This is a genomic window from Streptomyces sp. NPDC005761, assembly GCF_040630635.1.
Lineage (GTDB): Bacteria > Actinomycetota > Actinomycetes > Streptomycetales > Streptomycetaceae > Streptomyces.
This window is the reverse complement of the sequence record NZ_JBEXXX010000007.1, coordinates 168,550-226,220: the sequence shown is the minus strand read 5'-3', so window position 1 is coordinate 226,220 and position 57,671 is coordinate 168,550. Positions and strand designations below refer to the sequence as shown.

At 70.4% G+C, this 57,671-nt stretch carries 44 protein-coding genes (2 of these 44 only partly in view); 22 read left to right on the top strand and 22 right to left on the bottom strand.

The window, feature by feature from the left end:
• The 4 genes from ABZ434_RS09985 to ABZ434_RS09970 all read left to right on the top strand — a co-directional run.
• Positions 1 to 2,520, top strand: partial view of an AAA family ATPase gene (locus ABZ434_RS09985; protein WP_359133654.1) — the 3' portion only. 204 nt of this gene lie to the left of the window's left edge; only the last 2,520 of its 2,724 coding nucleotides appear in the window; its start codon lies off the left edge, out of view; its stop codon occupies positions 2,518 to 2,520.
• Between the two features lie 124 nt (positions 2,521 to 2,644).
• A complete protein-coding gene (locus ABZ434_RS09980) occupies positions 2,645 to 3,493 on the top strand; it encodes a metallophosphoesterase (protein ID WP_359133651.1) in 849 nt (282 codons plus the stop codon).
• Positions 3,490 to 4,155 carry a 4'-phosphopantetheinyl transferase superfamily protein gene (locus ABZ434_RS09975; RefSeq protein ID WP_359133648.1) on the top strand — a complete coding sequence of 222 codons (666 nt, stop codon included), beginning with the start codon at positions 3,490 to 3,492 and terminating at the stop codon, positions 4,153 to 4,155. Before ABZ434_RS09980 ends, ABZ434_RS09975 begins: the two co-directional genes overlap by 4 nt.
• A gap of 420 nt (positions 4,156 to 4,575) precedes the next feature.
• Positions 4,576 to 5,490: a hypothetical protein gene (locus ABZ434_RS09970; protein WP_359133645.1), complete on the top strand. Its 915-nt coding sequence runs from the start codon at positions 4,576 to 4,578 to the stop codon at positions 5,488 to 5,490.
• A 143-nt stretch (positions 5,491 to 5,633) separates the two neighbouring features.
• Here the strand turns inward: ABZ434_RS09970 and ABZ434_RS09965 are convergent, their stop codons facing one another.
• A complete protein-coding gene (locus ABZ434_RS09965) occupies positions 5,634 to 6,887 on the bottom strand; it encodes an Ig-like domain-containing protein (protein ID WP_359133642.1) in 1,254 nt (417 codons plus the stop codon).
• Positions 6,888 to 7,145: 258 nt separating this feature from the next.
• On the bottom strand, positions 7,146 to 8,378 hold the full coding sequence (locus ABZ434_RS09960) for an Ig-like domain-containing protein (RefSeq protein WP_359133639.1): 1,233 nt from the start codon (positions 8,376 to 8,378) through the stop codon (positions 7,146 to 7,148).
• A 225-nt stretch (positions 8,379 to 8,603) separates the two neighbouring features.
• Here ABZ434_RS09960 and glgX point away from each other — a divergent pair, with 225 nt between their 5' ends.
• Positions 8,604 to 10,796: a glycogen debranching protein GlgX gene (gene glgX / locus ABZ434_RS09955; protein ID WP_359133725.1), complete on the top strand. Its 2,193-nt coding sequence runs from the start codon at positions 8,604 to 8,606 to the stop codon at positions 10,794 to 10,796.
• 10 nt (positions 10,797 to 10,806) lie between these two features.
• On the opposite strand, the gene ABZ434_RS09950 is transcribed toward glgX, so the two are convergent.
• The 4 genes from ABZ434_RS09950 to ABZ434_RS09935 are packed head-to-tail and all read right to left on the bottom strand — an operon-like array spanning position 10,807 to position 14,496.
• Positions 10,807 to 11,457, bottom strand: coding sequence for a response regulator transcription factor (locus ABZ434_RS09950; RefSeq protein WP_359133637.1), 651 nt, complete (start codon positions 11,455 to 11,457; stop codon positions 10,807 to 10,809).
• A 36-nt stretch (positions 11,458 to 11,493) separates the two neighbouring features.
• Positions 11,494 to 12,747: a histidine kinase gene (locus tag ABZ434_RS09945; protein ID WP_359133635.1), complete on the bottom strand. Its 1,254-nt coding sequence runs from the start codon at positions 12,745 to 12,747 to the stop codon at positions 11,494 to 11,496.
• Between the two features lie 26 nt (positions 12,748 to 12,773).
• A complete protein-coding gene (locus ABZ434_RS09940; RefSeq protein WP_359133633.1) occupies positions 12,774 to 13,556 on the bottom strand; it encodes an ABC transporter permease in 783 nt (260 codons plus the stop codon).
• Between the two features lies 1 nt (position 13,557).
• A complete protein-coding gene (locus ABZ434_RS09935; RefSeq protein WP_359133631.1) occupies positions 13,558 to 14,496 on the bottom strand; it encodes an ABC transporter ATP-binding protein in 939 nt (312 codons plus the stop codon).
• A gap of 187 nt (positions 14,497 to 14,683) precedes the next feature.
• On the opposite strand from ABZ434_RS09935, the gene ABZ434_RS09930 reads away from it, so the two are divergent.
• The 3 genes from ABZ434_RS09930 to ABZ434_RS09920 all read left to right on the top strand — a co-directional run bounded on the left by ABZ434_RS09930 (position 14,684) and on the right by ABZ434_RS09920 (position 20,833).
• Positions 14,684 to 16,555 (top strand): ABC transporter ATP-binding protein, encoded by a 1,872-nt coding sequence (locus ABZ434_RS09930; RefSeq protein WP_359133629.1) that lies wholly within the window; start codon positions 14,684 to 14,686, stop codon positions 16,553 to 16,555.
• Positions 16,552 to 18,453 carry an ABC transporter ATP-binding protein gene (locus tag ABZ434_RS09925; RefSeq protein WP_359133626.1) on the top strand — a complete coding sequence of 634 codons (1,902 nt, stop codon included), beginning with the start codon at positions 16,552 to 16,554 and terminating at the stop codon, positions 18,451 to 18,453. The genes ABZ434_RS09930 and ABZ434_RS09925 overlap by 4 nt, the downstream gene beginning before the upstream one ends.
• Before the next feature lie 346 nt (positions 18,454 to 18,799).
• Entirely contained in the window at positions 18,800 to 20,833 is a 2,034-nt protein-coding gene (locus ABZ434_RS09920) for a M4 family metallopeptidase (protein WP_359133624.1), read from the top strand.
• Between the two features lie 81 nt (positions 20,834 to 20,914).
• Here the strand turns inward: ABZ434_RS09920 and ABZ434_RS09915 are convergent, their stop codons facing one another.
• Together ABZ434_RS09915 and glgP are read right to left on the bottom strand one after the other, a co-directional pair.
• On the bottom strand, positions 20,915 to 22,132 hold the full coding sequence (locus ABZ434_RS09915) for an alginate lyase family protein (protein ID WP_359133622.1): 1,218 nt from the start codon (positions 22,130 to 22,132) through the stop codon (positions 20,915 to 20,917).
• 224 nt (positions 22,133 to 22,356) lie between these two features.
• A complete protein-coding gene (glgP, locus tag ABZ434_RS09910; RefSeq protein ID WP_359133619.1) occupies positions 22,357 to 24,960 on the bottom strand; it encodes an alpha-glucan family phosphorylase in 2,604 nt (867 codons plus the stop codon).
• 765 nt (positions 24,961 to 25,725) lie between these two features.
• Between glgP and ABZ434_RS09905 the strand changes: the two genes are divergently transcribed.
• From ABZ434_RS09905 to glgB, 4 genes are all read left to right on the top strand, one after another.
• Positions 25,726 to 27,765, top strand: a complete 2,040-nt coding sequence (locus tag ABZ434_RS09905) for an alpha-1,4-glucan--maltose-1-phosphate maltosyltransferase (RefSeq protein ID WP_359133616.1) — start codon at positions 25,726 to 25,728, stop codon at positions 27,763 to 27,765.
• Positions 27,762 to 29,468: a maltose alpha-D-glucosyltransferase gene (gene treS, locus ABZ434_RS09900; RefSeq protein ID WP_359133613.1), complete on the top strand. Its 1,707-nt coding sequence runs from the start codon at positions 27,762 to 27,764 to the stop codon at positions 29,466 to 29,468. The genes ABZ434_RS09905 and treS overlap by 4 nt, the downstream gene beginning before the upstream one ends.
• A 229-nt stretch (positions 29,469 to 29,697) precedes the next feature.
• The gene (locus tag ABZ434_RS09895) at positions 29,698 to 31,086 is read left to right on the top strand and encodes a maltokinase (RefSeq protein WP_359133610.1); all 1,389 of its coding nucleotides are present in this window, start codon (positions 29,698 to 29,700) and stop codon (positions 31,084 to 31,086) included.
• Between the two features lie 65 nt (positions 31,087 to 31,151).
• Entirely contained in the window at positions 31,152 to 33,572 is a 2,421-nt protein-coding gene (gene glgB / locus ABZ434_RS09890; RefSeq protein WP_359133608.1) for a 1,4-alpha-glucan branching enzyme, read from the top strand.
• Between the two features lie 69 nt (positions 33,573 to 33,641).
• On the opposite strand, the gene trxA is transcribed toward glgB, so the two are convergent.
• Both trxA and ABZ434_RS09880 read right to left on the bottom strand, forming a co-directional pair.
• Positions 33,642 to 33,986, bottom strand: coding sequence for a thioredoxin (gene trxA, locus ABZ434_RS09885; protein ID WP_359133605.1), 345 nt, complete (start codon positions 33,984 to 33,986; stop codon positions 33,642 to 33,644).
• The gene (locus ABZ434_RS09880; protein ID WP_359133602.1) at positions 33,983 to 34,414 is read right to left on the bottom strand and encodes a MerR family transcriptional regulator; all 432 of its coding nucleotides are present in this window, start codon (positions 34,412 to 34,414) and stop codon (positions 33,983 to 33,985) included. Before ABZ434_RS09880 ends, trxA begins: the two co-directional genes overlap by 4 nt.
• Before the next feature lie 164 nt (positions 34,415 to 34,578).
• Here ABZ434_RS09880 and ABZ434_RS09875 point away from each other — a divergent pair, with 164 nt between their 5' ends.
• On the top strand, positions 34,579 to 36,048 hold the full coding sequence (locus ABZ434_RS09875; protein ID WP_359133600.1) for a glycoside hydrolase family 16 protein: 1,470 nt from the start codon (positions 34,579 to 34,581) through the stop codon (positions 36,046 to 36,048).
• A 79-nt stretch (positions 36,049 to 36,127) separates the two neighbouring features.
• On the opposite strand, the gene ABZ434_RS09870 is transcribed toward ABZ434_RS09875, so the two are convergent.
• The gene (locus tag ABZ434_RS09870) at positions 36,128 to 37,492 is read right to left on the bottom strand and encodes a cation:dicarboxylase symporter family transporter (protein ID WP_359133597.1); all 1,365 of its coding nucleotides are present in this window, start codon (positions 37,490 to 37,492) and stop codon (positions 36,128 to 36,130) included.
• A gap of 300 nt (positions 37,493 to 37,792) precedes the next feature.
• Between ABZ434_RS09870 and ABZ434_RS09865 the strand changes: the two genes are divergently transcribed.
• The 3 genes from ABZ434_RS09865 (at position 37,793) to ABZ434_RS09855 (ending at position 40,935) form a co-directional block, all read left to right on the top strand.
• Positions 37,793 to 39,466 (top strand): ATP-binding protein, encoded by a 1,674-nt coding sequence (locus tag ABZ434_RS09865; RefSeq protein WP_359133722.1) that lies wholly within the window; start codon positions 37,793 to 37,795, stop codon positions 39,464 to 39,466.
• The gene (locus ABZ434_RS09860; protein WP_359133594.1) at positions 39,463 to 40,137 is read left to right on the top strand and encodes a response regulator; all 675 of its coding nucleotides are present in this window, start codon (positions 39,463 to 39,465) and stop codon (positions 40,135 to 40,137) included. The genes ABZ434_RS09865 and ABZ434_RS09860 overlap by 4 nt, the downstream gene beginning before the upstream one ends.
• Positions 40,138 to 40,311: 174 nt before the next feature.
• The gene (locus tag ABZ434_RS09855; RefSeq protein ID WP_359133719.1) at positions 40,312 to 40,935 is read left to right on the top strand and encodes a helix-turn-helix transcriptional regulator; all 624 of its coding nucleotides are present in this window, start codon (positions 40,312 to 40,314) and stop codon (positions 40,933 to 40,935) included.
• Positions 40,936 to 41,025: 90 nt separating this feature from the next.
• Here the strand turns inward: ABZ434_RS09855 and ABZ434_RS09850 are convergent, their stop codons facing one another.
• Together ABZ434_RS09850 and ABZ434_RS09845 are read right to left on the bottom strand one after the other, a co-directional pair.
• The gene (locus tag ABZ434_RS09850) at positions 41,026 to 41,634 is read right to left on the bottom strand and encodes an AAA family ATPase (protein ID WP_359133592.1); all 609 of its coding nucleotides are present in this window, start codon (positions 41,632 to 41,634) and stop codon (positions 41,026 to 41,028) included.
• A gap of 142 nt (positions 41,635 to 41,776) precedes the next feature.
• Positions 41,777 to 42,802, bottom strand: coding sequence for an ATP-dependent 6-phosphofructokinase (locus ABZ434_RS09845; protein WP_359133589.1), 1,026 nt, complete (start codon positions 42,800 to 42,802; stop codon positions 41,777 to 41,779).
• A 311-nt stretch (positions 42,803 to 43,113) separates the two neighbouring features.
• Here ABZ434_RS09845 and pta point away from each other — a divergent pair, with 311 nt between their 5' ends.
• The 3 genes from pta to pyk all read left to right on the top strand — a co-directional run bounded on the left by pta (position 43,114) and on the right by pyk (position 47,938).
• Positions 43,114 to 45,186 carry a phosphate acetyltransferase gene (pta, locus tag ABZ434_RS09840; RefSeq protein WP_359133586.1) on the top strand — a complete coding sequence of 691 codons (2,073 nt, stop codon included), beginning with the start codon at positions 43,114 to 43,116 and terminating at the stop codon, positions 45,184 to 45,186.
• Between the two features lie 8 nt (positions 45,187 to 45,194).
• The gene (locus ABZ434_RS09835; protein ID WP_359133583.1) at positions 45,195 to 46,433 is read left to right on the top strand and encodes an acetate kinase; all 1,239 of its coding nucleotides are present in this window, start codon (positions 45,195 to 45,197) and stop codon (positions 46,431 to 46,433) included.
• Between the two features lie 74 nt (positions 46,434 to 46,507).
• Positions 46,508 to 47,938 carry a pyruvate kinase gene (gene pyk / locus ABZ434_RS09830; protein ID WP_359133580.1) on the top strand — a complete coding sequence of 477 codons (1,431 nt, stop codon included), beginning with the start codon at positions 46,508 to 46,510 and terminating at the stop codon, positions 47,936 to 47,938.
• Positions 47,939 to 48,029: 91 nt separating this feature from the next.
• On the opposite strand, the gene ABZ434_RS09825 is transcribed toward pyk, so the two are convergent.
• The 4 genes from ABZ434_RS09825 to ABZ434_RS09810 form a co-directional block, all read right to left on the bottom strand.
• Positions 48,030 to 49,331, bottom strand: a complete 1,302-nt coding sequence (locus ABZ434_RS09825; protein ID WP_359133577.1) for a hypothetical protein — start codon at positions 49,329 to 49,331, stop codon at positions 48,030 to 48,032.
• Positions 49,321 to 49,935, bottom strand: coding sequence for a DUF6114 domain-containing protein (locus tag ABZ434_RS09820; RefSeq protein ID WP_359133574.1), 615 nt, complete (start codon positions 49,933 to 49,935; stop codon positions 49,321 to 49,323). The genes ABZ434_RS09825 and ABZ434_RS09820 overlap by 11 nt, the downstream gene beginning before the upstream one ends.
• Before the next feature lie 98 nt (positions 49,936 to 50,033).
• Positions 50,034 to 50,681 carry a DUF6230 family protein gene (locus tag ABZ434_RS09815; RefSeq protein WP_148020776.1) on the bottom strand — a complete coding sequence of 216 codons (648 nt, stop codon included), beginning with the start codon at positions 50,679 to 50,681 and terminating at the stop codon, positions 50,034 to 50,036.
• Positions 50,682 to 51,280: 599 nt separating this feature from the next.
• Positions 51,281 to 52,258 carry a tetratricopeptide repeat protein gene (locus ABZ434_RS09810; protein WP_359133570.1) on the bottom strand — a complete coding sequence of 326 codons (978 nt, stop codon included), beginning with the start codon at positions 52,256 to 52,258 and terminating at the stop codon, positions 51,281 to 51,283.
• 317 nt (positions 52,259 to 52,575) lie between these two features.
• Between ABZ434_RS09810 and ABZ434_RS09805 the strand changes: the two genes are divergently transcribed.
• Positions 52,576 to 53,205: a TetR/AcrR family transcriptional regulator gene (locus tag ABZ434_RS09805; protein WP_359133565.1), complete on the top strand. Its 630-nt coding sequence runs from the start codon at positions 52,576 to 52,578 to the stop codon at positions 53,203 to 53,205.
• A gap of 36 nt (positions 53,206 to 53,241) precedes the next feature.
• Here ABZ434_RS09805 and ABZ434_RS09800 read toward each other — a convergent pair whose 3' ends face one another.
• The 5 genes from ABZ434_RS09800 to ABZ434_RS09780 all read right to left on the bottom strand — a co-directional run bounded on the left by ABZ434_RS09800 (position 53,242) and on the right by ABZ434_RS09780 (position 56,702).
• Positions 53,242 to 54,942, bottom strand: coding sequence for a methylmalonyl-CoA mutase family protein (locus ABZ434_RS09800; protein ID WP_359133562.1), 1,701 nt, complete (start codon positions 54,940 to 54,942; stop codon positions 53,242 to 53,244).
• 74 nt (positions 54,943 to 55,016) lie between these two features.
• Entirely contained in the window at positions 55,017 to 55,349 is a 333-nt protein-coding gene (locus tag ABZ434_RS09795) for a DUF3817 domain-containing protein (RefSeq protein ID WP_359133559.1), read from the bottom strand.
• Between the two features lie 65 nt (positions 55,350 to 55,414).
• Positions 55,415 to 55,924 (bottom strand): MarR family transcriptional regulator, encoded by a 510-nt coding sequence (locus tag ABZ434_RS09790; protein ID WP_359133555.1) that lies wholly within the window; start codon positions 55,922 to 55,924, stop codon positions 55,415 to 55,417.
• 137 nt (positions 55,925 to 56,061) lie between these two features.
• Positions 56,062 to 56,355 carry an MTH1187 family thiamine-binding protein gene (locus tag ABZ434_RS09785; protein WP_014048385.1) on the bottom strand — a complete coding sequence of 98 codons (294 nt, stop codon included), beginning with the start codon at positions 56,353 to 56,355 and terminating at the stop codon, positions 56,062 to 56,064.
• Positions 56,352 to 56,702, bottom strand: coding sequence for a DUF3817 domain-containing protein (locus ABZ434_RS09780; RefSeq protein ID WP_359133552.1), 351 nt, complete (start codon positions 56,700 to 56,702; stop codon positions 56,352 to 56,354). The genes ABZ434_RS09785 and ABZ434_RS09780 overlap by 4 nt, the downstream gene beginning before the upstream one ends.
• A gap of 257 nt (positions 56,703 to 56,959) precedes the next feature.
• Between ABZ434_RS09780 and ABZ434_RS09775 the strand changes: the two genes are divergently transcribed.
• Together ABZ434_RS09775 and ABZ434_RS09770 are read left to right on the top strand one after the other, a co-directional pair.
• Entirely contained in the window at positions 56,960 to 57,592 is a 633-nt protein-coding gene (locus ABZ434_RS09775; protein WP_359133716.1) for an AIM24 family protein, read from the top strand.
• Positions 57,592 to 57,671: the 5' portion of an AIM24 family protein gene (locus ABZ434_RS09770; RefSeq protein WP_359133550.1), read on the top strand. 571 nt of this gene lie beyond the right edge of the window; only the first 80 of its 651 coding nucleotides appear in the window; it begins with the start codon at positions 57,592 to 57,594; the stop codon falls past the right edge of the window. Before ABZ434_RS09775 ends, ABZ434_RS09770 begins: the two co-directional genes overlap by 1 nt.

Sequence of the window (57,671 nt, the reverse complement as noted above, 5' to 3'; positions counted from 1 at the left end):
ACCGAACGGGAGCTGCCGCTCGGCCTCATGCGACAGCTGACCGGGGACGCCCCGGCCGGCGCGCTCCCCGAAGTTTCCGCCGCACCGGACGGCGAGCCGCAGGTCAGCGCGATGCGGGAGTTCCAGGCGGCGTTGGAGAGACTGAGCGCGACGACTCCGGTCATCATCTCCGTCGACGACGTGCACCACGCGGACAGCGCCTCCCTGCGCTACCTCCAGCACATCGTCCGGCACAGCCGCTCCACCCGGATGCTGCTGGTGCTCACGACGCCCCTGCACCAGGACAGCCAGGACGCCTCCTTCGGAACGGAGCTGCTGCGCAGCCGCAACGTGCGGCGCCTCCGGCTGCGGAGGCTCACACCCGAGGGGTGCCGGCGCGTCGCGGCCTCGTCCCCCGGCCCCACACCGCGCGAGGCGCTCTCGGGCGAGCTGCACGCGATCAGCGGGGGCAACCCCTTGCTGCTGCGCGCGCTCCTGGAGGAGTACCGTTCCGCTCCGGCCACCACGGACGCCTTCCGCCCCGAGCAGGGCGGGCTGTTCGGACAGGCGGTCCTGACCTGCCTGCGGCACAGCGGACCGCGGATGCTGGACCTCGGAGCGGCCCTGGCCGTACTGGGCGATGCCTACACACCGGAGCGGGCGGGCCGGCTTCTGTGCGTCCCCGCCTTCACCGCCGCGCAGTCGGTCGCCTCCCTGTCCGCGTCCGGCATCCTCAGCGGTCACCTCTTTCCGCACCCGCACACCAAGACGGCCATCCTCGATCAGGTCCCGGCCGACGTGCTGGCCGGTCTGCATCTGCGTACCGCCGAGCTCCTCCACACGGAGGGCGAATCCGTCACCCGGGTCTCCGGGCACCTGCTGAGCGCCGCCCAACTGGGCGGATCGCTCGACGGCCTGCCCTGGGCCGTGGACGTGCTGCGGGAGGCCACCGAGGACCTGCTGACGCACAGCGACCCCGCCAGGGCCACCCAGGCTCTCGAACTCGCCCATGAACTCAGCCGGGACGAGCAGCAGCGGGCCGACATCAAGACCCGGCTCGCGGCCGTCACCTGGAGGGTCAACCCGGGGCGGGCCGAGAAGCACCTGTCCGCCCCGCTCGCGGTGCTCCGCGCCGGCCGCCTGGCCGCGGAGCGCCTGGCCCCCCTGGCCGAACTCCTCACCTGCCAGGGCCGGGTCGCGGAGGCGGGAGAGGTGATGTCCCGGATTCTCCGGGAGACCGTGGCGAGCAGCACCGGGAGCCAGGACCGGACCGCATTCGGACCCCGCCCGGACGAGGCCGCGGAGGCGTCCGACGCCCGGTCCGAGAATCCGCGAGGGCCCGGCGAGGCGAGGCCTGGGCCCGGATCCGGCAGCAGCACGGAGTCCACGGCCGCCGAGCGCTTCCTGCGTACGACCGTCCTCACCGACGACACGCTGGAACCGGTCATGCGTGCCCTGCGGTCCCTGGCCTACTTCGGTCACCCCGAACGGGCCGCCGCCTGCTGCCGCGAGCTGATCGCCGAGGCCGAGCGCCAGAAGGCCCCGGCCTGGCAGGCCCTGTTCTCCTCGGCGCTCGCGGCGGTGCTCCTGCGCCTGAGCGATCTGCACGCCGCCGAGGAGTACGCGTGCAGGGCGCTCGACTGCCTGCCGGAACAGAGCAGCAGCGCGTTCGTCGGGAGCCCCACCGCCACCCTGATCCGCGCGCGCACCCTCATGGGAGACCATGCGGCGGTTGCCCGTCAGCTCCACCAGCCCGTCTCGGACACGCTGTTCAAGAGCACCCATGGTCTCGCCTACCTTCGCGCCCGCGGCCACTACCTGATGGCGACCCATCAGCTTCACGCCGCACTGGGCGACTTCCTGGAAGCGGGCCGGCTGGCCCGGAGCTGGGGCGTGGACCGGCCGGCGGTGCTGCCCTGGCGCACGGACGCGGCCGACGTACTGTTCCGGCTCGGTGAGACGCAACGGGCCAAGGCTCTGGTGGAGCAGCAGTTCGCCGACCCGGACGCGCGCCGGCCGTGGGTACGCGGAATCAGCCTGCGTCTACGCGCGGTGACCTCGGATCCGCGCCAGCGGCTCTCCCTGCTCAACCAGTCGGTCGACGAGCTCGGCCGGTCCGGTGACCGGGTGGAGCTGGCCCGTTCGCTCGCCGAGCTGGGCCGCGCCCTGCGGGCGGTCGCCGAGCCCGCCCGTGCGGACGCGGTGATCCGCAGTGCGTGGAACCTCGCCCGGGAGTGCGGTGCCGAGTCCCTGTGCGAGGAGTTCAGCCCGGAGCTCGGTCCCGAGGACCGGATGCGCCGGCGCGGCGCCCCGGAGGACTTCCGCTCCGATCCCGACACGAAACTGAGCGAATCCGAGCGCCGGGTGGCCACTCTCGCGGCCGGCGGGTACACCAACCGTGAGATCTCCCTGAAGCTGCACATCACCGTCAGCACCGTCGAGCAGCACCTGACGCGCGTCTACCGCAAGCTCAACATCACGCGTCGGCAGGATCTGCCGGTGGATCTGCACCTTGCGGTCTCCACGGCCGAAGCGGTCTGATGAACCGTAGCGGCCGGCCGGGCGAGAAGGTCCGGCCGGCCGCCACGGTCCGGCCCGACGAGCTGTCCGGTCGGCCGCGACGGTCCGATCAGCCAGGTTCCACCCGATGGAAGGACTGACCTCCGTGACCCACGGAAAGCTGTTCGCGCTCAGCGACCAGCACGTCGCCCATGCGGAGAACCGGCGCATCACCGAGTCGATCCGGCCGGAGTCCGACGGCGACTGGCTGCTCGTGGCCGGGGATGTCGGCGAGAAGTTCGAGGACATAGCCTGGGCGCTGAAGCTCCTCGCGGGGCGGTTCCGCAAGGTCGTCTGGGCTCCCGGCAACCACGAGCTGTGGACACATCCCGCCGACCCCGTCGACCTGCGCGGCACGGAGCGTTACGAGTCCCTGGTCGAACTGTGCCGGGAGCTCGGCGTGTTGACCCCGGAGGACCCGTACCCGGTCTGGCACGGCGGTGCGGAGCCCGTGACCGTCGCCCCGCTGTTCGTCCTCTACGACTACTCCTTCCGCGCTCCCGGGACCCTCACGAAGGAGGAGTCCCTGCGCGTGGCCCACGAGGCCGGGGTGGTGTGCACCGACGAGTACCTGCTCCACCCCGACCCTTACCCGTCGCGTGACGCCTGGTGCCGGGCCCGGGTCGCCCTCACCGAGGAACGGCTCGCGGCCGTCGACCCCCGGCACCGCACGGTCCTGGTCAACCACTATCCGCTGGTCCGGGACCCCACGCGGATCCTGACCCATCCCGAGTTCGCCCAGTGGTGCGGCACGGAGCTGACCGCGGACTGGCACCGGCGCTTCCGGGCGGCCGCCGTCGTCTACGGCCACCTCCACATCCCCCGGGTCACCTGGCACGACGGTGTCCGCTTCGAGGAGGTGTCGATCGGGTACCCGAGGGAGTGGCGTTCCCGGCCGCCCCGCTCGCCACTGCGTCAGATCCTGCCGAGCCCCGCACCGGAGCACACGGCATGATCAACGCCGTACTGCCCCCGGATGTGGCTGCCGTGAGCGCGTTCGGCGATCTGGCGCCCGCGGACGGCCAAGGGCTCTTTCCGGCGGAGACGGCTGTGATCGCCCGTTCGGTGCCGCACCGCCGCGCCGAGTTCACCACCGTCCGGCTGTGCGCGCGCCGCGCCATGGACCAGCTCGGAATGCCTCCGGTTCCCCTGGTGCCGGGGAAGCGGGGCGCGATCGACTGGCCGGCCGGCGTCACCGGCAGCATGACCCACTGCGCCGGCTTCCGCGCCGCGGCGGTCGCACGCACCGAGGTCACCGCCTCACTGGGCATCGACGCGGAGCCGAATCTGCCCCTGCCCGACGGCATCCTGGAGGTCGTCTCCCTGCCACGCGAGAGGGCCGCGCTCGCCGGACTCTCCCGGCGACGGCCGGACGTGTGCTGGGACCGGATGCTGTTCAGTGCCAAGGAGTCGGTGTTCAAGACCTGGTATCCGCTGACCGGGCGCGAGCTCGACTTCACGGAGGCGGAGCTCGACTTCGACCCCGGCGCGGGCACGTTCTCGGCGCGCCTCCTGGTGCCCGGCCCCGAAGTGGCCGGCCACCGTCACGGCACGTTCCCGGGACGCTGGACCGTGGGACACGGCTTCGTCCTGACCGCGATCACCCTGCCCTGCTGAAGCGTTCGCCCCGAAATCCGTCCGCCGCCCCTCCCCCTCGTGCGGCGTGCCCGAACGGTGTCACGATCTGAACACAAGTAAAGGGAAAGTAAATGAAACACCTTAATTGAGTAAATACTGTTCGGTAAACAACCCCCTCGGTTACGCTCATGACCGACCGAGCCCAATCGGAACGACTTGCCGGAAATTCTGGACGAGGGGGACCTTTTCCTGACGCAGCATCGCCGATACGTCGTTTTCCAAGGACCCCTGCGTTAATTTTCGCCATCCGTTCCGAAACCTTCCGTATTCCCTCTCTCCACTACTTGGCCGTACTCTCGGATCACTCGTGAGCGAATTAACGCTCCATTTCTCTTCACGAAATCCGGATACCGTAGAGTTGACGCCCGGACGACCTGCGGGCGTAAGGGGGAGCAGCGAATGCCGGCAGCCAGAGGGTCCCACTCGGTCGGGGAATGCACACCACTGGAACACGGCGCGCCGTCGCAACGGATCGGCGGGGACGAGACCCCGTTCGACCGCGAGCGCAACCGGCCCGGCGCGGTGGCCTCTTCCTCCCCGGCAGGCGGCCCCTCGGGCATCACGGCCTTCCACACGCTGATCAGCGAGATGAGCATCCGCTGCCGGCGGGAGCTGCTCCTGGTCCTGCCCAGTGGGGCCCGCCCCTGCCAGTCGTTCCCCGCCGCCCGGACCATCGCCCTGGACCTGCTCGGCCGCGGGGTGCGCGCTCGGCTGATCTACCAGCACGCCATACGCGGTGACCTGGTCACCCGGGCCCTGGTGCGGGAGCTGACCCAGCACGGGGCCGAGGTCAGGACCAGCGCCGAACTGATCGATCCGCTCGTCGCCTTCGACCGCGAGGCCCTCGTTCTGCCCCATTCCCCCGGCTCCTCCCGAGAAGGCGGCATGACGACGGCGGTCGCGGTGCGGGACCAGGCGATGGTGGCCTTCGCCTGTGCCGCTTTCGAGAACCTGTGGAACACCGCGAGCCCGCTCATTCCCGACGCCAAGGACACCCCGCGCGCAATAGATGCCCTGAAGAAGTCGATAGTGCGCCTCATGGCGATGGGCCACAAGGATGAAATGGTGGCCCGCCGGCTCGGTATATCGGTCCGTACCTGCCGACGGCATATCGCTGAAATCATGGATGAACAGGGCGCCATCAGCCGATTCCAGGCCGGCGTCGTCCTGACCCGTGCAGGCCTGGTCGACGATCCTTTTCCGGCGTCCCGGACGAACATGACGGAGAATGATTCCGACCCGTCGGCCAATCCCTGTGCCGAGGGTGGGCCGGCGCCGTCGCCCCAAGGGCTGTCCCGAACATCACCCGACTAACCGGACGGTTACGCACTCGTCGCGTACCGGCGCGAATACCGCATCCCACCGCCTTTCGGAGGCCGACCACGCAGAACGACGTCGGCTCCCAGGACCTCGGTGAGGTCCTGGGAGCCGACGTCGCGTCGCAGGTGACTACGGCCCTACTTGGTCCACTCCGACCAGCTCATGTTCCAGCCGTTGAGGCCGTTGTCCGGCTGGATCGTACTGTCGTGGGAGTTCTTGACGACCACGACGTCTCCGATGAGGGAGTGGTCGAAGAACCAGGCAGCCGGGGTGCCCGGGTCACCGGCGCCGCGCGCGTCCTGCAGACCGACACAGCCGTGGCTGGTGTTGGTCGTGCCGAAGATGCCCGACCCGCCCCAGTAGTTGCCGTGGATGAAGGTGCCCGACGTGGACAGGCGCATCGCGTGCGGCACGTCCTTGATGTCGTACTCGCCGCCGAAGCCCACGGTGTCACCGTTCATCCGGGTCACCCGGAGCTTCTCGCTGATGACCATCTGCCCGTTGTACGTGGTGGTGGCCGGAGCGCCCGCCGAGATCGGGATGTCCTTGACCTGCCGGCCGTCGCGGACGACCTTCATCCGGTGCGAACTCGCGTCCACGGTGCTGACCTGCCGGCGGCCGACGGTGAACGAGACCGTCTTGGCCTGCTTGCCGTAGACCCCCGGACGCCCCTCGACGCCGTCGAGGTCGAGCTTCACGGTCACCTTGGTCCCCGCGGCCCAGTAGTTCTCGGGACGGAAGTCCAGACGGTCGTTGCCGAACCAGTGGCCCTCGATCTCGACGGCGGGTTCGGCCGTCACCTCGATGGCCTTCTCGACCGACTCCGGGTCGGTGATGCCCCGGGTGAAGTGAATCGAGACCGGCATACCGACGCCGACCGTGGAACCGTCCTCCGGGGTGTACTGCCCGATGAAGGTGTTCTTCGGCACCAGCGTGGTGAAGGTGGTGTCCTTCGCCGACTCACGGCCCTTCGCGTCCTTGGCGACCGCGTGGACCTTGTACTTCGTCGCCGATGCCAGGTGCCGGTCCGGCTCCCAGGTCGAGCCGTCCGCCGCGATCTTCCCCGCGACCTCGGCACCCTTGGGGTCGGAGACCTTGACCGTGGCCAGCTTCCCCTGGTCGGCGGAGATCTTCAGTGCCCCGCTCGTGGCGACGGAATCGGCGCCGTCCTTGGGCACGATGTTCACGACCGCCTGCGACGCCGTGGTGTCCCCGGTGCCCGCCCCGGCCGCCTTACCGCCCTTGCCCCCGCTGTCGGTGTCTCCCCCGCCGCACGCCGTCACCAGCAACAGCAGCGCACCCAGTACCAGAGCCAGCAGACCGGTGCCCCCGCGCCCCCGCCGCCTGCTGTCCGCCCCGGCCGATGCCCCCGATATCGGCTGCCCGTTCAATTGTGGTCGTCTCCCCTCACACGGCCTGGTCCCGCCAAGGCCCCAGGGAGCCCGCAGGCTCCCACCCCCGCACGCTGCACACGCGCGCTCAGCGAAAGATAATCACACCGACGGCGGGCAGATCTTCCCCGGAATGTCACCGTTCCGTCCCAACTCGTTCCAGCAGTTCGCCTGGTCGCGTGTGGTGCCGCCGGGACGACGGACGGCGCGGCCGAAGCGGCCGCGCCGTCACTGGGGTCCGGGAATGGTCCAGGGGTGTCAGCGGAGTGCGGAACCCGCCTTCCACCGCTTCCAGTCCATGTTCCAGCCGCCCAGCCCGTTGTCCGGAGCGACCTTCTTGTCCTTGGAGTTGACGACCTCGACGACGTCTCCGATCAGCGTCCGGTCGAAGAACCAGCCGGCCGGGGTGGAACCGCTGCCGCCCTGCACGTCTCGCAGCCCGATGCAGCCGTGGCTGACGTTGGTCGAGCCGAAGATGTCCTCGTCCGACCAGTAGTTGCCGTGCAGGAAGGTGCCGGACTCGGTGAGCCGGATGGCGTGCGGGACGTCCTTGATGTCGTACTCGCCCCCGAAGCCGACGGTCCGCCCGTCCATCCGCGTCACCTCGTGCATCTCACTGACCACCATCCTGCCGTTGTACGTGGTCGTCGTCGGGGAGCCCGCGGTGATCGGGACGGTGGAGACGAGCTGCCCGTCCCGGCGCACCTCCATGGTGTGGGCGGCCGAGTCCACCCGGGACACCTGCTCACGGCCGATGGTGAACCTGACCGTCTTGCGCTGGCTCCCGTACACCCCCGGCGCCCCCTCCACATCGCGCAGCCCCACCTCGACAGTTACTTCGGTGCCCGGCTGCCAGTAGGCGGCGGGGCGGAAGTCCAGGCGCTTGTCGCCGAACCAGTGCCCCGCGATCCCGACCGCCGGATCGGCCGTCACGCGAATGGCCCGCTGCACGGCCGCGCGGCGGGTGACGGGACGGTTGAACTGGAAGGAGACGATCATGCCGGTGCCGACCGTCGACCGGTTCTCCGGCTTGAAGTACCCGATGAAGCGGTGCTCGGGAACCGCCGTGGTGAACGTGGTGTGGCGTGCCGAGCGGCGCCCCGCGCCGTCCACGGCCACCGCGTCGACGCTGTACTTGGCGGCGAGCCCGAGCCGGGCGGCCACCCCCTGCGGGGACCAGGAGAGCCCGTCCTCGGCGATCAGGCCCCGCACCTTCTGCTCCTGCGCGTCCTCGATCCGGGTCACCTCGACGCTCTCCAGGCGCCCGTCGGGGACCTTCACCTCGACCCGGGTGTCCGGCGCGACGTCATCGGCCCCGTCCCGCGGGGTGATCCGGATGGCTTCCTGCGGCGAGCGGGGTTTCCCGCCGATGATCGAATCCGTACCCGAGCAGCCCGTCAGGACAGCCAGTACGGCCAGTACGGCGATCAGTCCCGACCGGGCCGTCACGGTCGCCGGGCTCGCCCCTGCCTTCTTCGCTACGTGGTTCACGTTCCCCCAACGACGGGGGCGGGCCGGGGGAAACGTGAGTGCGGGCCCCGTCGTGGGCAGAACAGAGGGGACGACCACACTCGGGGAGCCGCGGCCGGGACGCCGCACGCCCCCTTTCCGGTGCCGGTCCCACGAGCCGCGGGAGGCGAGCAGGTGTCGAGCGCAGCCGAGCAGGAGGCAGTGCCGAGGGCGGACAAAGGGCCGTCCGGGGCGGCGGTGGAGCGGGTGGACGCCGCCGGATCCGGGCAGGTCACCGAGCCCGCGCAGCGCCCGCCCGCCGTGTGGCCGGGGGCTCCGACGCCCCTGGGCGCGCGCTTCAGAGTGGGCCCCGACGGGGTGGCGGGCACCAACTTCGCCCTGTGGGCCGGCGGGGCGGAGGCCGTCGAGCTCTGCCTCTTCGACGAGGACGGCGCCGAGACCCGTCTCGCGCTGACCGAGCTGACCCATGAGATCTGGCACGGCTTCGTGCCCGGTGTGCGGCCCGGCCGACGCTACGGCTACCGGGTGCACGGCCGCTGGGATCCGTGGACGGGTGCACGGTGGAACGCGGCGAAACTGCTGCTCGACCCCTACGCACGGGCCGTCGACGGGGATTTCACCCTTCCGGCCGAGGTGTACGGCCATGTGAGGGACTGGCCCCAGCAGCAGGTCGCCGACACCGTGCGCGACGAACGCGACTCCGCTCCGTACGTCCCCAAAGGGGTGGTCGTCCATGACGACGACGACTGGGCCGAGGACCGGCGGCCCAAGACCCCCTGGGCCGACTCCGTCATCTACGAACTGCACGTCCGCGGCTTCACCGCGCGCCACCCCGGCATCCCGGAGGAACTGCGGGGTACCTACGCCGGTCTCGCGCACCCCGCGGCCATCGGACACCTGCGGCGCCTGGGGGTGACGGCGGTGGAACTGCTGCCGGTGCACCAGTTCGCCCACGAGGACCATCTGCTGCGGCGCGGGATGCGCAACTACTGGGGCTACAACTCGATCGGCTACTTCGCTCCCCATGCCGGATACTCCGCGAGCGGCACGGCGGGAGAGCAGGTCGGCGAGTTCAAGCGGATGGTCCGCGCCCTGCACGACGCCGGGATCGAGGTGATCCTCGACGTCGTCTACAACCACACGGCCGAGGCGGGCGAACTGGGCCCGATGCTGTCCCTGCGCGGCATCGACAACCGCGGCTACTACCGGCTCCAGCCCGACGCCCGCCGGTACGCCGACTACACGGGCTGCGGCAACACCCTGCACGTGGTGCAGCCCAACGTTCTGCGGCTGATCACCGACTCGCTGCGGTACTGGGTGACCGAGATGGGCGTCGACGGCTTCCGCTTCGACCTCGCGGCGGCACTGGCCCGTTCGATGCACGACGTCGACATGCTCTCTCCGTTCCTGGCGGTGATCGCCCAGGACCCCGTGCTGCGCCGGGTGAAGCTGATCGCCGAGCCGTGGGACGTCGGCAACGGCGGATACCAGGTGGGGGCCTTCCCCCCGTTGTGGACCGAGTGGAACGACCGGTACCGGGACGCCGTACGGGATTTCTGGCGCGGAGCCCTTCCGGACGTACGCGACCTCGGCTACCGGCTGACCGGATCGAGTGACCTGTACGCCTGGGGCGGCCGGCGGCCGTACGCCTCGGTCAACTTCGTCACCGCCCATGACGGGTTCACCCTGCGCGACCTGGTGAGCTACCAGCACAAGCACAACGAGGCCAACGGCGAGGGGAACCGGGACGGCACCTCGGACAACCGGGCCTGGAACTGCGGCGCCGAGGGCGAGACCGACGACCCCGGCGTCAACGCGCTGCGCCGCCGCCAGTTGCGCAATCTCCTCACCACGCTGCTGCTGTCGACCGGGGTGCCGATGCTCGTCGCCGGCGACGAGATGGGCCGCACCCAGGGCGGCAACAACAACGCCTACTGCCAGGACAACGAGATCGGCTGGGTGGACTGGTCGCTGCTGGAGCAGCCGCAGTGGCGGGAGCTGACCGCGCTGACGGCCCGGGTGCTCGCGCTGCGCCACGCCCATCCGGTGCTGCGGCGCCGTGCGTTCTTCTCCGGGCGGGCCCAGGCACCCGACGGGCTGCGGGATCTGGCGTGGTTCACCCGGCAGGGGGCGGAGATGACGGAGGAGGACTGGTACGCACCGGCCGCCACGATCGGGCTGTACCTCTCGGGGCGCGACATCCCGGGCCGGGACGCGCGGGGTGAGCAGGTGAGCGACGACAGCTTCCTGGCAGTGCTGCACGCCGGGGACCGGCCCGCGGACTTCCGGCTGCCGGGACCGCCGTGGGCGGACGCGTACGAACTGGTCCTCGACACCTCGCGGGAGGATCAGTCCGCCGCGCCGGGAACGGTCCACGACGGCGGCGCTGTCTTCGAGGTGCCGGCGAGGTCGGTGCTGCTGCTGCGGGTGAGGTCGTGAGGTCGTGAGGTCAGCCGAGGATGCCGCGTTCGTACGCGACCGCGACGGCCGCCGCGCGGTCCTTGGCGCCCAGTTTGGCGAAGACATGGGTGAGGTGGGTCTTCACGGTCGCCTCGCTGATGAACAGTTCGGCGGCGATCTCGCGGTTCGACGTCCCCCTGGCCACGAGTCCGAGCACCTGGCGCTCGCGCGCGGACAGCGCCTCGTGGCCGGGCGGGGCCGGGGTGCGCACCCGTGAGATCAGCCGGGAGGCGACGGCGGGCGAGAGGACCGTACGGCCGTCGGCGGCGGCTCGGACGGCCGTGAAGAGTTCGTCGCGCGGCGCGTCCTTGAGCAGATAGCCGGTGGCGCCCGCCTCGATCGCGGGCAGGGTGTCGGAGTCGGTGTCGTACGTGGTGAGGACCAGGACCTTGGAACGGGCGCCGCGCCCGGTCAGTTCGGTGATCGCCGCGACTCCGCCGCCGCCCGGCATCCGCAGGTCCATCAGGACGACGTCGGGGTCGAGCCGGACGGCCATGTCGACGCCCTCCACGCCGTCGGCCGCTTCGCCCAGCACCCGGAACTCCGCCGCCGACTCGAACATGCCGCGCAGTCCGTCCCGTACGACGGGGTGGTCGTCGACGACGATCAGCGTGATGACACGTGCGGGTTCCCGGTCCATAGCGGCCCACCGTACTGTGCCCGCCCCGTCGCCGCCTCAGCCGTGACGGACCATCGGGACCCGGGCGCAGACCGCGGTGCCGAGGCCCGGGCCGGTCTCCACCTCGACCGTGCCCGCGATGCGTTCGGCACGGGCCCGCATGCCGCCGAGCCCGAAACCGCCGGCGCCCCGGTACGGTGGTAGCGCGGACGGGTCGAAGCCGCGCCCGTCGTCGCGTACGTCCAGTGATATCTCGTCGCCCATGTACGACAGGGTGACGCCGGCCCGGGAGGCCGCGGCGTGCCGGGCCGCGTTGGCCAGGGCCTCTTCGGCGATGCGCAGCAGGGTGGCGCCGACCTCGTCGTGCAGGGGCTCGGCGGTGCCGGTGACGGTGAACTCGGCCCGGACCCCGGTCCGCTGCGACCAGGTGGCGACCGTCTTCTTCAGTGCGCCGGGCAGGTCGTCGTGCTCCAGCGCGGACGGTACGAGGTTGTGCACCGAGCGACGCGCCTCTCCCAGGCTGTGCCGGGCGAGCGCGGCGGCCCGGGCGAGGTGCTCGCCGGCGAGCACGGGGTCGGTGACGGCCGTGGAGGTGACGGCCTGGAGCTGGGCGATGATGCCGGTGAGTCCCTGGGCGATGGTGTCGTGGATCTCGGCCGCCAGCCGGCTCCGCTCGTCGGCCACCCCTGCCTCACGTGCCTGCACGAGGAGTTGGGCGTGCAGCCCGGCGTTCTCCGCCAGGGCCTGTTCGAGCCGGGCGTTGGCCGACTCCAGTGCGGCGATGGTGTCGGCCTGGGTACGCGCCTGCTCGGCCTCCCGGTTGCCGATCTGGGCGAAGACCATGGTGAGGCTCACGTGCACGGCGAGCACGATGGCGAACACGGCCCAGTTCATGAGGGTGATGGGCGGCAGGCCGCTGCCGGACTGCGACCCCGCCATGATGACGGCGATGGCGAGCAGCCCGGCCCGCATGCCCCGTCGCGGAAGCAGCCGGCCGGCGTCGAAGTAGCCGAGCACCGCGTAGATCGAGAAGAACGGGTTGCACCAGGTCAGCCCGAACGCCAGCAGGGTGCGGACCACGAAGTGCGCCTGGGACGCCCGCGATCCGGGCTCGGCCGGGGCCCGGCTCCACCGGAGCTGGAGGGCGAGCGCGGCGGGGAGCAGCACCGCGGCGGCGTACACACTCGTGCGGGACATGATGAGCCCGCTGGTCACGGCCGAGACGACCGTGGCCAGGCCGAGCAGCGCGTACGGTCCGTGCCGGAAGAGCCGCTCCCACCACTGCTCGGCCGTCGTCTCCCCCGTGTTCATGGGTGAAGTCTGCCCTCCCCCGGCTGCTACTCCCATCGGAACGTTCGGACCGCGGCCACCGCCGCCGACGCGGTCCACAGCGCCACCACTCCTAGGCACGCCCAGCTGGGCCAGGCGCCGGTGGCCGCGCGGTCCAGGACCTGGGAGGCCGCGCCGAACGGGGTGACCTCGACGATCCGGCGGAGTGCGTCGGGCATGGCCTGCACCGGCACCCACACTCCCGCGGTGAACATCATCGTGAAGAAGACGACGGAGCCGATGGCGGCCGCGATCTTGGTGGTGCGGGAGACGGCACAGACCAGCGCGCCGAGCGCCAGCACACAGGCGACGGCCAGCAGCAGCCCGAGCAGATAGCCGAACGGCTCCCCGGGCAGCCGTACTCCGAAGGCGATCCGGCCGACGGCCATCACCAGCAGGGTGGAGCCGAGCGCCGCGGCGCCGTGCAGGGCGATCTGCGCGCCCAGCAGTGCGGAGGGCCGCACGGGGGTGGTGGACATGCGGCGCAGGATGCCGCGTTCGCGGTAGCCGGTGAGTACGGGCGGCATCGCCTGGAGGCCGGCCATGATCATGGCGAGCAGCACGGCCACGGGTACGTACAGGTCGATGACCCGGCGGCCACCGAGCGCCTCGTCGTGCTCCCGGAAGGACGGGATCAGGCCGAGGATCGTCATGAGTACGGTCGGGAAGGCGAGGATCCAGAACAGGCTGCCGGGCTCGCGGAGGAAGAGCCGGGCCTCGGACCGCAGGACCGCGAGCGAGGCGCGCGAGGGGGCGGTGCGCGGCGCGGGGACGGTGTTCGCCGTGGCCATCTCAGACTCCCTGTTCGGTCAGGCCGCGCTCGTCCGCGGGGCCGGGGTGCTCGGTGAGGTCGAGGAAGGCGTCGTCGAGCGTGGCTTCGGCTACTCGGAGCTGGTGCGCGGTGATACGCAGGCGGGCCAGGAGCGAGATGACGGCGTTGACGGTGGCGTCGGTGCCGTTGATGGAGACCCGCCCGTTCCTGGTCCCGTACGAGGTGGCACCGGGCAGCCCGGCGAGCTCGGTGTCGGGGAGCGGCCGGGAAGGGGTGAAGGAGATGGCCGTGGGGCTGTCGGCCCTGGCGATCAGTCCGGACGGGGTGTCGAGGGCGACGAGCCGGCCCCTGTCGATCACGGCGATCCGGTCGCAGAGGCGCTGTGCCTCCTCCATGAAGTGGGTGACCAGCACCACCGTGACCCCGCTGTCCCGTACCTCTTCGATCAGCTGCCAGGTGTCGCGTCGTGCTCGCGGGTCCAGTCCGGTGGTCAGCTCGTCGAGGACCACCACCCGGGGGTTGCCGACGAGGGCGAGCGCGATGGAGAGGCGTTGCTTCTGGCCACCGGAGAGCCGGGCGAACCGGGTGGTGAGGCTGGTGTGCAGCCCCAGGCGTTCGGCGAGCGGACGCCAGTCGGCGGGCCGCGGGTAGAAGGCGCTGTACAGCTCCAGCGCCTCGCCCGTGGTGATCTTCGGCTGCAGTTCGCTCTCCTGGAGCTGTGCGCCCAGCAGGAGCGTCACGCGGGCGTGGTCGGCGACGGGATCGAGACCGGCCACCCGGACCGTGCCGTCATCGGGGACGCGCAGGCCCTCGACGCATTCGACGGTGGTGGTCTTGCCCGCGCCGTTGGGGCCGAGAATCCCGAAGATCTCCCCCTCGTCCACGGAGAAGCTCACCCCGTCGACCACGGGGCGGCCCGCGTAGATCTTGCGCACCCCGTTCACTTCGATGATTGCCATGCCTCAGAGCGTCGCGGGCGCACGCCCCGGGCGGCATCCGCCGACGCGCTCGAACCGGCATCGGCCGATCGGTTGATGCCGGGCTACGACCGCGCGCCTGCCGGACGCAGCCGGCTGTCCGTCAGGCGTTCACCGGCCGAGGAAAACCACGTGGCGATGTCAGTGGTGAAACGTAGGCTTGCCGCTGATGCCCGAAGAACATGTAGAGCCCAAGGACCGGTCCGTCGCGCAGTCACTGCTGCGGCTGTGGCCGTATGTGAAGCCGGTACGGACCCGTCTGTTCGGTGCCGCCCTGATCGCGGTCGTCGCGTCGTGTCTCGGCCTGGTGATCCCCCTCGTACTGAAGTGGATCGTCGACGGCCCGGTGGCCCGTCAGGACCCGGGCGGTGTCTGGATCGGTGCGTTGTTCCTGCTGTTGCTGGGGATCGCCGAGGCCGTCCTGTTCGGCGTGAGGCGGTGGCTGGTGGCGCGTCCGCTGGCCGGCGTCGAGGCGTCGATGCGGGCGGACCTCTACCGCCATCTACAACGGCTGCCGGTGGCCTTCCACGACCGGTGGTCCTCGGGTCAGCTGCTCTCGCGCGGCACCACGGACCTGATGCTGCTGCGGATGTTCCTGGCCTTCCCCCTGACCTTCCTGCTGGTCAACGCCACCACCATCCTGATCGGTTTCGTGATCCTGCTGCTCCAGGAGTGGACGCTCGGCCTGGTGCTGCTCGCCCCGGTCGTGCCCCTGGTGATCATCTGCTCGGTCTTCGAGACGAAGTACTCGGTGGTGGCGCGCAGGGCCCAGGACCAGGTGGGCGATCTGACGACGGTGGTCGAGGAGAGCGTGCTCGGCATCCGCATCATCAAGGGCTTCGGCCGGCACCGCAGCCAGGCCCTCGCCTTCCGGGCGCTGTCCGAGCGGCTGCGCACCACGGAGCTCGGCAAGGCACGGCTGCTCGCGGGCATCTGGGCGCTCATCACGACGCTCCCCGAACTCGCGATCGGAGCCGCGCTCGTGCTCGGCACGATCGAGGTCGCTGACGGCGGGCTCTCGGCGGGCACCCTGGTCGCCTTCCTCTCCACGGCTCTGGCGCTGCGATGGCCCGTCGAGTCGATCGGCTTCCTGCTGGCGATGAGCCAGGAGTCCGCGACGGCGACGGAGCGATTCTTCGAGGTGATGGACGTGGCGGAGGAGGAGGACACCGCCACGCCCGGGGACGCCGTCGCGGACGGGCACCCCGAGGCCGGCGGCATGGTCTTCGAGGGCGTGGGGTTCCGCTACCCGGACGCGGAGGAGGGGTCCGTACCCGTCCTCGACCGGGTCGATCTGCGGATCCGGCCGGGCGAGACGATGGCCCTGGTGGGGGCCACGGGATCCGGCAAGACCACGCTCACGGCACTGGTTCCCCGGCTGCACGACGCCACGTCGGGCCGGATCACCCTGGACGGCGAGGACATCACCGCCATGTCGCGCGAACGGCTGCGCGAGCTGGTGTCGGTGGCGTTCGAGGAGCCGACGCTCTTCTCGGCGAGCGTCGGGGAGAACGTGCTGATGGGCGCCGGCGGAGCGGGCGAGGAGGAGTTGCGGCGGGCCCTGTCGGTCGCGCAGGCCGACTTCGTCCATGACCTGCCGCACGGCGTCGACACCCAGGTCGGCGAGCAGGGCCTCAGCCTCTCCGGCGGCCAGCGCCAGCGCCTGGCCCTGGCCAGGGCCGTCGTCGGCCGACCGCGCTTCCTGGTGCTCGACGACCCGCTCTCCGCGCTGGACGTGCACACGGAGACCCTGGTCGAGGCGGCGCTGCGGCGCGTGCTGGAGGAGACCACGGCGATCGTGGTCGCGCACCGGCCGTCCACCGTGATGCTCGCCGACCGGGTGGCCCTGCTGACGGAGGGCCGGATCAGCGCGGTCGGTACCCATCAGGAACTGCTGCGCAGCAACGCCGAGTACGCCTGGCTGATGTCCGGCACGGGCGTGCCGGGCGGCGGGGAAACCACTGACGTGGCCCCTTCGGACACGACGGCCGACGACCTACCGGGCGCCCACGCCCCTGCCGAGGAGAGCAGCACCCGATGACGAGCACCACGACCGGGCGTCCCACGGAGCCGGACGACAGCGACAGTGCCGGGAAAGGGAGCGCCGGGGCCCCCGCCGCAGCGAACGAGGCGCCCGCCGGGCGCGCCGGGGACCCCTTCGACCGCGACGACCTGCCCACGCCGCGTGGCGCCACGCGCGCCCTGCTCGTCTCGCTGCTGCGGCCGCTGCGGGGCCGGGTCGTGGTGGCCGCGCTGTTCCTGCTGGTCCAGCAGGCCGCGGTCCAGGCGGGACCGCTGCTCGTGGCGTACGCCATCGACAGCGGCGTGCCCGCGTTCCGGGACGAGGACTACGGGCCGCTGATCGCGGTGGCCCTCGGCTACGCGCTCTGCTCGGCCGGCGCGGGCGCCATGCAGTACGCCTTCATCCGGGCCTCCGCCCGGGTCAACCAGGACGTGCTGCTCGACCTGCGGGGCCGGATCTTCCGCCATGCGCAGGCGCTGAGCGTGGACTTCCACGAGCGGTACACCTCGGGGCGGCTGATCTCGCGTTCCACGACCGATGTCGAGTCGCTGCGGGAGCTGCTCAGCGAGGGCCTCCAGGAACTGATCGGCGTCGTCCTCTCCTTCGTCTCCATCTCCCTGATGCTGCTCTGGCTGGATTTCGGCACGGGCGCCGTCGCGGTGCTGTCCTTCGTGCCGCTCTACCTGCTGGTGCGGCTCTACCGGCGCCGGGCTGCGGTGATCTTCGCGTCCCGGTCGACGGCGATCGCCTCGGTCATCGTGAAGTTCGCGGAGACGATGAACGGGATCCGCCCCGTCCAGGCCTTCCGCCGCGAGCCCGTCAACGACGAGGTCTTCCGGCAGCTGAACCACGAGCACCGGCGGACGAACGGCGACGCGATGCTGGAGAACGCGCGTTACGTCGTCGGGTCCCGGCTGGTCGCCAATACGGCCGTGGCCGGAATCGTACTGTGGGGTGCCTACCGGGTCGCCTCGGGAAGCCTGGCCCTCGGTGTGCTGGCCGCCGTGGTCCTGTACCTGCGACGGCTCTACGACCCGATCGACCGGCTCAGCATGTTCCTCAACTCCTACCAGTCGGCGGCGGCTTCGCTGGAGAAGATCGCGGGGCTGCTGGCCCAGACGCCCACCGTCCCCGAGGCCCTCGAGCCGCGTGAGCTGCCGGTTCCGGAGGACGAGCGCCCGGGCCGCGAGGTGGTTTTCGACGGGGTGAGCTTCTCCTACCGCACGGGTGGCGAGGTGCTCCCGCGCTTCGATCTGACCGTTCCCGCGGGCCAGACGGTCGCCGTGGTCGGTTCGACGGGTGCGGGCAAGTCGACGCTGGCCAAGCTGCTGGCCCGCTTCTACGACCCGTCCGAGGGCCGGGTCCTGCTGGACGGCACCGACCTGCGGGACCTGGCCACTCCCGATCTGCGGCGCGGGGTGGTCATGGTGACCCAGGAGGCCTTCCTGTTCTCCGGCACGGTCGCGGAGAACATCGCGATCGGCAGCCCGGACGCGTCCCGTGAGGAGATCGAGCAGGCCGCCAAGGCGATCGGTGCCCACGACTTCATCGCCGGTCTGCCCGACGGGTACGACACGGACGTGCGCAAGCGCGGCGGCCGGATCTCGGCAGGTCAGCGCCAGTTGGTCGCGTTCGCCCGCGCCCTGCTCGCCGACCCGGCGGTCCTGATCCTCGACGAGGCGACGAGCTCCCTGGACATCCCGGGCGAGCGGGCGGTGCAGCGGGCGATGGACACCGTGCTGCACGGCCGCACGGCGGTGGTCATCGCCCACCGGCTGTCGACCGTGGAGATCGCGGACCGGGTCCTGGTGATGGAGCACGGCCGCATCGTGGAGGACGGCTCCCCCGGGGAGCTCATCGGCGGCACGGGCCGGTTCGCCGGCCTGCACCGCGCCTGGCGCGAGAGCCTGGCCTGAGGGGCATGCGAGGGCGCGGAACGCGCCACACTTCGCGCCCGTCTCGACAGGTGGGAACTTTCCGCTTCTTCATATTCTTTTCGAACACGCCATCTTCGGGCTCAACCTCAACTCCCTCTTCACATTTGGGCTTCCGGGCCCCCGGATGACATCGCGGTAATGATCGACGAAACGTCCGCTTAACGAACATGACCATTCCGGCAACGGACGAATTCCGGCCAACTTGTTGACGCGGTCCTGACAGGCAACACCTTCTGCTGACACTCTTCACCCCGTTCTGCGCACTGCTTGCTCTGCCCGGACGGCTCACCCAGCCGCCGGTACCCCCCTCGCAGAAGGAGTCCGCGTGAGATCCACGCTCAGCCGTCGTACCACCGCGACCGGCGCTCTGATAGCCGCAGCAGCCCTCCTCGCCGTAGGAGTCCAGACCGGAACAGCCACAGCCACACCGGGCGGTGCCGCACAGGCCGCCCCTTCGGCCTCACAGCCCAATCCCGGTGCACTGGCCAAGCAGCTTTCGCCCTCGCAGCGGGCCGAGCTGATCCGTGAAGCGAGCGCCGGCACGTCGGCCACGGCCAAGAAGCTCGGCCTCGGTTCGCAGGAGAAGCTCGTCGTCAAGGACGTCGTCCAGGACAACGACGGCACCACGCACACGCGTTACGAGCGCACCTTCGGCGGACTCCCCGTGCTCGGCGGCGACCTGGTCGTCCAGGAGTCGAAGGCCGGCGCGACCAAGAGCGTCACCAAGGCGTCCAGGACCACCTCGGCGCAGCTCAAGGCCGTGGACCTGACCGCGGACGTGGCCCCGGCGACCGCGGAGAAGCAGGCCGTCGGCCTGGCCAAGGCGGACGGTTCGTCCAGGACCGCGGCCGACAAGGCACCCCGCAAGGTCGTCTGGATGGCGTCGGGCACACCGCAGCTCGCCTACGAGACCGTCGTCGGCGGACTGCAGGAGGACGGCACCCCGAACGCCCTCCACGTCATCACCGATGCCACCTCCGGCGCGAAGCTCTACGAGTGGCAGGCCATCGAGAACGGCGTCGGCAACACGGAGTACAGCGGGCAGGTCACGCTCGGCACCGCCCCGTCGTACACGCTGACCGACACCACCCGCGGCAACCACAAGACGTACAACCTGAACCACGGTACGTCCGGCACGGGCACCCTCTTCTCCGGCTCCGACGACGTGTGGGGCAACGGCCTCGCCTCGAACGCGGAGACCGCGGCGGCGGACGCCCACTACGGCGCGGCCGAGACCTGGGACTACTACAAGAACGTCCATGGCCGCAACGGCATCAGGGGCGACGGCGTCGGCGCGTACTCCCGCGTCCACTACGGCAACAACTACGTCAACGCCTTCTGGGACGACAGCTGCTTCTGCATGACGTACGGCGACGGCAGCGGCAACGCCTCACCGCTGACCGCGCTGGACGTGGCCGCGCACGAGATGACGCACGGCGTCACCTCCAACACCGCGGACCTGAACTACAGCGGTGAGTCCGGTGGCCTCAACGAGGCGACCAGCGACATCTTCGCCACCGCCGTCGAGTTCTACGCCAACAACGCCACCGACAAGGGCGACTACCTCATCGGCGAGAAGATCGACATCAACGGCGACGGCACCCCGCTGCGCTACCAGGACAAGCCGAGCAAGGACGGCGCGTCCAAGGACGCCTGGTACTCGGGCATCGGAAGCGTCGACGTGCACTACTCGTCGGGCCCGGCCAACCACTTCTTCTACCTCCTCTCGGAGGGCAGCGGCGCCAAGACGATCAACGGCGTCTCCTACAACTCCCCGACCTCCGACGGCCTGCCGGTGACCGGCATCGGCCGTGACAAGGCCGCGCTGATCTGGTTCAAGGCGCTCACCACCAAGTTCACCTCCACGACCAACTACGCGGCCGCCCGCACGGGCACGCTCGCCGCGGCCGGTGAGCTGTACGGCACGACCAGCGCCGAGTACACCGCTGTCGCGAACGCCTGGGCCGGCATCAACGTCGGTACCCGTCCCGGCGGCGGCACCGACCCGGGCGGCACGGTCTTCGAGAACACCACCGCCGTCTCCATCCCGGACCGCGGATCGGCCGTCACCAGCTCGGTCAACGTCACCGGCCGCACCGGCAACGCCCCCAGCACCCTCAAGGTCGGCGTGGACATCACCCACACCTACCGCGGTGACCTGGTCATCGACCTCGTCGCCCCGGACGGCACCGCCTACCGCCTGAAGAACTCCTCCTCCAGCGACTCGGCGGACAACGTCCAGACCACGTACACCGTCAACGCCTCCTCGGAGGTGGCGAACGGCACCTGGAAGCTGAAGGTCCAGGACGTCTACTCGGGCGACACCGGAAAGATCAACAGCTTCAAGCTGACCTTCTGAACCGGAACCACGGCATGACCCGCACCACCTGACGCACGGCCGCCCGGAAGGAGATCGCTCCTTCCGGGCGGCCGTGCACCGTCAGTTCGGGTTGTCCCCGTGGGTCAGGGTCTCCCAGGCGACGAACAGGTTGTCGGACCCGGCGGGGCGCTGCTGCTCCGTGAGGGCCTGCGTGTTGGTCATCGCGATGCCCATCCGGTTGTGCAGCGCGTTGAAGCCGACCTCCGTGACCGGGCCGAGCCTGTCCTTGAGCGATCCCCCGCACAGCGACGAGGGCACGGCCGCACCCAGCTGGTACTTGGCGTGCAGACCGAGGGCATGGCGCAGACGGTCGGCGATCTCCGGATAGAGGTCCTGCCCCTGGATCCGGCTCGTCTCGGCGATGTGCGAGATGGCGGAGAGCCCGTAGCCGGTATGGGTCAGGTCGCGGCAGGTCTCCTGCGAGAGACCGTCCATGAAGGTCGACTGCCCCTGCCAGTAGTTGATGATCTTGTCCCGGGTGTCCAGACCACTGCCGGGCGCGGCCTTCGGCAGGGAACCGTCCGCGGTCACGTAGATGTACGCGGGGACACGTCCTCGGAATTTCGTGACGGCCTTGTCGTACGAGGTGCGGTCCTCCAGGAAGACCGAGATGCCGATCGCGGCCTCGGTCATGCTGAGTTCCCAGTTGCCGTTGCTGTTCGAGCCGTTGATGACCTTCGGCAGATAGACGTCGCGCAGCATGGTGGCGAACCGGCCCGCGTTCGGCCAGCTGCCGTACGTGTACTTGATGATCTCGGCGGCCCGCGGCCAGGAGGAGCCGGCCCAGCCGGTCTGGAGGGGGGCGTTGCTGTTGGTGTGGTCCCGGATCACACCCGACCAGGCGTCCATGATCTCGACCGCCTTGGCTGCGTAGCGACTGTCCTGGGTGATGTACCAGGCCAGCGAGAGCGTGTAGGCGGCTATCGCGTCCTCACGCTCGTCGGTACAGCCGTAGTTGGGGTTGGAGTACGAACCGCATTCGACGACCGCGCGGGGTTTGGCCGCCCGGCTGAGCGAGGCGTACTTGCTCGCCATCATCTGGTCGTACGCACTCTTCCAGGGCTGCGCCCCGGCCTGCACCTTGGCCCGCACGAAGTCGAGCTGGGGGCGGCTGACGAGTACGCCGGGGTGGGTGAAGGCCGCGGGAGCGGCGGCCGGGGCGGGGGCGGCGGCCGGGGCGGCCAGGCCGGCCGAGGCCGGGGCCATGGAGATGCCGGTGATCAGTGCCGCCAGGGCGGTGGCGAGGCCGAGGCCGCGCCCGATGGTTCCGGTGCGCATGTGGGGGTGCCTTCCGGTGCGGAGGAGGCCCACAACTCGACTGAGACCACGGCGAGTTCACATCCATGAACCTCGGGTCGAGTTATGAACGCTGCAATGAGTGAGGAACCTAAAGGCATCGCATGAACACGTCAAGCTTCTGTGTTCAGAAAGCGAAGGACCCGCACCTGGGCAGCCGAAGGGCCCGGCACCCCAGGGGTGCCGGGCCCTCGGTGGGACGGCCCTCAGCGCATCAGCACACCCGCGCCCTCGCCCGTCGCCTCCGTCGGCTGCGCGACCAGGCCGAGTTCGGCGCCGGTGGCCAGCAGCCGGTGGGCCGGCAGCACCCGCACGGTGTAGCCGTACGGACCGGTGCGATCCAGGGCGAGCGGGCCGTCGTACAGCCAGCGGCCCTCCAGGTCCTGGCCGCCCGCCGGTTTCAGCGGGAAGACCTGGGCGTCCGAGATCGCGTCGGCGGAGTCGACACGGCCGGCCACCGCCTGCACCTCCACGTCGTCCGGGCCCAGCGCCCCGAGGGTGATCCGGACCCGTAGCGCCAGCGTGGAGCCCAGTTCGGCCGACCCCCCGGCCGCGGTGGGTGTCACCGCCTCGACATGGTCGACCGCCACCCGCGGCCAGGCCGACCGCACCCTGGCCTTCCAGCCGGCGAGCTCCCGTGCCGTGGCGGCGTCCAGCGACCGGCGGGCCTGCGCCGCGGGGGCGTACAGCCGCTCCACGTACTCACGGACCATCCGGTCGGCCAGCACCTTGGGACCCAGCGTGCCCAGGGTGCTGCGGACCATCTCGATCCAGCGCCCCGGCAGTCCCTCTTCGCCCTGGTCGTAGAAGCGGGGCGCGACCCGGTCCTCGATCAGCTCGTAGAGGGCGCCCGCCTCCAGGTCGTCGCGCCGGTCCTCGTCCAGCGCGGAACCGTCGGCCGTGGGGATCGCCCAGCCGAAGTCCGGCTCGAACCACTCGTCCCACCAGCCGTCGAGGACGGACAGGTTGAGACAGCCGTTGAGCGCCGCCTTCATGCCGCTCGTACCGCAGGCCTCCAACGGGCGCAGCGGGTTGTTCAGCCAGACATCGCAGCCGGGGTAGAGCTTCTGGGCCATCGCCATCCCGTAGTCGGGCAGGAAGACGATGCGGTGGCGCACCCTCGGGTCGTCGGCGAACCGGACCAACTCCTGGACCAGGCGTTTGCCGCCGTCGTCGGCCGGGTGCGCCTTGCCCGCCACGACGATCTGGACCGGGCGCTCGGGATGCAGGAGCAGCGCCCTCAGCCGTTCCCGGTCGCGCAGCATCAGGGTCAGGCGCTTGTACGAGGGCACCCTGCGGGCGAATCCGATCGTGAGCACGCCGGGATCCAGGACCCCGTCGATCCAGCCGAGTTCGGCGGGCTCGGCACCGCGGATGCGCCAGGAGTCGTGCAGCCGTCGGCGCACCTCGGTGACCAGTTGTTCGCGCAGGGTGCGGCGCAGGTCCCAGAGCTGCCGGTCGGGGATCTCGGCGACGGAGTCCCACCGGCCGGGGGTGCCCCCGGACTCGGTGCGCAGCCGGTAGACCTCGGGCGCGACCCAGGTGGGTGCGTGGACTCCGTTGGTCACGGAGGTGATGGGCACCTCCGGCGGGTCGAAGCCCGGCCAGAGTCCGGCGAACATCTCCCGGCTGACGGCGCCGTGCAGGGTGGAGACCCCGTTGGCGCGCTGGGCGAGCCGGAGCCCCATGACCGCCATGTTGAAGACGCCCGGATCGCCTCCGGCGTACGTCTCCGTCCCCAGGTGCAGGATGCGGTCGGCCGCGACGCCCGGCAGTTCACCGTCGTCTCCGAAGTGGCGGGCGACCAGGTCGCGGTCGAAACGGTCGATTCCGGCCGGGACGGGTGTGTGGGTGGTGAAGACGGTGCCGGCCCGGACGGATTCGACCGCGGAGTCGAAGTCGAGGCCCGTTCCGGAGAGCTCGCGGATGCGTTCGAGCCCGAGGAAGCCGGCGTGCCCCTCGTTGGTGTGGAAGACCTCGGGGTCCGGATGGCCGGTGAGCCGGCAGTAGGTCCGCACCGCGCGGACCCCGCCGATGCCCAGCAGCATCTCCTGGAGCAGCCGGTGTTCGCTGCCGCCGCCGTAGAGCCGGTCGGTGACCTCGCGTTCGACCGGGGCGTTGTCCTCGACGTCGGAGTCGAGCATCAGCAGCGGCACCCGGCCCACCTGGGCCTGCCAGATCTGGGCGTGCAGCGAGCGGCCGCCGGGCAGGGACAGGACGACCTGGCTGGGCGTCCCGTCGGCTTCGCGCAGGAGCGTGAGCGGTAGCTCGTTGGGGTCGAGGACGGGATAGCGCTCCTGCTGCCAGCCGTCGCGCGAGAGGCTCTGGCGGAAGTAGCCGTGGCGGTAGAGGAGACCGACTCCGACAAGGGGCACGCCCAGGTCGCTGGCGGCCTTCAGATGGTCTCCGGCAAGGATGCCGAGTCCGCCGGAGTACTGCGGCAGGGCCGCCGTCACTCCGAACTCGGGTGAGAAGTAGGCGATGGCGGCGGGGAGCCCGTCGCCCTGGTCACGGTGCTCCTGGTACCACCTGGGACCCTCCAGGTACTCCCGGAGGTCGGCGGACACCTCGGTGAGCCGGTGCAGGAACTGCTCGTCCCGGGCCAGCTCGGCCAGGCGTCCGGCGGACACGCTGCCGAGCAGGCGCACGGGGTCGCACTCCGCCGCCCGGCCGGCCACCGGGTCGACGGCCTGGAAGAGCTCTCGGGTCTCGGTGTGCCAGGACCAGCGCAGGTTGCGCGCGAGGTCGCTGAGCGGTTGAAGGGAGTCGGGGAGGACGGGACGCACGGTGAATCGACGAATGGCCTTCACGCATTCCACCTTTACAGGGGACGTACGAATCCGAGGGGACGCACCGCTGTGTGCGCCGCTCCGTCACCCTCGACGGTAGCGGTGCGCGGTATGCCGCAACCACGGCGCACGGCCGGCTCGGGGTGTGCGACCCCGGGCGGCCCGGCCGCCCCGCCGCCGGCATCCCGCGCATCCGTCCTGCACCACACGCGTCTCCAGACACTTCCGTCACAGGCGTTATGGCCGATTCCCTCCCCTCATGCGGCCTTGTGGGGCTTCGCGCCACAGGGAAAGCTGCCCTGTGGCGCCTGTACCGCCCCGCGTGCGCCGGTTCCGCGCAATCCCGCGCACGCTCGGCGGAGCCCGGCGCATTCGGGCCGTCACAGATACGCCCGAGTAGTTAACACACCACCGGATTGGCCCACCGAGATCCGTGGGAAGGCTTCTCCGGTACCGGAACGACTGCATTCGGATGAGAGCCGAAGGCGATCCGTAACCGCCCCGCGCATGATTCATCCCCTGTCCACCGGCGATCAGCTCCCGGTTCGTATGCAATCGGTACGGACGACGTACGCATTCGGTCCACAACCGTGCACCGCACCACACACCTCATCCATTCGAGTGCCATTCGAGTGAACGCGGACAGGAGCGGCCATGCCCACACCCCATCAGTCGTCGACGGAGCAGCTAGAAAGGACCGAACCCCACAATCGCGACGCGCGCGTCCAGGCTTCCGCGCCTGCTTCGCACCCTGTCGAGTCCGAGCTCCAGTCCCCAGGTGATTCCATGATCGGTCGTATTCCCGTCCTCGACGTCCGTCCGCTCGTCGACTGTGGCAGAAGGCCCGCCAAAGCCGTCGCCGGTGAAACCTTCCAGGTCACCGCTACCGTCTTCCGCGAGGGCCATGACGCGGTCGCGGCCGATGTCGTGCTGCGGGATCCGAGCGGGCGTCCCGGGCCGTGGACGCCGATGCGCGAGCTCGCGCCGGGCACGGACCGCTGGGGCGCCGAGGTGACTCCGGACGCGGAGGGCCGCTGGACGTACACGGTCGAGGCGTGGAGCGACCCGGTCGCCACCTGGCGGCACGCCGCGAAGATCAAGATCCCGGCGGGGATCGACACCGCACTCGTCCTGGCCGAGGGCGCCGAGCTGTACGAGCGGGCCGCCGAGGGCGTGCCGAAGCGCGACGGCCGCGAGGCGGTGCTGGCCGCGGTCGACGCCCTGCGCGACACGTCCCGGCCGGCCGCCGCCCGGCTGGCCGCGGCCCTGACGCCCGAGGCGCACGAGGCGCTGGCCCGCCACCCCCTGCGCGAGCTGGTCACGGCGTCCCGCCCGCACCCGCTCCTCGTCGAGCGCCGCCGGGCGCTGTTCGGCTCCTGGTACGAGCTGTTCCCCCGTTCCGAGGGGGCCAGGACCGAACCCGCGAAGGCGCCCCGCAAGGGCACTCGGGCCAAGGCCGCCGCGGCCCCGAAACCGCCCCGGATCATCAGCGGCACGTTCCGCACGGCGGCCGAACGGCTGCCCGCGGTCGCCGCCATGGGGTTCGACGTGGTCTACCTCCCGCCCATCCATCCCATCGGGACCACCCACCGCAAGGGGCCCAACAACTCCCTCTCCCCCGCCGCGCACGACGTGGGGGTGCCGTGGGCGATCGGTTCCGCCGAGGGCGGCCATGACGCGGTCCACCCGGATCTCGGCACCCTGGAGGACTTCGACCACTTCGTCGAGGCGGCGCGCACCCTGCGCATGGAGATCGCGCTGGACTTCGCCCTCCAGTGCTCGCCCGACCATCCGTGGGTGAAGGAGCACCCCGAATGGTTCCATCACCGGGCGGACGGCACCATCGCCTATGCGGAGAATCCGCCGAAGAAATACCAGGACATCTATCCGATCGCCTTCGACAAGGATCTGCGGGGGCTCGTCACGGAGACCGTACGCATCCTGCGCTTCTGGATGGATCACGGCGTACGTATCTTCCGGGTGGACAATCCGCACACCAAGCCGGTGATCTTCTGGGAAAAGGTGATCGCCGACATCAACCGCACCGATCCCGATGTGATCTTCCTGGCCGAGGCGTTCACCCGTCCCGCGATGATGCACACCCTGGCCACCGTGGGATTCCAGCAGTCGTACACCTACTTCACCTGGCGCAACACCCGGCAGGAAATCACGGACTACGTGACCGAGCTGTCCGGTGAATCGGCCTCGTTCATGAGGCCCAATTTCTTCGTGAACACCCCCGACATCCTTCCGGGTTACCTCCAGGAAGGCGGCCGGCCGGCCTTCGAGGCACGGGCGGTGCTCGCGGCGACCCTCTCCCCGTCCTGGGGGGTGTACGCGGGGTACGAGCTGTGCGAGAACACCCCGGTCCGCAACGGCAGTGAGGAGTACCTCGACTCGGAGAAGTACGAGATCCGGCCCAGGGACTGGGAAGCCGCCGAGCGTGAGGGCCGTTCGCTGGCTCCGCTCATCACCGCACTCAACCGGATCAGGCGCCGCAACCCGGCGCTGCAGCAGCTGCGTGACGTGCACTTCCACTCGTCCGACAACGAAGCCTTGATCGTGTACAGCAAGCGCTCCGGTTCGAACATCGTTCTGACGGTCGTCAACCTCGACCCGCACCACACCCAGGAGGCGACCGTCTCGTTGGACATGCCGCAACTCGGCCTCGACCGGCACGAGAGCGTGCCGGTGCGCGACGAGCTCACCGGCCATTCCTATCACTGGGGCAGGACCTTCTATGTGCGTCTGGAACCGGGCGTCACGCCCGCGCACATCGCCGTCCTGCGACCGTCCCCGCCGACCGGAGGGTCACCCACACCATGATCGTCAATGAGCCCGTCCACGACACGTTCGAGGACACCCCGGCCAAGGACCGCGATCCCGACTGGTTCAAGCGTGCCGTCTTCTACGAGGTCCTCGTCCGGTCCTTCCAGGACTCCAACGGCGACGGCATCGGAGACCTGAAGGGGATCACCGCCAAACTGGATTATCTGCAGTGGCTGGGCGTCGACTGCCTCTGGCTGCCGCCGTTCTTCAAGTCCCCGCTGCGCGACGGCGGTTACGACGTGTCCGACTACACGGCCGTGCTGCCGGAGTTCGGTGACCTCGCCGACTTCGTCGAGTTCGTCGACGCCGCGCACCAGCGCGGCATGCGCGTGATCATCGACTTCGTCATGAATCACACCAGCGACCAGCACGACTGGTTCCAGCAGTCCCGTACCGACCCCGACGGTCCGTACGGCGACTACTACGTCTGGGCCGACGACGACAAGCAGTTCCAGGACGCCCGGATCATCTTCGTCGACACGGAGACGTCCAACTGGACCTTCGACCCGGTGCGCAAGCAGTACTACTGGCACCGGTTCTTCTCGCACCAGCCCGACCTCAACTACGAGAACCCGGCGGTGCAGGAGGAGATCATCTCCGCGCTGCGCTTCTGGCTGGACCTCGGGATCGACGGATTCCGCGTCGACGCCGTGCCCTATCTCTACCAGCGCGAGGGCACCAACTGCGAGAACCTCCCGGAGACGCACGGCTTCCTCAAGCGGGTCCGCAAGGAGATCGACGCCAACTACCCCGACACCGTGCTGCTCGCAGAGGCCAACCAGTGGCCCGAGGACGTCGTCGACTACTTCGGCGACTACCAGGCCGGCGGCGACGAGTGCCACATGGCGTTCCACTTCCCGGTGATGCCGCGGATCTTCATGGCCGTACGGCGCGAGAGCCGCTACCCGGTCTCGGAAATCCTGGCCAAGACCCCGGCCATCCCGAAGAACTGCCAGTGGGGCATCTTCCTGCGCAACCACGACGAGCTGACGCTCGAGATGGTCACGGACGAAGAACGCGACTACATGTACGCGGAGTACGCCAAGGATCCGCGGATGCGGGCCAACATCGGCATCCGGCGCCGGCTGGCGCCGCTGCTGGACAACGACCGCAACCAGATCGAGCTGTTCACCGCCCTGCTGCTGTCCCTGCCCGGGTCACCGATCCTCTACTACGGGGACGAGATCGGGATGGGCGACAACATCTGGCTCGGCGACCGGGACGCCGTACGCACCCCGATGCAGTGGACGCCCGACCGCAACGCCGGCTTCTCCTCCAGCGATCCGGGGCGGCTCTACCTCCCCACGATCATGGATCCGGTCTACGGCTACCAGGTCACCAACGTCGAGGCGTCGATGGCCTCGCCGTCGTCGCTGCTGCACTGGACCCGGCGGATGATCGAAATCCGCAAGCAGAACCCGGCGTTCGGCCTCGGCTCGTACAACGAACTGCCCTCCTCCAACCCCGCCGTGCTCGCCTTCACCCGTGAGCACGGGGACGATCTCGTGCTGTGCGTGCACAACTTCTCGCGGTTCGCACAGCCGACGGAGCTCGACCTGAGGTCCTTCAACGGGCGCCATCCGGTGGAACTGATCGGCGGGGTGCGTTTCCCCGCCATCGGTCAGTGGCCCTACCTGCTGACTCTCGCCGGACACGGCTTCTACTGGTTCCGGCTGCGGAAGGACGCGCCGCCGGCCTGAGCAGGAGCGGCACCAGCGGGGCGGTTTCCGCCGCCCCGCACGGGGCACCCTTCACCCCATATCGAGCACTTCCGGAACCTTCCTGGGCGCTCCTGGCGTTTCGATCACCCCGAGTCGAGTCCGTACGGACCATCCTGACCCGACACGTCCCGCACAGCCGGACAGCCAAAGCCGCAATCCGGGACACTCTTCGCATCCTGTGGTGTGCCCGGGGAAAGGACGCGATGCCATGTCGGAGGCTGCATCCGCTCAGGTCACCCTGGCGAACAGCACAGCCCTGCTCCCGTCTCTCGGACCGCTGCTCCACGAATGGCTGCCCCGGCAGCGGTGGTTCGCGGGCAAGGGGCGGCCCATCACCGCCTTCTCACTCGTCTCGGCGACCGAGATACTGCCGGTGGACTCCGGCGCCGCCGGACCGGGTCTCCTGCACCTCCTGGTGCGGGCCCATCAGCCCACCATGCCCGACCAGCCACCACCGGACTGCTACCAATTGCTGCTCGGCGTGCGCTCCGCGCTGCCCCCACGGCTGGCGCCCGCCCTCATCGGCCGGGTGACGGACGGCCCGCTGGCCGGCCGTACTGTCTACGAGGGTCTGCACGATCCGCGCCTGGCCGCACTCCTGCTGGAGCGGCTGCGCACACCCGGCGGCCTCGGCGCCCTGCGCTTCGGCCGGGGGACGGAGCCGATCCCCCTCGCCCTGACCCCCCGGGTACTGGACACCGAGCAGTCCAACTCCTCGCTCGTGTACGGCGACTCCTACATCCTCAAGATCTTCCGCCGGGTCTTCCCGGGCACCAACCCCGATCTGGAACTGCCGCTCGCGCTCTCCCGCCAGGGGTGCGGTCGCGTCCCCGCGCCGGTCGCGTGGTTCGAGGCCGCGGCACCGGAACGCCTCACGCTCGGCGTGCTCCAGCCGTTCCTGCGAGGCGCCGAGGACGGCTGGCAGCTCGCGCTGAGCGCGCTCGCGGCGGGGGACGACTTCACGCACGAGGCCCACGCGCTCGGCCGGGCCACCGCCGAGGTGCACACCGCGCTGGCCGCCGCGCTGCCCACGCCGTCCCTGCGCCGCTCCCAGACCGACGAGCTCGCGGCAGGCATGGTGCAGCGACTGGAGGCCGCCGCCCACGCGGTACCCGAACTGCTGCCGTACGTCCCCGGACTGCGCGCCGCCTTCGACGCCGTGACGGCGCTGGGCCACCGGGGCGGAGGGTGGCCCGCCCAACGGGTGCACGGCGATCTCCACCTGGGCCAGACCCTGCGCGGCACCGACGGATTCTGGTCACTGATCGACTTCGAGGGTGAGCCGGCCTGCCCCCTCCCCCAGCGCCGCAGCCCGCAGCCCCCGGCGCGCGACGTCGCCGGAATGCTCCGCTCCTTCGACTACGCGGCCCGCTCGCACCGGCCCTGGAACGCCGCATGGGCGGCGCGCTGCCGGACCGCCTACTGCGACGGCTACGCCAAGGCCGCGGGCGTCGACCCCCGCGACGAGCCGGAGCTGCTGCGCGCCCACGAGACCGACAAGGCGGTCTACGAGGTGCTGTACGAGGCCCGGCACCGGCCCGACTGGCTGCCCGTCCCGATGGCCGCGATCCACCGGCTGGCGGCCGACGCCGACTGAACGGCACGGCCCGCCCGGCCCCCATTCCGTCCCACCCACCCACACCCTCCGAGGAGGCTGTCCCTGTGACCGCCCGTAAGTCGTCCCGCAACGGGTCCGATCCCGCTCCGACCACCACCGACGCCCCCCTCTCCGCGGCCCCCGCCGAGCATGCGGAAGCCGCCGGCCCGGCCACCGGGACCCTCGCACCGGCGGAGGCGGACGCACCACCCGCCGCTGCCGCGGCGCCGCCGGTCAAGCGGGCCAGAAAGGCAGCGGCCCCGCCGCGGCCCCGCCGCGCAGGCGGGCAGGGCGTCCGCCCGGCCGGTGCGCTCGACGCCGGGGACCGGGCGCGGCTCCTGGCGGGTGAGCACCACGCCCCGCACGACCTGCTCGGCGCCCACCAGATCCGCGGCGGCATCACCTTCCGGGTGCTCCGCCCGTTCGCGCGCTCGGTCACCGTGATCGCCAAGGGTCTGCGGGCCCAACTACTGGACGACGGCGACGGGTTCTTCTCCGGGCTCCTGCCGATGCCGGCGGTCCCCGAGTACCGGCTCCTGGTGGCCTACGACGACAACGAGATCGAGATCCACGATCCGTACCGCTTCCTGCCCGCGCTCGGCGACCTCGATCTGCATCTGATCGGCGAGGGCCGGCACGAGGAGCTGTGGACGGCGCTCGGTGCCCGGACGATGGAGCACCAGGGCGTCACCGGCACCAGGTTCACCCTCTGGGCACCCAACGCCCGCGGAGTGCGGGTCAGCGGGGACTTCAACTACTGGGACGGCACCGGGTTCCCGATGCGCTCGCTCGGCTCCACCGGAGTGTGGGAGCTGTTCCTGCCGGCGATCGGGGAAGGGGCGCTGTACAAGTTCGACATCTGCCGCCCGGACGGATCGCACACACTGCGCGCCGACCCGATGGCCCGCCATGCCGAGGTCCCGCCCTCCAACGCCTCCGTCGTGACGGCCGCCCATCACGTCTGGCAGGACCAGGAGTGGATGGCCCACCGCGGGGACGTCCCCGTGCACGAGGCGCCGCTCTCGGTCTACGAGGTGCACCTGCCGTCCTGGCGCCCCGGTCTCACCTACCGCCAGCTTGCCGAGCAACTCCCCGCGTACGTACGTGATCTGGGGTTCACCCACGTCGAGCTGATGCCGGTCTCGGAGCACCCCTTCGGCGGCTCGTGGGGCTATCAGGTCACCGGCTTCTACGCCCCGACGTCCCGGATGGGCTCGCCCGACGACTTCCGCTTCCTCGTGGACGCGCTGCACGGAGCCGGGATCGGCGTCATCGTGGACTGGGTGCCCGCGCACTTCCCGCGCGACGAATGGGCACTCGCCGAGTTCGACGGCCGCCCGCTGTACGAGCACTCGGACCCGCAGCGGGCCGCGCACCCCGACTGGGGCACGCTCGAATTCGACTACGGCCGCACCGAGGTGCGCAATTTCCTCGTGTCCAACGCCACCTACTGGTGCGAGGAGTTCCACATCGACGGGCTGCGGGTCGACGCGGTCGCCTCGATGCTCTACCTCGACTACTCCCGCGAGGACGGGGACTGGTCCCCGAACGAGCACGGCGGCCGGGAGAACCTCGACGCCGTGGCCTTCCTCCAGGAGATGAACGCGACGGTCTACCGGCGCAACCCCGGTGTCGTGACCATCGCGGAGGAGTCCACCGCCTGGGACGGTGTCACCCGTGCAACCCACCATGTGGGCCCCGGCGGGTTCGGCGGTCTCGGCTTCGGGCTGAAGTGGAACATGGGCTGGATGCACGACTCGCTGGAGTACGTGTCGAAGGAGCCGGTGCACCGCAAGTACCACCACAACGAGATGACCTTCTCGATGGTGTACGCGTACAGCGAGAACTACGTCCTGCCGATCTCGCACGACGAGGTCGTGCACGGCAAGCGGTCGCTGGTCAGCAAGATGCCCGGTGACTGGTGGCAGCAGCGCGCCAACCACCGCGCCTATCTCGGCTTCATGTGGGCCCACCCCGGCAAGCAGCTCCTGTTCATGGGGCAGGAGTTCGCCCAGGGAGCGGAGTGGTCGGAGGGCCACGGCCCCGACTGGTGGCTGCTCGACCCCTCCTACGCGGCGGAGAGCGACCACCGCGGCGTACGGACCCTGGTCAGCGACCTCAACACCGTGTACGGGGCGACGCCCGCGCTCTGGCAGCGCGACACCGTCCCGGAGGGCTTCAGCTGGATCGACGGCGGCGCCGCGGAGGACAACGCCTTCGCGTTCGTCCGGTACGACGCCGCCGGATCACCGCTGATCGCCGTCTCGCACTTCTCCCCGGTGGTGCGGCACGACTACCGCATCGGGGTTCCGGACGGGCCGGAGGCCTGGGTGGAGGTCCTGAACACGGACGAGCTGCGCTACGGCGGCAGCGACGTGCGCAACGAGGAGCAGCTGAAGCCCGAGGCGGTGGCGGCGCACGGCAGGGACACCAGCATCACGCTGACGCTCCCGCCGCTGGCGACGGTGTGGCTGCGCCCGGCCTGACCGTACGGCTACTGCCCCGGGGCCCGCACCACGAACGCGTGGTGCGGGCCCCGGGCCGTCGTACGTGCGTCAGACCGACGCCGGAAGCACATCCTCCAGCTCCTGGAGCAGCCGCCGCTTGGGGCGGGCGCCCACCATCGACTTCACCGGTGCGCCGTCCTGGAAGACCATCAGGGTCGGCATCGAGAGGACCGCGTAACGGCTCGTGATCGCCGGGTTGTGGTCCACGTCGATCTGCACCACTTTGAGCCGGCCCGTTTCCTCCTCGGCGATCGCGCTGAGCACAGGTGCCAGCTGGCGGCAGGGGCCGCACCAGTCGGCGGTGAATTCGACCAGGACCGGCAGACCGGCTGCCAGGACCTCCGCGTCGAACGTCGTGTCGGTGACCTCGGCGACACCTTCTGCGTGGATCATTCCTTGTCCTTCCGGTTCGGACCGATCGGTCTCAGTTCACATAGCGGTTCGGGGCCGCCCGGCAGCTCGGCCGAGGCCTCGAGTTCGGCGCGGGCCAGTTGGGCGCCCACTTCCGTGCGGACCGACTGCAGCTGGCCGATGAGCGAGTCCAGCTCGCCGAGCTTGCGCCGGTAGACGGCCAGCGAGGCCGGGCAGGAGTCGCCCGCCGGATGGCCGGCGCGCAGGCATTCGACGAAGGGGCGGGTCTCCTCCAGGTCGAATCCGAAGTCCTGAAGGGTCCGGATCTGCTGGATCAGCCGCAGGTCGCCCTCGTCGTAGGTGCGGTAGCCGTTCTCCGCCCGGCGCACGGGCAGCAGGCCCCGTGACTCGTAGTACCGCAGCGTCCGTGTCGTCGTTCCGGCGCGTTCGGCCAGCTCCCCGATTCGCATGCCCCGACGGTAATCCTTGACGTCGGCGTCAAGGCAAGGGGCGTCAGCAACCTTCGGGAAGTAAAGCGGCCGAAGTCATTGACGACTGGTCCGGGTGCAACTAAATAATCCTGAGAGCGCTCTCAACGACAACCTTCCCGGCACCGTCCCCACCGGAGGTTCCCTTGCGTACGAGCCGCACCACCCCCCACAGACGCACCACCGTCCTCGCCGCCCTCACGGCTCTGGCCCTCGCCCTCGCCGGGGCCGTCACCGTCGCGGGCTCCGGGCCCGCACGCGGCGACGTGCCGCCGGCGTCCGGCTGGAACCTGCAGTGGAGCGACGACTTCAACGGAGCGAACCGCAGCCTGCCGTCCTCCGCGAACTGGCAGATCGACACGGGTCACGGCTACCCCGGCGGCCCGGGCAACTGGGGCACCGGCGAGATCCAGAACTACACCTCCAGCCCCGACAACGTCAGCCTCGACGGCAGCGGCAACCTCCGCATCACCCCGCTGCGCGACGGCGCGGGCAACTGGACCTCGGGCCGCATCGAGACCAAGCGGGCCGACTTCAAGGCCCCGGCCGGCGGCACCCTGCGCATCGAGGGCCGCGTGCAGATGCCGAACGTCACCGGCAACGCGGCCCTCGGCTACTGGCCGGCGTTCTGGGCGCTCGGCTCCCCGTACCGGGGCAACTACTGGAACTGGCCGGGCATCGGCGAGTTCGACATCATGGAGAACGTCAACGGGATCAACTCCGTCTGGGGCGTACTGCACTGCGGCGTCAACCCGGGCGGCCCCTGCAACGAGACCACCGGGCTCGGCAACAGCCGTACCTGCCCCGGGGCGAGCTGCCAGTCCGCGTTCCACACCTACCGCTTCGAGTGGGACCGCGCCGTCACCCCCAACGCCCTGCGCTGGTACGTCGACGACCAGCTCTTCCACAGCGTCACCCAGAGCCAGCTGGACGCGGCGACGTGGGCGAACATGACGGACCACGCCGGCTACTTCCTGCTGCTGAACCTCGCGATCGGCGGCGCCTTCCCGAACGCGCTCGGCGGCTCCACCCCGACGGCCGAGACCGTGCCGGGCCGGCCGATGCTGGTGGACTACGTGGGCGTCTGGACCAAGGGCGGAGGCACCACCGAGCCGCCCACCGACCCGCCCACGGATCCGCCGTCCGGCTCCTCCACCCTCGCCCTGCGCAGCGCCGGCGGTCTCGGCGCCACCCAGTCCGCAGCCTCGGCGGTGACGGTCGCCTCGGCCGGGGGCGGCAACTACGACGGCACCCCGCACAGCCCGCAGACCTTCACCGCCACCGGCATCACCCGGGCGTACGACGGCGGCTCGACCCAGTTCGACGTGTTCGCCGACTCGGGCACCACCATCGCGAACGGCCAGCAGGTGCGGGTGAGTTACGACCGGACGGGCGACGGGACCTGGGACCGCACGGAGACGTACCAGTACTTCGCCACCGATCCGGTCAACGGGTACGAGCACTACACCCAGGCCAAGGGACTCAAGTCGTCCACCGGGAGCCACGGCAACCTGGTCAACGGCAAGGTGAGGATCGAGATCTGGAACGCGATCGGCAACGGCACGAGCACGGTGGGCGTCGGCAACCAGTCGGTCGTGCACATCCCGTACGGCTGAGGCGCGGCCCGGCGATGTGACCGGTGACAGACGGATGCGGCCGGCCCGGGAATCCCGTACCGGCCGCATCGGCAGAGCGTTACACCTTCGCGAGCGAGGGCTGCTCCTCGCCGCCGTCCCTGGCCTCGGGGACGTGCGGCTCCGTGGGGCCCTCGTCCGTGATCATCTTCTCGTCGAACGGGAGAGCTCCGGACAGGACCTGGTCCACCCGCTCCCTGTCGATCTCCTTGGTCCAGGTCCCGACGAGCACCGTGGCCACCGCGTTGCCCGCGAAGTTCGTGAGCGCGCGGGCCTCACTCATGAAGCGGTCGATGCCGACGATCAGACCGACACCGTCCACCAGCTCGGGGCGGTGCGACTGGAGGCCTCCCGCGAGGGTGGCGAGGCCGGCGCCGGTGACGCCCGCCGCGCCCTTGGAGGCGATCACCATGAAGACCAGCAGCGAGATCTGCTCGCTCACGCTCAGCGGGTCGCCCGTCGCGTTGGCGATGAAGAGCGAGGCCATCGTGAGGTAGATCGCGGTGCCGTCGAGGTTGAAGGAGTAGCCGGTCGGCACGGTGATGCCGACGACGGGCTTGCTGACGCCCATGTGCTCCATCTTCGCGATCAGCCGCGGCAGGGCCGACTCGGACGAGGAGGTGGAGAGGATGAGCAGGAATTCCCGGCCCAGGTACTTCAGCAGGGAGAAGATGTTGACCCCGGCCACCAGCCGCAGGATCGTGCCCAGGATCAGGAACACGAAGAGCGCACAGGTGACGTAGAACCCGATCATGATGACCGCGAGGGATTTCAACGCGTCCACGCCGGTCTCGCCGACCACTGCCGCCATCGCGCCGAACGCGCCGACCGGGGCCATCCACATGATCATGGCGAGGATGCGGAAGACGAGCCGCTGGATGTGGCCGATGCCGCGCAGGACCGGTTCACCGGCCGAGCCCAGGGCCTGGAGCGCGAAGCCCGCGAGCAGCGCGATGAGCAGGGTCTGCAGGACCTCGCCCTCGGTGAAGGCCGAGACCATGGTGGTGGGGATGATGCCGAGCAGGAAGTCCGCGGTGGACTCGCTGGCCCCCGAGGCCTGCTTCTCGCCCGCGGCGCGGGCCGCCTCGGTGAGGTGGAGGCTGGAGCCGGGTTCCAGGATGTTGCCGACGACCAGGCCGATGGCCAGGGCGACGGTCGACATCACCAGGAAGTAGCCGAGGGCCAGCCCTCCGACGGCGCCGACCTTGGCGGCCTTGCGTACGGAGCCGACCCCCAGCACGATCGTGCAGAAGATGATCGGCGAGATCATCATCTTGATGAGGTTGACGAAGCCGGTTCCGATCGGCTTGAGCTCGACGGCGGCATCCGGGGCGACGAGGCCCACCAGGATGCCGAGTCCCACCGCCACGATCACGGCGAGATACAGATACTTCGTACGGTCCCGCTTGGCGGTGGCCACTCCCACGGGGGTCTCCTCGGCTCGTCCTTGTCCCTCCCCCGTCCCTGGGGGCCCCGGCGACTATCCCGTCCCCTGTGACGGTGGTCACCCTTGCGTGCATTTCGTTCACGAGAGGCACCGGCCATCGGGGGCCGGCTGGGACGAACGAGGCCGGGCGCAGGCGGCCGCAAGGCGGAGGAATCGAGCCACGCCGGAGCCGTGCCGGTGGACGCCGACGCGGCAGGTGCACGTGACCGGCCCGGCGACGCCGTCCCCCGGCGGCCGGTCCCTCTTCGGTTTTCGGCCAGGCAGACTGTGGAGATGCGCATCCGTCTCCCCCGCACCCGCCCACGGAGCCTGGCGGGCCAGCTCTTCGCCATGCAGGTGGTGCTGGTCGCGGCGGTGGTGGCGGGCTGCGCCTTCTTCGCGTACGTCTCCGGCAGCGGTCAGGCCAAGGAGACCGCGACCCGGCAGGTGCGGACGGCCGCGCTGGCGATCGCCGGTTCGCCGTCGGTACGGGAGGCGATCCGCACCCCGGACCCGTCGGCCGTGCTCCAGCCGTACGCGGAGCAGGTCCGCAAGGACACCGGCATCGCCTTCGTCACCATCATGGATCCGCACCGGGTCCGCTGGACGCACCCGAACGCCGAGCGGATCGGTGAGAGCTTCCTCGGCCACACCGCGCGGGCCCTGCGCGGCGAGACGTTCTCGGAGACGTACACCGGCACGCTCGGCCCCTCGATACGGGTCGTCACGCCGGTCCGGGACGGCGGCAGGATCGTCGGCCTCGTCAGTGCGGGCATCACGGTCGAGCGGGTCTCCTCGCAGGTACGTGCCCAGCTGGGCGCGCTGGGGCTGGCGGCGGGCGCGGCACTGGCGCTGGGCGGCCTCGGCACGTACGTGATCAACGCCCGGCTGCGGCGGCACACCCACGGGATGAACGCCACCGAGCTGAGCCGGCTGCACGACTACCACGAGGCCACGCTGCACGCGGTGCGCGAGGGGCTCCTGATGCTCGACGGGCAGCGCAGGATCGCCCTGATCAACGACGCGGGCAGAGAGCTGCTGGGACTGGCCCCCGGCACGGTCGGGCGCCGGGTCGCGGACCTCGATCTGCCGGCACCGCTGACCGGGGCTCTGCTCGCCTCCGAGGAACGGGTCGACGAGGTGCATCTGACGGCGGACCGGGTGATCGTGGTCAACACCCGCCCGGTGGTGGGCGGGGAGCGGCGCGGCACCGTCATCACCCTGCGCGATCACACGGAACTCCAGGCGCTGTCCGGCGAGCTGGACTCGGAGCGCGGGTTCACCCAGGCACTGCGCTCGCAGGCGCACGAGGCGGCGAACCGGCTGCACACGGTGGTCTCGCTGATCGAGCTGGGCCGGGAGGAAGAGGCAGTCGGCTTCGCCACGGCCGAACTGGAGCTGGCGCAGGTCCTCACCGACCGGGTCGTGGGCGCGGTCGGTGAACCGGTGCTGGCGGCGCTGCTGCTCGGCAAGGCCGCCCAGGCGAACGAGCGCGGGGTGGAGCTGGTCCTGGCGGACGACAGCCTGATCGACGACGGGGCGCTGCCCGTCACGTTGCCGCAGCGCGATCTGGTGACCATCCTCGGCAATCTGATCGACAACGCGGTGGACGCGGCCTCGGAGGCGCTGACGGGACCCGACGCCGACGGCGGCGGCGTTCCCGCGCAGCGCACGGGCCCGCGCCCGGCCCGCGCCCGGGTCACGGTCACCGCACTCGCCGGCGACGGGGAGCTCCTGCTGCGCGTCGCCGACAGCGGGGCGGGCGTCGGACCGGCTGACGCCACGGAGGTGTTCCGCCGCGGCTGGTCGACGCACGGGACCGGCCGTGGGCTCGGCCTCGCGCTCGTCCGGCAGGCCGCGCACCGCAACGGCGGGGCGGTGGTGCTGGAGCAGGGGCCCGACGGCGGCGCGGAATTCACCGTACGGCTGCCGCTGCCGCGGTGCGGCGATGCACAGAAGGAGAGAACCCCGTGATCCAGGTGCTGGTCGTCGAGGACGACCCCGTCGCAGCCGACGCCCATCAGCTGTACGTGGACCGTGTCCCGGGCTTCACCGTGGCGGCCGTCGCGCACACCCGGGCCGAGGCGGCGCGGGCCCTGGACCGCGTGCCGGTCGACCTGTTGCTCCTCGACCTGTATCTGCCCGACGGGCACGGGCTGCAGCTTCTGCGGTCGCTGCGTGCGGCCGGGCACGGGGCCGATGTGATCGCGGTGACCTCGGCCCGCGATCTGGCCGTGGTCCGCGAAGGGGTCTCGCTCGGCGTCGTCCAGTACGTGCTGAAGCCGTTCACCTTCGCCACGCTGCGCGACCGGCTCGTCCGCTACGCCGAGTTCCGCGCGGCGGCCGGTGAGGCGAGCGGCCAGGACGAGGTGGACCGTGCGCTGGCCGCCCTGCGCGCCCCGCAGCCCGCCCGTCTTCCCAAGGGCCTCAGCAGCCCCACGCTGGAGGCGGTGACCCGCGTGCTGCGGGCGTCCCCGGACGGCGTGACCGCGGCGGCGGCCGCTGTGGAGCTCGGCATCTCGCGCATCACCGCGCGCCGCTATCTGGAACACCTGGTGACGGCCGGGCGGGCGGTGCGCAGTCCACAGTACGGACAGATCGGGCGCCCGGAACTGCACTACCGGTGGCGGGCGGAGGGGCGCTGACCAGGGACGCAGCGGCCCGGAAGGGGCCTCGCGGTCGTCTGGACGTTCCTACGAGCCGTGGTCCGGTGTGAACACACCGTAGTCAGACCGCGTCCGGCCTCCTACGGTGGGGCCGTGCACCCCACCCCGCCTTTCAACGCCCCCGCCGCGCGCAGACTGCGCGAGGCCCTGGGGATGGCTCCCGGCCATGTCGCCTACGGTCTCGGCGCCCAGTACGGCCTTCGGATCAGCGCCGAGACGGTCGCCGCCTGGGAGCGCGGACTCGCCTCGCCGAGCGAGTACGAACTCACCGCCCTGGCAGGTGTGTTGTGGTGCGCGCCGGGCGAACTCCTCACCGCCGCCCGTACGCTGCGCGAGCACCGGGTCGCCCGGGAGCTGACCGCGGAGGACCTGGCGGGCCGGCTCGGGATCTCCGCGTCCGCGTATCTGCGGATGGAGGAACTGGGCCGCTGGCGCGGCAACGAGCGCCAGTCCGCCGCCCTCAGCGAGGCGCTGGGACTCGACGCCGCCGCGTTCGTGACGGTCTCCGGACGGGACGAGGAACTCGCGGAGCTGCTGTGCAGCGCGGTGAAGACCCGCTGGCAGGCGTACGTCAGACCGGTGTCGAAACTCGCGCCCCTGGACCGCCCGCTGGTCCAGGGCGCTCTGGAGCGGCTGCACGCCGACTATCAGGCGCTGATGGTGTCCACGCTCAGCTGGAGCAGTACGGGCACGGAGCGGGCGGGCGCGACCGGGGACACCGGCCGGGCCTTCCTCGCGGGCATCGTGGACCGTTTCTGGGAGACGGCGGAGGCGTAGGACGCACCGGGCCCGTCGGACGGTCCGCCGTGGGCCCCGGCCTCCCGCGGCCGCTCCCGGAGGACCGCGAAGGCCGTACAGAGCCGCAGGTCAGCCGGCGACGTCCGCCCCGTACGGCGGCTGAGCGAGCGAGGATCGGGCGCCGGACAGGGCGGCGGAGCGGCGCAGGCGGGTGAAGGCGGTGGGGTGCGGCCGGTGCGGCAGGAAGTCCTTGATGCGCTGTGCGCATGCGCGTGGGCCGGCCGCGCCGGTGTCGCACTCCAGGTCGTAGTCGCCGTGGGCGTGGACCAGGTCGTACTGGTGCGCCGCGAGGCCCTGCGGCCGGTCGCCCCGGGCCGCCTCGCGGCGGATCAGCTCGTCCGGCGGACAGTGGACGCCGACGAACACCACGTCCTCGGGCGGCAGCACGGCGAGGCAGTCGAGCAGTCGCCAGGGTTCGCTCAGCACGTGGTCCACCACGACGTCGTTGCCCACTCCGGCCATGGCCGCGATCGAGCGGTGGAAGCCCATCCTGGTCCGCCGCAGTGCGGAGTCGAGCTCCTCCTGAGCGAGCTCCCGCTTGCTGCGCATCGCGTTGAAGCTGTCGACCGCCAGGTGGAAGAAGACGCCGTCGTCCAGAATGTCCAGAAGCTCCCGGGCGATGGACGACTTCCCCGAACTGGACGTGCCGTTGAGGAAGATGATCCGGCCAGATGTCATGGCGGCATGGTCACACGCAGCCGCTCCACGTCTGCCACGGGGCCCGGCGGATCCCGCCCCTCGCGGGACGGGCCCCGGTCGCCAGGGGCGGCCGGGGCGGCCGGGGCGGCCCGCCGGGTCACCCCACCGCGCCGGTGCCGGCTCAGAAGACCGACTCGGCCTCGTGCATCCGGTCCAGGGGCACGGTCTTGAGCTGAGTGACCGCGTGGGCCAGCGGCACCATCTGGATGTCGTTGCCGCGCAGGGCCGTCATGTTCCCGAAGTCGCCCCGGTGGGCCGCCTCCACCGCGTGCCAGCCGAAGCGGGTGGCGAGCACCCGGTCGTACGCGGTCGGGGTGCCACCGCGCTGCACGTGGCCCAGGATGACGGGGCGGGCCTCCTTGCCGAGCCGGGTCTCCAGTTCGACGGCCAGGCGGTTGCCGATGCCCTGGAAGCGCTCGTGGCCGAACTGGTCGATGGCGCCCTTGGCGTACGGCATGGAGCCCTCGGCCGGGTGCGCGCCCTCGGCGACGCAGATGACCGCGAACTTCTTTCCGCGCGCGAAGCGCTCCTCGACCATCTTGACCAGGTCCTCGACCTGGAACTTCCGCTCGGGCAGGCAGATGCCGTGCGCACCGCCGGCCATGCCGGACTCCAGCGCGATCCACCCCGCGTGGCGGCCCATCACCTCGACGACCATGACGCGCTGGTGGGACTCGGCGGTGGTCTTCAGGCGGTCTATGGCCTCGGTGGCGACGCCCACCGCGGTGTCGAAGCCGAAGGTGCGGTCGGTGGCGGAGATGTCGTTGTCGATGGTCTTCGGAACGCCGACGACGGGCATACCGGCGTCGGACAGCATCCGGGCAGCCGTGAGGGTGCCCTCGCCACCGATCGGGATCAGTGCGTCCATGCCGTAACGGCGGCTCAGTTCGGCGCAGTTCTCGGCGGCTTCGCGCAGCCGGTCGCGCTCCAGGCGGGCCGAGCCGAGAATGGTGCCGCCGCGGGCGAGGATGCCGCTCACCGCGTTGAGATCCAAGGGCCGGAAGTGCCCGTCGAGGAGGCCCTTGAACCCGTCCTCGAACCCGATGACCTCATCACCGTGACCCACCACGGCACGGTGCACGACCGACCGGATCACTGCGTTCAGGCCTGGGCAGTCGCCGCCTGCGGTGAGAACTCCGATGCGCATCGTGCGGTATCTCCTGTTCGCTGGATCCTCGTCCGCCGGACGGGCCGTGGGGCCCGTCCTGTGCTGTGCGGAACGGGGCAACGGCGTCATCCCCCGTACCGTGAGTCACGAGGATTGTCCCACGTCAGGTCCGTACCTCGCGCTTTCGGCTGCTCCATGGGCTGCCGGACCGGCTGCGGCGGTGGCCACGACGGCTGCGACCAGGGGCTTTCGTCCGGCGGGCGGCCTTTCGGTCCCCGCAGGTATCGTCAAACAGGCGATACCACCCGAACCGGACAACATACCGGACAAGAGATGACGGGAGAGCACGCGTGACGCGCAGCGTGTACGTGACCGGGATCGACCGGGGAGACGGCCGCCAGGTCGTCGACCTGGGAGTCATGGAGCTCCTGACGCGTCAGGTGGACCGGGTCGGGGTCTTCCGGCCCCTGGTCCACGACGACCCCGACCGGCTCTTCGAACTGCTGCGGGCCCGCTACCGGCTCTCGCAGGACCCGGGGACCGTCTACGGCCTCGACTACCACCAGGCCTCCGCGATCCAGGCGGAACAGGGTACGGACGAGCTGGTCTCCCGGCTCGTCGAGCGCTTCCACCGGGTGGCCGCCGCGTACGAGGTGGTACTGGTCCTCGGCACCGACTTCGCCGCCACGCAGCTCCCCGACGAGCTGGCCCTGAACGCCCGCCTCGCCAACGAGTTCGGCGCCTCGGTGATCGCGGTGGTGGGCGGCCAGGACCAGGACGCGGAGTCCGTACGGGCCGAGACCCGGAACGCCTACCGCGCGTACGCCGGTCTCGGCTGCGACGTCCTCGCCATGATCGTGAACCGGGTCGCCTCCGCGGACCGCGACGTCATCGCGGAGCGGCTCTCGGCCACGCTGCCGGTGCCCTGCTCGGTACTGCCCGACGACCCGGCGCTCTCCGCGCCGACGGTCGCGCAGATCACCGCGGCGCTGGACGGCACGGTGCTGCTCGGCGACGACGCGGGTCTTGCGCGGGACGCGCTGGACTTCGTGTTCGGCGGCGCGATGCTGCCGAACCTGCTGAAGGCGCTGACGCCGGGCTGCATGGTGGTGACGCCCGGGGACCGCTCCGACCTGGTGGTCGGCTCGCTCGCCGCGCACAGCGCCGGGACGCCCCCCATCGCGGGCGTGCTGCTGACGCTGAACGAGCGGCCGGGCGAGGAGATACTCAAGCTGGCCGCGCGGCTCGCACCGGGCACCCCGGTCGTCTCGGTGGCCGGTGGCTCCTTCCCCACGGCCGGGGAGCTCTTCGCCCTGGAGGGCAAGCTGAACGCGGCGACGCCGCGCAAGGCCGAGACAGCACTCGGGCTCTTCGAGCGACATGTCGACACGACCGCACTCCTCGACCGGATCTCGGTCGCCCGCAGCGGCCGGGTCACGCCCATGATGTTCGAGCACGAACTGCTGGAGCAGGCCCGCGCGGACCGCCGCCGGGTGGTGCTGCCGGAGGGCACGGAGGAGCGGGTGCTGCGCGCCGCCGACGTGCTGATGCGGCGCGACGTCTGCGACCTCACGCTGCTCGGAGACCCCGACGTCATCCGCAAGAAGGCCGCCGACCTCGGCATCGACCTGGCCGGCACCCAGTTGATCGACCCGCAGACCTCCGAGCTGCGCCAGGCCTTCGCCGAGCGGTACGCACAGCTGCGCGCCCACCGCGGGGTGACGGTCGAGCTCGCGCACGACGTCGTCTCGGACGTCAACTACTTCGGCACCCTGATGGTCCAGGAAGGACTCGCGGACGGCATGGTCTCCGGCGCCGTGCACTCCACGGCGGCGACGATCCGGCCGGCCTTCGAGATCATCAAGACCAAGCCCGACGCTTCGATCGTCTCGTCCGTCTTCTTCATGTGCCTCGCCGACAAGGTCCTGGTGTACGGCGACTGCGCGGTCAACCCGGATCCGGACGCGGAGCAGCTCGCGGACATCGCCGTGCAGTCCGCGGTCACCGCCGCCCGCTTCGGCGTGGAGCCCCGCATCGCGATGCTCTCGTACTCGACCGGGACCTCGGGCTCGGGCGCCGACGTCGACAAGGTCCGCGAGGCGACGGACCGGGTGCGCACGAACCGCCCGGACCTGATGATCGAGGGCCCCATCCAGTACGACGCCGCGGTGGAGCCGAGCGTCGCGGCGACGAAGCTGCCCGGTTCCGAGGTGGCGGGCCAGGCGACGGTGCTGATCTTCCCGGACCTGAACACCGGCAACAACACGTACAAGGCCGTGCAGCGCTCGGCGGGCGCGGTGGCGGTCGGCCCGGTCCTCCAGGGCCTGCGCAAGCCCGTCAACGATCTGTCCCGGGGCGCGCTCGTCCAGGACATCGTCAATACCGTGGCCATTACGGCGATCCAGGCACAGGGCGAGGAGTGACCCGCGACATGACCACCACCGACGGTGCCGCAGCAGGCAAGGGGGCGAGCCGGGTGCTCGTCCTCAACTCCGGCTCCTCCTCCGTGAAGTACCAGCTCCTCGACATGCGTGACCACACCCGGCTCGCGTCGGGTCTGGTGGAGCGGATCGGCGAGGAGACGTCACGGCTCGTCCACACCCCGCTGGCCGGCGGCGGTGGCGAGAGCCGGGAGCGCAACGGCCGGATCCCCGACCACGAGGCGGCACTCGAGGCGGCCGCCGAGGAGCTCGCCGCCGACGGGCTCGGGCTGGACTCCCCCGAACTCGCCGCCATCGGCCACCGGGTGGTCCATGGCGGGCTGCGGTTCACCGAGCCGACCGTGATCACGGACGAGGTGCTCAAGGAGATCGAGCGCCTGGTGCCGGTGGCGCCGCTGCACAACCCGGCGAACATCACCGGTATCCGCACCGCCCGGGCGCTGCGCCCCGACCTGCCGCAGGTCGCGGTCTTCGACACGGCGTTCCACACGACGATGCCGGAGTACGCGGCCCGGTACGCGATCGACGTGGAGACGGCCGACGCCCACCGGATCCGTCGCTACGGATTCCACGGCACCTCGCACGCGTACGTCTCCCGCAGGACGGCCGAACTGCTGGGCAGCGCCCCCGAGGACGTCAACGTCATCGTGCTGCACCTGGGCAACGGCGCCTCGGCCTCGGCGGTGGCGGGCGGCCGGTGCGTGGAGACCTCGATGGGACTGACCCCCTTGGAAGGGCTGGTCATGGGTACGCGCTCCGGAGACATCGATCCGGCGGTCACCTTCCACCTCAAGCGGGTGGCGGGCATGTCGGCCGACGAGATCGATGTACTTCTCAACAAGAAGAGCGGTCTGGTCGGCCTCTGCGGCGACAACGACATGCGGGAGATCAGGCGTCGGGTGGACGAGGGGGACGAGCGGGCCGCGCTCGCCTTCGACATCTACGTGCACCGGCTGAAGAAGTACATCGGCGCCTATTCGGCCGTCCTCGGGCGGGTGGACGCCGTCGTGTTCACGGCCGGGGTCGGTGAGAACTCGGCCCCTGTACGCGAGGCTGCGATCGCCGGCCTGGAGGAGCTCGGGCTGGTGGTGGACGCGGATCTCAACGCCGTACGGTCCGGCGAACCCCGGCTGATCTCGCCGAACTACGCACGGGTCGCGGTCGCCGTGGTGCCGACGGACGAAGAGCTGGAGATCGCCGGCCAGACCTTCGCACTGGTCGACAACTGAGCACCCCCGCGCCCCTTTGTATCTTCCACCAGACGGAATATTCCGCAGCGAAACAAACCGATAGGATCCGCCTCATGCGCCGTTCCAAAATCGTCTGCACCCTCGGTCCCGCCGTCGACTCCCATGAGCAGCTCGTCGCTCTGATCGAGGCCGGCATGAGCGTGGCCCGATTCAACTTCAGTCACGGTTCCCACGCGGAGCACCAGGGTCGTTACGACCGGGTCCGCAAGGCCGCCGCCGAGACCGGGCGGGCGGTCGGCGTGCTCGCCGACCTCCAGGGCCCGAAGATCCGCCTCGCGAAGTTCGCCGAGGGCCCGGTCGAGCTGGTCCGCGGGGACGAGTTCGTCATCACCGCCGAGGACGTCCCCGGGGACAAGTCGATCTGCGGCACGACCTACAAGGGTCTGCCCGGCGACGTCACCAAGGGCGACCCGATCCTGATCAACGACGGCAACGTCGAGCTGAAGGTCGTCTCCGTGGACGGCCCCCGCGTCCACACCATCGTCATCGAGGGCGGGGTGATCTCCGACCACAAGGGGATCAACCTGCCGGGTGCGGCGGTCAACGTCCCGGCCCTGTCCGAGAAGGACATCGACGACCTGCGCTTCGCCCTGCAGATGGGCTGCGACCTGGTCGCGCTCTCCTTCGTGCGGGACGCGAGCGACGTCAAGGACGTCCACAAGATCATGGACGAGGAGGGCCGCCGGGTCCCCGTCATCGCCAAGGTCGAGAAGCCGCAGGCCGTGGAGAACATGGAGGGCGTCGTCGCGGCGTTCGACGGCGTGATGGTCGCCCGCGGTGACCTCGCCGTCGAGTATCCGCTGGAGAAGGTCCCGATGGTGCAGAAGCGCCTGGTGGAGCTCTGCCGGCGCAACGCCAAGCCGGTGATCGTGGCGACCCAGATGATGGAGTCGATGATCACCAACTCGCGCCCGACCCGCGCCGAGGCGTCCGACGTCGCCAACGCGATCCTGGACGGCGCGGACGCGGTCATGCTCTCCGCCGAGTCCTCGGTGGGCGCGTACCCGATCGAGACGGTCAAGACGATGTCGAAGATCGTCGTCGCCGCCGAGGAGGAGCTGCTCTCCAAGGGCCTCCAGCCGCTGGTTCCGGGCAAGAAGCCCCGCACCCAGGGCGGTTCGGTGGCCCGTGCGGCCTGCGAGATCGCGGACTTCCTGAACGGTGAGGCCCTGGTCGCCTTCACCAAGTCCGGCGACACCGCCCGCCGCCTGTCCCGCTACCGCGCGGCCCAGCCCATCCTCGCCTTCACCACGGACGAGTCCACCCGCAACCAGCTGGCCCTCAGCTGGGGCGTCGAGGCCTACGTGGTCCCGCACGTGGACAACACCGACGCGATGGTGGACCTGGTCGACGCGGAGCTGCTGAAGCTGAACCGCTACAGCAACGGCGACACGATGGTCATCACGGCCGGCTCGCCTCCCGGCATCCCCGGTACGACCAACATGGTGCGCGTGCACCAGGTGGGCGGCCAGGGCCGCGGCTGACGGCCTCCGCCGCAGACATGACTGTGGGCCGCACCCCGGGAGGGGGCGCGGCCCACGGCCGTTGTGCGGCTCCCGGACGGGTCCGGTCGGCTCAGCTGTCCTGCGTGAAGTAGTTCTGCAGACCCGGCACCGTCAGCGTCCCGCCGAACTGGCCCGCCTGCTTGAGCTTCACGTTGGTGAAGAACGCGAACGGCACGTTCAGCGGCGGCGGCGTCTCCGGGCTGAAGGTGATCGGGATGAGGCCGAAGAGGTTGCCCTTCAGCTCGTCCGTGTACATCGTCACCTCGCCGTCACGGATGGTGGACGTGGAGCCCTTCCGCGCCTTCACATGCCCGGTCACGCCCGCCTGCGGGCCGACCGTCAGCTGGTGGAGGTCCTTGATGTCGATGGACGAGGCGGTGAACTTCAGCACCTTCTTCGTGCTGCCGTCGCCCTTCTCCACCTCGACGATGCCCTTGTAGTCGAGCCCGGCCAGCGTCAGCAGCGAACTCTCCAGGACCCACGGCTCGTTCGGGAGGCGGGGGATGCCCTGCTCCAGATCGGCCGCGGCCAGGGCCTCCGGGTCGGCGGTCGGACACGGGAAGGCGGGCTTGGCGCCGTCCGGGATGTCCTCGTCCGCCTTCGGGTCGAGACCCTTGACGTCCTCTTCCAGCTCCTCGACCGGCTTGCCGGCCTTGTCCGCCGCGTCGCGGATGGCTTCGGTGGTCTTGTCGACCGTGTCCTTCGCCGCGTCCGTGACCTTCTCGACGGGCTTGTCGGCGGCCTTCTCCGTGGGCTCCGCGGTGGCGGACTCCGTGGGCTCCGGGGTCGCCGTGGTGGCGCTGGGGGACGGGCTCGCCGTCTCCGTGTCGGGCCCGTCGAAGAGGTCCTTGAGCGCGTCGCCGACGCCCAGCGGGTCGAGCGGATTCGTCGACTCCGTGGCGGAGGGGCTCGGGCTCGTCTTCGCGGCCGGGGCGTCGGCGCTCGTCTTGGCCGAATCGGTCGTCGCCTCGTCCGTCGCGCTCTCCGACGCCGACGGGGTGGCCGTGGGCTTCGGGGTCGCCTCGTCGCTCGTCTCCGGCGCGGGCTTGCTGCTCTCGGAGGCCGACGGGGACGGCGTCTTCGACGCCGAGGGCGACGGCTCCGCCGACTCGCTCGGCTCGTCGGAGCGGGTCACACAGGGGCCGGGGGCGAACGGGATGTCCGTGTTGTCGTCGGCCATCGCGAGCTTGGGGGTGAGCCCCATCCCGACGAAGACGGCCGTGGGCATCGCGGCGAGCGCGAACGCCTTCTTGCCGGAGGGCATGTGCAGCTTCGTCAGCAGCGACTTCCTGGGAGCGGCGTGACGCGGCCCTCTGCTTTCCTGGAGCCCGCCCTCCTCAAGGGCGTTCACCTGCCTGTCGTCACCCCGCACGATGCCTCCCGCCGTCGGCCTCGACTGTCGTGTCGTACTGCGCCGGCTGCTGCCCCGGGACACCGGTCCCGTGGAACGCGCCCTGGGAGTGGACCGGGGCCTGCCCGTCCATCCCGTACGGGACGGTGTCCGGCGCTTCCGCGCCGAGCAGTTCCGGCTCCTCCTCGCCGAGAAGCCCCTGGGCGGGTACTGCTTGGTCCGTCTTCGGCTCGCCCGGGACCCAGGACACGGAGAGCGCGCCACCGATCAGGGCGAACAGGAAGCCGATGAGGAAGCCGCCGATGTTGGCGACGGGTATGGAGATCAGCGCCAGCAGAATCGAGGCGACACCGGCGAACACCCGGACGATGCTGTGGAACCACATCGTCAGGCCCAGCGTGATCAGCAGGACTCCGATGATGAGCGATCCGGCGCCCGCGGTGGTGGACATGGCCAGCGTCATGTTGCCGAGGTGCATGTTCGCGTACGGGAAGTACGCGATGGGTACACCGCCCAGCATGGTGAACAGGCCCGCCCAGAACGGCCGGTTACCCCGCCAGGTGCGGAAGCTCCGCCGGTAGACGCTGAGGTAGTGCTCGTTCTGCCCTTGGGATTCGGGGCTCATGGAAAACAGCTCCCTGGAACCGGTACTGCTGTGAGAAAGAGAAGGGTGGGTGGCCGGGGGTCCGCTGCGAGGCGTACCCCGGCCACCCGGGCGAGTGCTTAGTAGCACTCCTTGACGCCCTTGTGCAGCTTCAGCGACAGGTCCGGAAGCTTGAACGTCCCGGCCGTGGTGGCCCACGCCTGCTGGCGAACGTCCGACAGCTTGGCCTCGTCGGCGCGCTGCGAGAACCCGTAGGGGTTGGCCTGGGTGCCGGGCTGGATGCCGATGCTCCCGGGCCGGTCCTTCTTCAGCGAACCGGCAGCCACACCGATGTCGATGTTCTTGAACTCGGCGTCGGCGTCGAGCTGCGAGACGTCGAGGTACAGGTCCTTGGCGTAGACCTTGTCCTTGCCGGTGCCGGCGTTCAGCTGCAGCGTGATGCTGCCGAGGCCGAACGGCAGGTCGGGCGTGACGACCGACTGGCACATGTTCGTGATGGTGGCCTCGCTGAACCCGGACACGGCGACCGGAGCCGCCTGGTCCTTGCCCTTGAGGTCCTTGCCCGTCGCGACGCTGCCGTACTGGACGAAGTTCTGTCCGACCAGCTCATCCGCGCTGACCTTGAACTCCTGGCCGGACACGCTGAACGACGCGGCGAGCGCGCCCTGTGCCAGACCGACGCCCACCGCAGCGGTGGCTATGACGCTCGGCACCATGACGACAGCGAAACGCTTCCATCTCGTGCCACCGCGAACCTGGGAACTCATACTTTTCCTCCTTCTCGGACGTACATCTCCGGCCTGGCATCCTGCCCGACCTGGGATGGGAGAAGTGCTACGTCCTCGGGAAGGAGAGCGCCTGCGGACGGAGGCTTGAACCGCGCCCGAATCACCGGCGATCACCCCCGAGCGACAACCACTGGCCACGCGTTCGCGCAACCCGTTCGGACAGGCCCTGCCGGTCAGCAGGAACCCCCCTGTCCGGAATCGGCGCCACTGCCGCCGATCCACTCGGTGGGGACCCAACGGAGCCGCCGCACCGACTGGCAGCCGGAGTGGCGTTATTGGACCGAGCGTGGCCGATCGTGGTCCATTCACGGCCGTGACACAAGGGGGTTCGTTACTCGCTAGTAACGGCGTGATAACCGACCCGCGACCGGGCGGTACCGAGTGGCCACACAGGGTTGCCCCGACCCTGCCGACGAAAGCCACTATTGGTGATCGAAATCGGACAGATCGCAATGATCGATTTACTGCGAGTAACAGGCCGTCCTTTTATCAAGATTTGGTAAAGCGAGGGGCACTCTTGGCGTCGGAACGCGAAAACGGCCGTGACCCCCACCCGGGGCCACGGCCGTGTTGTCAGATCAGAACAAGACGCGCGCGAGTGCGGTACGCGCGGCGCCGACGCGTGGATCGTCGGGGCCGATCACCTCGAAGAGCTCCAGCAGACGGACCCGTACCCGGTCCCGGTCGTCGCCGAAATTGCGGCGGACCGTCTCGACGAGACGCCCGAACGCGTCCTCCACGTGGCCGCCGACCAGATCCAGGTCGGCCGCGGCGATCTGCGCGTCCGCGTCCCCCGGATTCTCGGCGGCGTCCTTGCGGACCTGCTGCGGGTCCATCTTCTGGACCCGGCCCAGAAGTTCCGCCTGCGCGAGGCCCAGTTTGGCCTCGGTGTTGGCCGGGTCGTCGGAGAGGACGTTCCGGTACGCCTGGACGGCGCCGGCGAAGTCATTGGCGTCCAGCGCCTGCGCGGCCGCCTCCAGGAGCGCGTCGTACGGTCCCGCGGGCGCCTCGGGGGCATCGGCGGCCGCTTCCGGGCCCGCAGCGTCACGGTCGACCGCGATACCGGTGAGGCCGAAGCGCTCCTCGCCGACCTGGATCAGCTGGTCCAGCGTCTCCCGGATCTGGGACTCGGGGGCCGCGCCCTGGAAGAGGGGCAGCGCCTGCCCGGCGACGACGGCGAAGACGGCCGGGATGCCCTGGATCCCGAACTGCTGCATCAGCATCTGGTTGGCTTCGACATCGACCTTGGCCAGCACGAACCGGCCGTTGTACTCGTGAGCCAGGCGCTCCAGGAGCGGGCCCAGCTGCTTGCACGGCTCGCACCACTCGGCCCAGAAGTCGATGACGACCGGGACTTCGGCGGAGCGCTGGAGGACGTCGCTCTCGAAGCCCGCCTCATCGACGTCGATCACCAGGGAGGACGGGGGCACGGCTGCGGGGCCGCCCTGCCGGGCGGACTCGGCGCGGGCCTGCTCCGCCTTCACCTTGGCCTCACCGGCCGCCTTCACCGCGGCGAGGTCGACGACGCCGCTCATGGACATGTTCCTAGGCTGCATGCGTACATCCTCCCCCCTCGGCACGCTGTTCCGGAAAGCGATACGGGAACCGCACCCGTCCGCAGTCCCCGCCGGTGTGCGAGGTGCGCGGACAGACGCGGCCCGAGGGCCCCTGAAAGACCCGGTTCGGCGCCCGGTCCCCACCCGGCGCCTGTGGCTGTAGCTCGTTCGCAGCGCCACGACGGCTGGACCGTCGTCCTTACGCTACGACCCGTAGCGTAACTGGCCCCCGCCCTCGATGCACAAGAGTGTTCGGTGATCTGTCTCACGGCTGACGGGGTCGGCCGAAACTAGCTACCGGCGGGTATGGTCGCGGGATGCTGAGCCACAGCCACCCCAAACCCTCACGAACGGGACGTCCGCGCAGTGTCGCGGCCGATGAGGCGATCCTCGAAGCCACCAGAGCCTCGCTGGTCGACCTCGGCTGGTCGAAGCTGACGATGGGTGATGTGGCAACGCGTGCGGGGGTCGCCAAGACGACCCTGTACCGGCGCTGGGCGGGCAAGAACGAACTGGTCGTGGACGCCGTGGCGGTGCTCTTCGACGAGCTGGAACTGCCGGACCTGGGAAGCCTGTCCGCCGATGTGCAGGCCGTCGTGCTGCAGTTCGCCGCGCTCCTGGAGCGGCCGGAGACCCAGACCGCGCTGATGGCGGTGGTCGCGGAGTCGACCCGCGACGAGGCGCTGCGGACCCGGATCCGCGATTCGATCGTGGACCGGCAGAAGCGCCTGGTCCTCCAGGGCCGCCGACGGGCCCAGGAACGCGGGGAACTGCCCGTGGAGCAGGACGAGGCCGCGGCGGCGCTGACCGCCGACCTGATCTTCGATGTGATCGCCGGTGCGGTGGTGCACCGGGCGCTGGTGAGCGCCGAGCCCGTCGACGAGGACTGGGCCCGGCGCTTCACGCTGCTGCTGCTCGCGGGGCTGGGCGCGGCCGCTGCGGGCTGACGGGCCACCGGGGCCCGCCGGACCCTGCCAGGGCCCTCAGAAGCCGGGCGGCTCCGTGTACGTGCCCCACTCGTCCCGCAGGACCCCGCAGATCTCGCCGAGGGTCGCCTCCGCGCGTACGGCGTCGAGCATCGGCGCGATCATGTTGGAGCCGTCGCGTGCGGCGGCCAGCATCCCGTCCAGCGCCTTGGTCACCCTGACGTCGTCGCGGCCCTCCTTGCGGCCGGCGAGCTCACGGACCTGCTCGCGCTCGACCTCGTGGCTGACCCGCAGGATCTCCAGGTCACCGGTGACCGAGCCGTGCGCGACGTTGACGCCGACGACCCGCTTGTCGCCCTTCTCCAGGGACTGCTGGTACCGGAAGGCGGATTCGGCGATCTCGCCGGTGAACCAGCCGTCCTCGATGCCGCGCAGGATGCCGGACGTCATCGGGCCGATCGGGTGCTGCCCGTCGGGGTGGGCGCGGGTGCCGCGTTCCCTGATCTGGTCGAAGATCTTCTCGGCTTCGGCCTCGATACGGTCGGTGAGCTGCTCCACGTACCAGGAACCGCCCAGCGGGTCGGCCACGTTGGCGACGCCGGTCTCCTCCATCAGCACCTGCTGGGTGCGCAGCGCGATCTCGGCGGCCTGCGCGGAGGGGAGCGCGAGGGTCTCGTCCAGGGCGTTGGTGTGCAGGGAGTTGGTGCCGCCGAGCACGGCGGAGAGCGCCTCGACGGCGGTCCGTACGACGTTGTTGTACGGCTGCTGGGCGGTGAGCGAGACGCCGGCGGTCTGGGTGTGGAAGCGGAGCCACTGGGCCTTGTCGGTCCTCGCGCCGTACGTCTCCTTCATCCAGCGGGCCCAGATGCGCCGGGCCGCGCGGAACTTGGCGATCTCCTCGAAGAAGTCGAGGTGCGCGTCGAAGAAGAAGGAGAGGCCGGGGGCGAAGGTGTCGACGTCGAGGCCGCGGGACAGGCCCAGTTCCACGTAGCCGAAGCCGTCGGCGAGGGTGTACGCGAGCTCCTGCGCGGCCGTGGCCCCGGCCTCGCGGATGTGGTAGCCGGAGACGGAGAGCGGCTTGTAGGCGGGGATGTCGCGGGCGCAGTGCTCCATCAGGTCGCCGATGAGGCGCAGGTGGGGCTCGGGCTGGAAGAGCCATTCCTTCTGCGCGATGTACTCCTTGAAGATGTCCGTCTGCAGCGTGCCGTTGAGCACGGCCGGGTCGACGCCCTGGCGCTCGGCGGCGACCAGGTACATGCAGAAGACGGGCACGGCGGGGCCGCTGATCGTCATGGACGTCGTGACGTCGCCGAGCGGGATGTCCTTGAAGAGGACCTCCATGTCTGCGGCGGAGTCGATGGCAACTCCGCAGTGCCCGACCTCGCCGAGCGCGCGGGGGTCGTCGGAGTCCCGGCCCATCAGCGTCGGCATGTCGAAGGCGACGCTCAGCCCGCCGCCGCCCGCGGCGAGGATCATCTTGTAGCGCTCGTTGGTCTGCTCGGCGTTGCCGAAGCCGGCGAACTGGCGGATGGTCCAGGTGCGGCCGCGGTAGCCGGTCGGGTGCAGGCCCCGGGTGAAGGGGTACTCGCCGGGCCAGCCGATCCGCTCGAAGCCCTCGTACGCGTCCCCGGGGCGGGGGCCGTACACGGGATCGACCGGGTCTCCGGAGAGCGTGGTGAAGTCCGCGTCACGCTTGCGGGCCTTGTCGTACCGGGCCTGCCAGCGTTGGCGGCCTTCCTCGATCTCGTCAGCGTCCATGCCACCAATTTACTAGGACGTCCTAGTAAATGTCGATGACAAACCGCCCGGTGCTCGGCACGGGGCGGTTGGGGTCAGGCGTTGGCGGGTGCCGGGGCCGTGTCCGCGATCAGCGGCTCCACCTCGCGGACGACCTTGCGCTCGACGAAGAACGCGGCCGTCGGGATGGTGCCGGAGAGCAGCACCCACGCCAGCTTGCCCATCGGCCACTTCGCCTTGGAGCCCAGGTCGAAGGCGAAGATCAGATAGATGATGTACAGCACGCCGTGGATCTGGGAGACGACGAGGGTCAGGCCTTCACCCTTGTCGAAGCCGTATTTGAAGATCATGCAGACGCAGAGGATCAGCAACATGACGGCGGTGACGTAAGCCATCACCCGATAGCGGGTCAGCACACTGCGTTTCATGCCATCGAGCGTAACCGGCCACCCGGGGCGATCTTGCAGCGGGCCCGGGGCCGGAACGCCGCCTCTCAGATCTCCTCGAAGTCCTGCGCGGCGATGCGCAGCGGGCGCAGGAGCGCGAAGATCTCGGCGCACTCCTCGGCGTCGTACGCCCCGAGCCCGAACTCCATCGCGACCAGGTCCTGGGTGGCCGACTCGACGACCTCGCGGCCCTTGTCGGTGATGGAGGCGAGCGTTCCACGGCCGTCGTTCGGATTGGGGCGCTTGTCGACGAGACCCGAGCGCACCAGCCGGTCCACGGTGTTCGTCACGGACGTGGGGTGGACCATCAGCCGCTCGCCGATCTTGGACATCGGCAGTTCACCGGCCTTGGAGAAGGTGAGCAGCACCAGCGCCTCGTACCGCGCGAAGGTCAGTCCGTACGGCTTGACGACCGCGTCGACCTCGGCCAGCAGGATCTGCTGCGCCCGCATGATCGAGGTGATCGCCCCCATGGAGGGGACCGGGCCCCAGCGCTGCTGCCAGAGCTCGTCGGCGCGGGCGATGGGATCGAAGGGGAGACTGAGGGGCTTCGGCACGGCCACGACCTTACCCATGAGGAACTTTCCGCTCCTCCCCGTCTCGAACTTCGGTCCGAATCCCGAATGGGGGTGGGGATGCGCGAAACCCCCGGCCGGCGATCGGCAGGGGGCTCCGGACGTGCGCGCGGACGGTGTCAGTCCGCGAGGTACCGCTCCACCGTCTCGACCTTCGAGGTCAGGCCGTCGGTGACACCCGGGCGGATATCGGCCTTGAGCACGAGGGAGACCCGTCCGGCGCGCGCCTCGACGGCCGCGACAGCACGCTTCACGACGTCCATCACTTCGTCCCATTCACCTTCGACGGAGGTGAACATCGCGTCCGTACGGTTGGGCAGCCCCGACTCGCGGACGACCCGGACCGCGTCGGCGACGTACTCGCCGACGTCCTCGCCGACACCCAGCGGACTGACGGAGAAGGCGACGATCATGCGCTGACCGTACCTTCCCGGCGGGCCCGCGCGGCGATGACGCCGTCGGCCTCGTAGCGCTTCAGCACCTTGTCGCCGTACAGGCCGCCGAAGGGCAGCACACAGAGCAGGAAGAAGAACGCGACGCGCTTGAGCGGCCACTTGGTCTTGCCCCAGACGTCCAGCAGCAGGACGAGGTAGATCACGAAGAGCACGCCGTGCAGCATGCCGAGCGGCATCATCAGGAAGTCGATGTCGGAGACCCGGCTCAGGACCGAGCCGAAGATGATCAGCGCCGGGAAGGACAGCGCCTCGGGAATCGAGATGAGGCGCAGCCGGTGCAGGGCGGTAGCGGTCTTGATGTCCACGGGGGCACCTTCGGTGGGAGGACGGTGACAGCTTGTGAACGCAGGCACAAGCGGCTCCCATTGTGGCATCGCGGCTCGCGGTGCCCGGCAGCGGGGGCGGGCCCCGGGCCGGTCCCGCACCGCTCGCGCCGGACGGGATACGTCCCGATTGCGTCCGGGTCCCGTACCGGTTGCGTATCAGGGGCGGTTCAGGGGCCGGATCGGGCCGCAGGCCCTGTTCCGGCGGTGGTCCCTGCCGCTACCTTCACCGGGTGGCGATGTTCCGACTCCAAGGCAGCAAGACGCTCGCCGTCGACCTGACCGGCGACGCCGTCAAGGCGAAGAACGGCTCGATGGTCGCGTACGACGGCCGGATGACGTTCAAGAAGATGACCGGCGGCGGTGAGGGCCTGCGCGGCATGGTGACCCGCCGGCTGACCGGTGAGCAGATGTCCGTAATGGAGGTGTCCGGGCAGGGCACGTGCTATTTCGCCGACCGTGCGACGGAGATCAATCTCGTCTCGCTGCACGGCGACAAGCTGTACGTCGAGGCGAGCAATCTGCTCTGCACCGACGCCGGGCTGCGCACCGGCACCACCTTCACCGGGCTGCGCGGCGGCGGGACGGGCAACGGCCTGTTCACCACCACCGTCGAGGGGACCGGCCAGGCGGCGATCATGTCGGACGGCTCGGCGGTGGCCCTTCGGGTGTCCGCCCAGTACCCGCTCTTCGTCGACCCGGGCGCCTACATCGCCCACCAGGGCAACCTCCAGCAGCACTTCCAGTCCGGGGTGAACTTCCGGACGCTGATGGGCGAGGGGTCGGGCGAGTCCTTCCAGATCCGGTTCGAGGGCGAGGGGCTCGTCTACGTCCAGCCCAGCGAGCGGAACACGATCGGGGGCAACGTCTGATGCCGTTCCGCGAGATCAACTCGAAGATGGTCGAGGCGACGGTGATCCCCGGCCAGAGGATGTTCAGCCAGCGCGGCGC

Bases quoted from the DNA above. Each gene is read 5' to 3' on its own strand.
- ABZ434_RS09975 (WP_359133648.1), top strand. From the start codon at position 3,490: ATGATCAACGCCGTACTGCCCCCGGATGTGGCTGCCGTGAGCGCGTTC.
- ABZ434_RS09970 (WP_359133645.1), top strand. From the start codon at position 4,576: ATGCCGGCAGCCAGAGGGTCCCACTCGGTCGGGGAATGCACACCACTG.
- ABZ434_RS09950 (WP_359133637.1), bottom strand. From the start codon at position 11,457: ATGGACCGGGAACCCGCACGTGTCATCACGCTGATCGTCGTCGACGAC.
- ABZ434_RS09945 (WP_359133635.1), bottom strand. From the start codon at position 12,747: ATGAACACGGGGGAGACGACGGCCGAGCAGTGGTGGGAGCGGCTCTTC.
- ABZ434_RS09940 (WP_359133633.1), bottom strand. From the start codon at position 13,556: ATGGCCACGGCGAACACCGTCCCCGCGCCGCGCACCGCCCCCTCGCGC.
- ABZ434_RS09935 (WP_359133631.1), bottom strand. From the start codon at position 14,496: ATGGCAATCATCGAAGTGAACGGGGTGCGCAAGATCTACGCGGGCCGC.
- ABZ434_RS09930 (WP_359133629.1), top strand. From the start codon at position 14,684: ATGCCCGAAGAACATGTAGAGCCCAAGGACCGGTCCGTCGCGCAGTCA.
- ABZ434_RS09925 (WP_359133626.1), top strand. From the start codon at position 16,552: ATGACGAGCACCACGACCGGGCGTCCCACGGAGCCGGACGACAGCGAC.
- ABZ434_RS09915 (WP_359133622.1), bottom strand. From the start codon at position 22,132: ATGCGCACCGGAACCATCGGGCGCGGCCTCGGCCTCGCCACCGCCCTG.
- ABZ434_RS09905 (WP_359133616.1), top strand. From the start codon at position 25,726: ATGATCGGTCGTATTCCCGTCCTCGACGTCCGTCCGCTCGTCGACTGT.
- treS (WP_359133613.1), top strand. From the start codon at position 27,762: ATGATCGTCAATGAGCCCGTCCACGACACGTTCGAGGACACCCCGGCC.
- ABZ434_RS09895 (WP_359133610.1), top strand. From the start codon at position 29,698: ATGTCGGAGGCTGCATCCGCTCAGGTCACCCTGGCGAACAGCACAGCC.
- trxA (WP_359133605.1), bottom strand. From the start codon at position 33,986: ATGATCCACGCAGAAGGTGTCGCCGAGGTCACCGACACGACGTTCGAC.
- ABZ434_RS09880 (WP_359133602.1), bottom strand. From the start codon at position 34,414: ATGCGAATCGGGGAGCTGGCCGAACGCGCCGGAACGACGACACGGACG.
- ABZ434_RS09855 (WP_359133719.1), top strand. From the start codon at position 40,312: ATGGCTCCCGGCCATGTCGCCTACGGTCTCGGCGCCCAGTACGGCCTT.
- ABZ434_RS09850 (WP_359133592.1), bottom strand. From the start codon at position 41,634: ATGACATCTGGCCGGATCATCTTCCTCAACGGCACGTCCAGTTCGGGG.
- ABZ434_RS09845 (WP_359133589.1), bottom strand. From the start codon at position 42,802: ATGCGCATCGGAGTTCTCACCGCAGGCGGCGACTGCCCAGGCCTGAAC.
- ABZ434_RS09835 (WP_359133583.1), top strand. From the start codon at position 45,195: ATGACCACCACCGACGGTGCCGCAGCAGGCAAGGGGGCGAGCCGGGTG.
- pyk (WP_359133580.1), top strand. From the start codon at position 46,508: ATGCGCCGTTCCAAAATCGTCTGCACCCTCGGTCCCGCCGTCGACTCC.
- ABZ434_RS09820 (WP_359133574.1), bottom strand. From the start codon at position 49,935: ATGAGCCCCGAATCCCAAGGGCAGAACGAGCACTACCTCAGCGTCTAC.
- ABZ434_RS09815 (WP_148020776.1), bottom strand. From the start codon at position 50,681: ATGAGTTCCCAGGTTCGCGGTGGCACGAGATGGAAGCGTTTCGCTGTC.
- ABZ434_RS09810 (WP_359133570.1), bottom strand. From the start codon at position 52,258: ATGCAGCCTAGGAACATGTCCATGAGCGGCGTCGTCGACCTCGCCGCG.
- ABZ434_RS09805 (WP_359133565.1), top strand. From the start codon at position 52,576: ATGCTGAGCCACAGCCACCCCAAACCCTCACGAACGGGACGTCCGCGC.
- ABZ434_RS09800 (WP_359133562.1), bottom strand. From the start codon at position 54,942: ATGGACGCTGACGAGATCGAGGAAGGCCGCCAACGCTGGCAGGCCCGG.
- ABZ434_RS09795 (WP_359133559.1), bottom strand. From the start codon at position 55,349: ATGAAACGCAGTGTGCTGACCCGCTATCGGGTGATGGCTTACGTCACC.
- ABZ434_RS09785 (WP_014048385.1), bottom strand. From the start codon at position 56,355: ATGATCGTCGCCTTCTCCGTCAGTCCGCTGGGTGTCGGCGAGGACGTC.
- ABZ434_RS09775 (WP_359133716.1), top strand. From the start codon at position 56,960: ATGTTCCGACTCCAAGGCAGCAAGACGCTCGCCGTCGACCTGACCGGC.